Origin of the sequence: Colwellia piezophila ATCC BAA-637 (assembly GCF_000378625.1) — a bacterium.
Taxonomy (GTDB): domain Bacteria; phylum Pseudomonadota; class Gammaproteobacteria; order Enterobacterales; family Alteromonadaceae; genus Colwellia; species Colwellia piezophila.
In genome coordinates this window covers 288,357-346,027 of sequence record NZ_KB905163.1, presented here as the reverse complement: position 1 = coordinate 346,027, position 57,671 = coordinate 288,357, and the positions used below count along the sequence as shown (strand labels likewise).

General features: G+C 40.2%; 47 protein-coding genes (2 of these 47 cut by a window edge). 37 read left to right on the top strand and 10 right to left on the bottom strand.

Annotation, left to right across the window (positions count from 1 at the left end):
- The 8 genes from F580_RS0108795 to F580_RS0108760 all read left to right on the top strand — a co-directional run.
- A protein-coding gene (locus F580_RS0108795; protein WP_019027348.1) for a DUF6776 family protein crosses the window boundary here: on the top strand, positions 1–641 show its 3' portion. Its footprint begins 76 nt before the window's first position; only the last 641 of its 717 coding nucleotides appear in the window; the start codon falls outside the window, past its left edge; the stop codon is at positions 639–641.
- 128 nt (positions 642–769) lie between these two features.
- Positions 770–1,111: an iron-sulfur cluster insertion protein ErpA gene (gene erpA / locus F580_RS0108790; protein ID WP_019027347.1), complete on the top strand. Its 342-nt coding sequence runs from the start codon at positions 770–772 to the stop codon at positions 1,109–1,111.
- Positions 1,112–1,536: 425 nt separating this feature from the next.
- Positions 1,537–2,679 carry an efflux RND transporter periplasmic adaptor subunit gene (locus F580_RS0108785; protein WP_019027346.1) on the top strand — a complete coding sequence of 381 codons (1,143 nt, stop codon included), beginning with the start codon at positions 1,537–1,539 and terminating at the stop codon, positions 2,677–2,679.
- Between the two features lie 9 nt (positions 2,680–2,688).
- Positions 2,689–5,841 (top strand): efflux RND transporter permease subunit, encoded by a 3,153-nt coding sequence (locus F580_RS0108780; RefSeq protein WP_019027345.1) that lies wholly within the window; start codon positions 2,689–2,691, stop codon positions 5,839–5,841.
- A gap of 355 nt (positions 5,842–6,196) precedes the next feature.
- Positions 6,197–6,835 (top strand): tetratricopeptide repeat protein, encoded by a 639-nt coding sequence (locus F580_RS0108775; protein ID WP_019027344.1) that lies wholly within the window; start codon positions 6,197–6,199, stop codon positions 6,833–6,835.
- A 126-nt stretch (positions 6,836–6,961) separates the two neighbouring features.
- Positions 6,962–9,436 (top strand): ribonuclease R, encoded by a 2,475-nt coding sequence (rnr, locus tag F580_RS0108770; protein ID WP_019027343.1) that lies wholly within the window; start codon positions 6,962–6,964, stop codon positions 9,434–9,436.
- Between the two features lie 51 nt (positions 9,437–9,487).
- A complete protein-coding gene (rlmB, locus tag F580_RS0108765; RefSeq protein WP_019027342.1) occupies positions 9,488–10,243 on the top strand; it encodes a 23S rRNA (guanosine(2251)-2'-O)-methyltransferase RlmB in 756 nt (251 codons plus the stop codon).
- Between the two features lie 129 nt (positions 10,244–10,372).
- On the top strand, positions 10,373–11,662 hold the full coding sequence (locus tag F580_RS0108760) for a YdgA family protein (RefSeq protein ID WP_019027341.1): 1,290 nt from the start codon (positions 10,373–10,375) through the stop codon (positions 11,660–11,662).
- A gap of 121 nt (positions 11,663–11,783) precedes the next feature.
- On the opposite strand, the gene F580_RS0108755 is transcribed toward F580_RS0108760, so the two are convergent.
- Positions 11,784–12,752: a class 1 fructose-bisphosphatase gene (locus F580_RS0108755; RefSeq protein ID WP_019027340.1), complete on the bottom strand. Its 969-nt coding sequence runs from the start codon at positions 12,750–12,752 to the stop codon at positions 11,784–11,786.
- Between the two features lie 295 nt (positions 12,753–13,047).
- Between F580_RS0108755 and F580_RS0108750 the strand changes: the two genes are divergently transcribed.
- Positions 13,048–15,669, top strand: coding sequence for a zinc-dependent metalloprotease (locus tag F580_RS0108750; protein ID WP_019027339.1), 2,622 nt, complete (start codon positions 13,048–13,050; stop codon positions 15,667–15,669).
- Between the two features lie 120 nt (positions 15,670–15,789).
- Here F580_RS0108750 and F580_RS0108745 read toward each other — a convergent pair whose 3' ends face one another.
- Positions 15,790–16,722 carry a DMT family transporter gene (locus F580_RS0108745; protein ID WP_019027338.1) on the bottom strand — a complete coding sequence of 311 codons (933 nt, stop codon included), beginning with the start codon at positions 16,720–16,722 and terminating at the stop codon, positions 15,790–15,792.
- 144 nt (positions 16,723–16,866) lie between these two features.
- On the opposite strand from F580_RS0108745, the gene F580_RS0108740 reads away from it, so the two are divergent.
- The 4 genes from F580_RS0108740 (at position 16,867) to F580_RS0108725 (ending at position 22,287) form a co-directional block, all read left to right on the top strand.
- Positions 16,867–18,324, top strand: coding sequence for an aminotransferase-like domain-containing protein (locus tag F580_RS0108740; protein ID WP_019027337.1), 1,458 nt, complete (start codon positions 16,867–16,869; stop codon positions 18,322–18,324).
- 83 nt (positions 18,325–18,407) lie between these two features.
- Positions 18,408–19,643, top strand: coding sequence for a multidrug effflux MFS transporter (locus tag F580_RS0108735; RefSeq protein ID WP_019027336.1), 1,236 nt, complete (start codon positions 18,408–18,410; stop codon positions 19,641–19,643).
- Positions 19,643–20,299 carry an isoprenoid biosynthesis glyoxalase ElbB gene (elbB, locus tag F580_RS0108730; RefSeq protein ID WP_019027335.1) on the top strand — a complete coding sequence of 219 codons (657 nt, stop codon included), beginning with the start codon at positions 19,643–19,645 and terminating at the stop codon, positions 20,297–20,299. Before F580_RS0108735 ends, elbB begins: the two co-directional genes overlap by 1 nt.
- Before the next feature lie 11 nt (positions 20,300–20,310).
- On the top strand, positions 20,311–22,287 hold the full coding sequence (locus F580_RS0108725) for a glycoside hydrolase family 3 protein (RefSeq protein WP_019027334.1): 1,977 nt from the start codon (positions 20,311–20,313) through the stop codon (positions 22,285–22,287).
- 141 nt (positions 22,288–22,428) lie between these two features.
- On the opposite strand, the gene F580_RS0108720 is transcribed toward F580_RS0108725, so the two are convergent.
- Genes F580_RS0108720 through F580_RS0108710 form a run of 3 tightly spaced genes read right to left on the bottom strand, consistent with a single transcriptional unit; the run spans position 22,429 to position 26,934 of the window.
- Complete coding sequence (locus F580_RS0108720; RefSeq protein WP_019027333.1) at positions 22,429–23,541, bottom strand: AI-2E family transporter; 1,113 nt, start codon at positions 23,539–23,541, stop codon at positions 22,429–22,431.
- 38 nt (positions 23,542–23,579) lie between these two features.
- Positions 23,580–24,323, bottom strand: coding sequence for a potassium channel family protein (locus tag F580_RS24215; RefSeq protein ID WP_019027332.1), 744 nt, complete (start codon positions 24,321–24,323; stop codon positions 23,580–23,582).
- A gap of 52 nt (positions 24,324–24,375) precedes the next feature.
- Entirely contained in the window at positions 24,376–26,934 is a 2,559-nt protein-coding gene (locus tag F580_RS0108710) for a DUF748 domain-containing protein (RefSeq protein ID WP_019027331.1), read from the bottom strand.
- Positions 26,935–27,098: 164 nt separating this feature from the next.
- Here F580_RS0108710 and F580_RS0108705 point away from each other — a divergent pair, with 164 nt between their 5' ends.
- Entirely contained in the window at positions 27,099–27,932 is an 834-nt protein-coding gene (locus F580_RS0108705; protein WP_019027330.1) for a mechanosensitive ion channel family protein, read from the top strand.
- Positions 27,933–28,046: 114 nt separating this feature from the next.
- Here the strand turns inward: F580_RS0108705 and F580_RS0108700 are convergent, their stop codons facing one another.
- A complete protein-coding gene (locus tag F580_RS0108700) occupies positions 28,047–28,523 on the bottom strand; it encodes a TlpA disulfide reductase family protein (protein WP_019027329.1) in 477 nt (158 codons plus the stop codon).
- Between the two features lie 112 nt (positions 28,524–28,635).
- Here F580_RS0108700 and F580_RS0108695 point away from each other — a divergent pair, with 112 nt between their 5' ends.
- The 3 genes from F580_RS0108695 to envZ all read left to right on the top strand — a co-directional run bounded on the left by F580_RS0108695 (position 28,636) and on the right by envZ (position 31,717).
- Entirely contained in the window at positions 28,636–29,145 is a 510-nt protein-coding gene (locus tag F580_RS0108695) for a hypothetical protein (protein ID WP_019027328.1), read from the top strand.
- Between the two features lie 519 nt (positions 29,146–29,664).
- Complete coding sequence (gene ompR, locus F580_RS0108690) at positions 29,665–30,387, top strand: osmolarity response regulator transcription factor OmpR (protein ID WP_019027327.1); 723 nt, start codon at positions 29,665–29,667, stop codon at positions 30,385–30,387.
- 37 nt (positions 30,388–30,424) lie between these two features.
- Entirely contained in the window at positions 30,425–31,717 is a 1,293-nt protein-coding gene (gene envZ, locus F580_RS0108685; protein WP_019027326.1) for a two-component system sensor histidine kinase EnvZ, read from the top strand.
- Between the two features lie 459 nt (positions 31,718–32,176).
- Here envZ and pckA read toward each other — a convergent pair whose 3' ends face one another.
- The 3 genes from pckA to F580_RS0108670 form a co-directional block, all read right to left on the bottom strand.
- Positions 32,177–33,787: a phosphoenolpyruvate carboxykinase (ATP) gene (gene pckA, locus F580_RS0108680; protein WP_019027325.1), complete on the bottom strand. Its 1,611-nt coding sequence runs from the start codon at positions 33,785–33,787 to the stop codon at positions 32,177–32,179.
- Positions 33,788–34,116: 329 nt separating this feature from the next.
- Positions 34,117–34,989 (bottom strand): Hsp33 family molecular chaperone HslO, encoded by an 873-nt coding sequence (gene hslO / locus F580_RS0108675; RefSeq protein WP_019027324.1) that lies wholly within the window; start codon positions 34,987–34,989, stop codon positions 34,117–34,119.
- Between the two features lie 5 nt (positions 34,990–34,994).
- Positions 34,995–35,399: a S4 domain-containing protein gene (locus tag F580_RS0108670; protein ID WP_019027323.1), complete on the bottom strand. Its 405-nt coding sequence runs from the start codon at positions 35,397–35,399 to the stop codon at positions 34,995–34,997.
- A 572-nt stretch (positions 35,400–35,971) separates the two neighbouring features.
- Between F580_RS0108670 and gspC the strand changes: the two genes are divergently transcribed.
- The 12 genes from gspC to F580_RS0108610 all read left to right on the top strand — a co-directional run bounded on the left by gspC (position 35,972) and on the right by F580_RS0108610 (position 48,086).
- A complete protein-coding gene (gene gspC / locus F580_RS0108665; RefSeq protein ID WP_019027322.1) occupies positions 35,972–36,901 on the top strand; it encodes a type II secretion system protein GspC in 930 nt (309 codons plus the stop codon).
- Positions 36,902–37,028: 127 nt separating this feature from the next.
- Positions 37,029–39,107: a type II secretion system secretin GspD gene (gene gspD / locus F580_RS0108660; protein WP_019027321.1), complete on the top strand. Its 2,079-nt coding sequence runs from the start codon at positions 37,029–37,031 to the stop codon at positions 39,105–39,107.
- Positions 39,107–40,636 carry a type II secretion system ATPase GspE gene (gene gspE / locus F580_RS0108655; RefSeq protein ID WP_019027320.1) on the top strand — a complete coding sequence of 510 codons (1,530 nt, stop codon included), beginning with the start codon at positions 39,107–39,109 and terminating at the stop codon, positions 40,634–40,636. Before gspD ends, gspE begins: the two co-directional genes overlap by 1 nt.
- 113 nt (positions 40,637–40,749) lie before the next feature.
- Positions 40,750–41,991, top strand: coding sequence for a type II secretion system inner membrane protein GspF (gspF, locus tag F580_RS0108650; RefSeq protein WP_019027319.1), 1,242 nt, complete (start codon positions 40,750–40,752; stop codon positions 41,989–41,991).
- 80 nt (positions 41,992–42,071) lie between these two features.
- Positions 42,072–42,509 (top strand): type II secretion system major pseudopilin GspG, encoded by a 438-nt coding sequence (gene gspG / locus F580_RS0108645; RefSeq protein WP_019027318.1) that lies wholly within the window; start codon positions 42,072–42,074, stop codon positions 42,507–42,509.
- A 130-nt stretch (positions 42,510–42,639) separates the two neighbouring features.
- Positions 42,640–43,257 (top strand): type II secretion system minor pseudopilin GspH, encoded by a 618-nt coding sequence (gene gspH / locus F580_RS0108640; RefSeq protein WP_019027317.1) that lies wholly within the window; start codon positions 42,640–42,642, stop codon positions 43,255–43,257.
- A complete protein-coding gene (gene gspI, locus F580_RS0108635; protein ID WP_019027316.1) occupies positions 43,250–43,666 on the top strand; it encodes a type II secretion system minor pseudopilin GspI in 417 nt (138 codons plus the stop codon). The genes gspH and gspI overlap by 8 nt, the downstream gene beginning before the upstream one ends.
- Positions 43,666–44,322, top strand: coding sequence for a type II secretion system minor pseudopilin GspJ (gene gspJ / locus F580_RS0108630; protein ID WP_019027315.1), 657 nt, complete (start codon positions 43,666–43,668; stop codon positions 44,320–44,322). The genes gspI and gspJ overlap by 1 nt, the downstream gene beginning before the upstream one ends.
- Before the next feature lie 3 nt (positions 44,323–44,325).
- On the top strand, positions 44,326–45,423 hold the full coding sequence (gene gspK / locus F580_RS0108625; protein ID WP_019027314.1) for a type II secretion system minor pseudopilin GspK: 1,098 nt from the start codon (positions 44,326–44,328) through the stop codon (positions 45,421–45,423).
- Complete coding sequence (gene gspL / locus F580_RS0108620) at positions 45,423–46,790, top strand: type II secretion system protein GspL (protein WP_019027313.1); 1,368 nt, start codon at positions 45,423–45,425, stop codon at positions 46,788–46,790. The genes gspK and gspL overlap by 1 nt, the downstream gene beginning before the upstream one ends.
- Entirely contained in the window at positions 46,790–47,260 is a 471-nt protein-coding gene (gene gspM, locus F580_RS0108615; protein WP_019027312.1) for a type II secretion system protein GspM, read from the top strand. The genes gspL and gspM overlap by 1 nt, the downstream gene beginning before the upstream one ends.
- 70 nt (positions 47,261–47,330) lie before the next feature.
- The gene (locus tag F580_RS0108610; protein WP_019027311.1) at positions 47,331–48,086 is read left to right on the top strand and encodes a type II secretion system protein N; all 756 of its coding nucleotides are present in this window, start codon (positions 47,331–47,333) and stop codon (positions 48,084–48,086) included.
- 185 nt (positions 48,087–48,271) lie between these two features.
- On the opposite strand, the gene F580_RS24210 is transcribed toward F580_RS0108610, so the two are convergent.
- On the bottom strand, positions 48,272–49,228 hold the full coding sequence (locus tag F580_RS24210) for a 1-aminocyclopropane-1-carboxylate deaminase/D-cysteine desulfhydrase (RefSeq protein ID WP_019027310.1): 957 nt from the start codon (positions 49,226–49,228) through the stop codon (positions 48,272–48,274).
- A gap of 258 nt (positions 49,229–49,486) precedes the next feature.
- Between F580_RS24210 and F580_RS0108600 the strand changes: the two genes are divergently transcribed.
- The 8 genes in view from F580_RS0108600 to F580_RS0108565 are tightly spaced (at most 44 nt apart) and all read left to right on the top strand, a layout consistent with a single transcriptional unit that may run on beyond the window.
- A complete protein-coding gene (locus tag F580_RS0108600; protein WP_019027309.1) occupies positions 49,487–50,458 on the top strand; it encodes a hypothetical protein in 972 nt (323 codons plus the stop codon).
- Positions 50,445–51,053, top strand: coding sequence for a PilN domain-containing protein (locus tag F580_RS0108595; protein ID WP_019027308.1), 609 nt, complete (start codon positions 50,445–50,447; stop codon positions 51,051–51,053). The genes F580_RS0108600 and F580_RS0108595 overlap by 14 nt, the downstream gene beginning before the upstream one ends.
- A complete protein-coding gene (locus F580_RS0108590) occupies positions 51,050–51,736 on the top strand; it encodes a hypothetical protein (protein ID WP_019027307.1) in 687 nt (228 codons plus the stop codon). The genes F580_RS0108595 and F580_RS0108590 overlap by 4 nt, the downstream gene beginning before the upstream one ends.
- Entirely contained in the window at positions 51,729–52,100 is a 372-nt protein-coding gene (locus F580_RS0108585; RefSeq protein ID WP_019027306.1) for a hypothetical protein, read from the top strand. The genes F580_RS0108590 and F580_RS0108585 overlap by 8 nt, the downstream gene beginning before the upstream one ends.
- A gap of 20 nt (positions 52,101–52,120) precedes the next feature.
- Positions 52,121–53,941 (top strand): pilus (MSHA type) biogenesis protein MshL, encoded by a 1,821-nt coding sequence (gene mshL, locus F580_RS0108580; RefSeq protein WP_245560600.1) that lies wholly within the window; start codon positions 52,121–52,123, stop codon positions 53,939–53,941.
- Between the two features lie 44 nt (positions 53,942–53,985).
- Entirely contained in the window at positions 53,986–54,888 is a 903-nt protein-coding gene (locus F580_RS0108575; protein WP_019027304.1) for an ExeA family protein, read from the top strand.
- Positions 54,885–56,171 carry a tetratricopeptide repeat protein gene (locus tag F580_RS0108570; protein ID WP_019027303.1) on the top strand — a complete coding sequence of 429 codons (1,287 nt, stop codon included), beginning with the start codon at positions 54,885–54,887 and terminating at the stop codon, positions 56,169–56,171. Before F580_RS0108575 ends, F580_RS0108570 begins: the two co-directional genes overlap by 4 nt.
- A gap of 8 nt (positions 56,172–56,179) precedes the next feature.
- A protein-coding gene (locus F580_RS0108565; protein WP_019027302.1) for a GspE/PulE family protein crosses the window boundary here: on the top strand, positions 56,180–57,671 show its 5' portion. 221 nt of this gene lie beyond the right edge of the window; 1,492 of the gene's 1,713 nt are visible here — the first part of the coding sequence; its start codon is at positions 56,180–56,182; the stop codon falls past the right edge of the window.

The window sequence follows — 57,671 nt, the reverse complement described above, 5'->3', positions numbered from 1 at the left end:
TAACCGTGATAGGTCTTTGTCTTTTTACCGGTTATCGTTTAGGAAATTATTATCATCACTTCCAAGTGACTCAGCTTGAGCAGCAGAAGCTTAGGTTAGAGCAGCTCTATCAACAACAAGAAGATAATATCGCCAGAATTCATACGCTAGAAGTTGAATTAACTGTTGAGCAACTAGCCAATAAAAAAACACAAAACTTACTTAAAACTGCTGCCCAAGAGCAATTTGAAATAAAAAAACAACTGGTCTTCTATGAAAAAGTCATGGCTCCAGAGAAGCAATCTACAGGCTTTTTGATTGAAAGCATAAAGCTGCAAGCGACTAGCACTGCTAATTTATATCACTTTCAAGTGACTTTGGTAGAACAACGTTTAAAGCGACGTTATAGTAAAGGCTACATTGATTTAGTTTTTGAAGGGCATATCGGCGATAAATCCGTAACGTTTAAGCTTTCGAAAGTTTCTCAATTGAATAAAAAAGACTTAAAGTTTAGTTTTAAATATTTTCAAATTATCAGTGGCGAATTCATTTTGCCAGACAATTTCAGCCCTGAAAATGTCAAGGTTTCGGCAATATTAACTAAATCTCGTTGGCAAAAGTATGCCAAAAAGGACAAACTCGTACCATGGCAACTAAAGTAGCGAGCTTTAGATTATTGTCGAGAATAATACTTGATTAAATTAGTCAGGTTTAAGATAATTAGCTTTGTAATTATCCATCGCTTTATAGCGTATTTTTTTTCGTACTTTGTTGTACTAAGTAGAGCACCATGTCAAATCCTGAATTACCCATTAAATTTACCGATGCTGCCGCGAATAAAGTCCTGTCGCTAATCACAGAAGAAGAGAACCCGGCCCTTAAGCTACGTGTGTATGTTACTGGTGGTGGTTGCTCAGGTTTTCAATATGGCTTCACCTTTGATGAAAAAGTAAATGAAGGTGATATGACCATTGAAAAACAAGGTGTGGTGATGGTAATCGATCCTATGAGCTTGCAATACCTTGTTGATGGTGAAGTAGATTACTTAGAAAGCTTAGAGGGTAGTCGCTTTGTTGTTAACAACCCGAATGCTACGACTACCTGTGGTTGTGGTTCTTCGTTCTCTATTTAATACTGACTCTATTGATTAGCTTAAATTAGCTTAATTTCTAGCGAATATGCCAGCGAGTGATTGAATATTAACAATGCCGACATCTGTCGGCATTTTTGTTTCTGAAACTCTTGTTAGCTTGTTTCGAGACGTGGGGCATAACCGTTATAAACGCTTTATGCTACGTTATTGATTTCGACAAGGGAACAACCATTCTCTTCAATCAATGCCTTGCCTAAAGGCGTTTATAATTCCAGCTGAATCCTGCATCTTCAGGTGGAACGGGTATATACGTGCTTTAGCACAGTATTATTGTAGGGTTCAGTCAATTATATTTTAGCTTAAGTTACAAAGTTTCACAAAAAACCCAATGATATGTGGCAGTTACTGCTTATCATCCCTAGAAAAAACGTTATGATGTTCGCCATAAAAATGGAGATATTCTAATGACAATTACCCTTGATTCCCGTTGGTTAGCCCAACGCCCTTACCTTATCGCAGCATTCATTACCTTAGTTTTGGTCTTGTGGATGGCTTCAGGCCCAAGTACCGCTGAGCAACAGTCAGTATTGAAAGCTCAACTTCCCAACCATAATAGCAAGCCGATGATAGCTCAAGTTAAAGTGGAAACTCGCTTTGGGCAACAGATTCATAAAACGATTGAACTTTATGGCCGAACTGAACCAGATCGTGTCACCACGTTAAAAGCTGAAGTGCGCGGTAAAATAGTCGAAGTTTTAGCTAAGAGAGGCTCAAGAGTTATCAAAGGGCAAGTTATTGTAAAAATAGCGTTAAATGATTTACCTGCGCAATTAAAACGCAGCCAAGCATTATTGACTCAACGAGACGTTGAATATCAAGGCGCAATGAAACTTAATAAGCAAGGTTATCAAGGGAAAGTACATTTAGCGCAATCGTATGCTGCGCTAGAAGCAGTAAAAGCAGAGATAAATAAATTAGAATTAGATATCGCCAATACCATTATCAGGGCGCCATTCCCTGGTGTGTTAAATACTCGTTATGTCGAAGTAGGTGACTATGTGGCTTCGGGTGATGATATTGCCATGATTGCTGATTTAGACCCGTTAATTGTCCGAGCTCATGTCACCGAGCAGCAAATACAACAGTTATCGGTTGGCCAAATGGCACAAGTGACTTTACTTAATGGCGAAGAAGCACAGGGGCAGTTACGCTATATCGCCAGTGTTGGTAATGATGCAACCAACACCTTTAAAATAGAAGTGGCCATTGATAATAAAGATGGAAAACTGTTAGCGGGTTTAAGTAGTGAATTAACCATTGCGCTAGCGAAAATTTCTGCGATTAAAATTTCTCCAGCACTGCTTGCCTTAGATGAACACGGTAACATTGGTGTTAAATCTGTTAAGGACTCTATGGTGCAATTTACCCCAATTGAGATCATTAAAAGTGACAGTGATGGTATTTGGTTAACAGGTCTAGGCGCGCAAGTTGATATTATTGTGTTAGGGCAAGGTTTTGTTCGTGCAGGGGATAAAGTCGAGGCGATTTTTGATAACCCAGATGATAGCACTCAGCAAGAAACCGCTACTACAGTAACTCAAGAGTAGGAGCCCATTATGTTAACGCTTATTGAAGCTGCCTTAACCCGTACTCGTTCTGTGCTAATGTTGTTCGTCTTACTACTCGTTTCTGGCGCAGTCACTTATAACAATATTGCCAAAGAAGCCAATCCCGATATCACTATTCCCATTATTTATGTTTCTATGATTCATGATGGTATTTCACCAGAGGATGCCGAGCGCATGTTGGTGAGGCCGATGGAAAATGAGTTGAAATCTATTGCTGGCATTAAAGAGATGCGCTCTAGTGCTGGTGAAGGGCATGCCTCGGTAACCTTAGAGTTTATTGCCGGGCTTGACCCCAAAGAAGCGCTTGCTGATGTCCGTGATAAAGTCACATTAGCGAAAGCTAAATTGCCTAATGATACTGAAGAGCCGGTAGTTAACGAAGTTACTATGGCCAACAAAGAAGCCGCACTAACGGTTATATTATCTGGCGCAGTGACTGAGCGAGGTTTGATCACTATAGCCCGGAATATCAGAGATAAAATTGAAGGTATGCAAGAGGTACTGGAAGTTGATATTGGCGGCGATCGTGAAGATATGGTTGAAATTATTGTCGACCCTTTATTGATGGAAAGTTATGGCCTTGATCAAGCGGATATATATAACTTAGTTGAACGTAATAACCGACTTGTTCCCGCAGGCACCATGGACACAGGTAAAGGTCGCTTTGCTATTAAAGTGCCTTCTGTTTTTGAAAATATTCAAGACTTGCTCGAGTTACCGATCAAAGTTGACGGTGATCGAGTTATTACCTTTCAAGATGTTTCAACTGTACGCCGATCTTATAAAGATCCGACGACCTTTGCCCGATTAAACGGTCACCGCTCAGTATCATTAGACGTTAAAAAACGCTCGGGTGAAAACTTGATTGAAACGGTAGATAAGGTCAAAGCAATTATTGAGGAAAGTCGAGTTAAGTGGCCACAGCAAGTGCAAGTTGACTATGTTGGTGACCAATCTATAGAGATAAAACGAACGCTTACCGACTTACAAAATAACGTTTTTTCCGCGGTTTTACTGGTTGTTATTGTTATTATTGCCGCGTTAGGCACTCGAACAGCGTTACTGGTTGGTTTGGCTATACCCGGGGCATTTTTAACCGGCATCTTGGTTATTGCTTTGGCAGGCATGACAGTAAATATCGTGGTGCTTTTTGGCCTGATTATGTCCGTTGGTATGTTGGTCGATGGCGCTATTGTGGTCACCGAATTTGCCGATAGAAAAATGAATGAAGGTCAGAGTAAGACTGTTGCCTACGGCTTGGCTGCACAACGTATGGCATGGCCAATTATTGCCTCAACGGCAACAACATTAGCAGCTTTTGCGCCGTTAATGTTTTGGCCTGGCATTATGGGTGAATTCATGAAATACCTCCCCTTCACCTTAATTGCGGTATTAACCGCTTCTTTAGCGATGGCTTTAATCTTTGTGCCTACTTTAGGTGCTGTATTGGGTAAACCTCGAGTGCTCGGTACTAAAGAAAAACAGCAAATTGAGCAAGCTGAAACTGGTGATTTAAGCAAGTTATCAGGTTTCACCGGCGGTTATATTCGTGTATTAATGACGGCAATTAAGCATCCTTGGAAAATAGTGGCAACCACCTTAGCCGTATCTTTTTTGGTGATGTGGCTTTATGTTACTTCTGGTCTTGGCGTCAGCTTTTTTCCAGAAGTTGAGCCGCAAAGTGCCACTATGGTAGTGCGCTCTCATGGTGATTTATCAGTAAAAGAAAAAGATGTTATTATGCGCTCAATTGAGCAGCGTATCTTACCAATGGAAGAGATTGAAAGCCTCTATACACGTACCGGTGGCAGCAATCAAATAGGTACCTTTAAATTAAACTTTGTTGATTGGCAATTAAGGCGCACGGCCGATGAGATCGTTGCCACTATTCATCAGTTAACTAAGGATTTAGCCGGCGTTGAAATCGAAGTACGTAAAAATAAAAACGGCCCGCAAAGTGGTAAAGATTTAAAACTCGAATTGAGCTCGCGTTTTCCTGAACATTTAGATAAGTCGGTTAAAATTATTCGAGCGGCTTTAGTGGCTTCTGGAAAGTTTACCGATATTGAAGATACTGGCTCTAAACCAGGCATCGAATGGCAATTAATAATTGACCGAAATAAAGCCGCGACTTATGGCGCCGATGCTACGTTAGTGGGCTCAAGTGTGCAAATGGTTACTAATGGCTTAAAGCTTGGTGAGTACAGGCCTGATGATGTTGATGATGAACTAGACATCAGAGTTCGCTTCCCCGAAGAGAAACGTAATATTAGCCGACTAGACTCATTGCGGTTAAAAACTCCGTCGGGTTTAGTGCCTGTAGGCAGCTTTGTTGAGCGAAAAGCGGCGCCAAAAGTTGATACCATTCGTCGTGTTGATGGTAAGCGAGTTGTCACTGTGCAAGCGAACTTGATTGCTGGCGCGCAGCTATTGAATGAGCTACCGCTTTTACAGCAGCAGCTACCCAAACTGGGATTACACCCATCGGTGGACATTAACGTCAAAGGACAGAATGAAGACCAGAAAGAGTCGCAAGCGTTTTTAGTGAATGCTTTTGCCATTGCTCTATTCGTTATGGCAATGATTTTAGTGACGCAATTTAATAGTTTTTATCAGGCACTATTGATTTTAAGTGCGGTAATATTTTCTACTGTTGGTGTTTTCTTGGCATTATTATTGGTGCAAAAACCTTTTGGCATTGTCATGGGCGGTATTGGCGTTATTTCATTAGCGGGTATTGTCGTTAATAACAATATCGTGCTGATTGATACCTATAATGTCTTGCGCAAAGAAGGTTATGCCGTGGTCGATGCGATTTTACGTACCGGTGCACAACGCTTACGTCCGGTGATGTTAACGACAATAACGACCATATTGGGTTTATTACCTATGGTGTTACAAGTTAATTTAGACTTTTTTGAACGGACTATTGTTTTTGGCGCACCTTCTACCCAGTGGTGGAATCAACTAGCAACGGCCATTGCCGGAGGTTTAGCCTTTGCCACTGTGCTGACCTTAGTATTGACGCCATGTTTATTAGTGTTAAGAGATAAGCGTAAAGAAACTAAGCAAGCCGAGTTAATTGTGCACAAAGAAGCTAAACAGATGATTCAAGTCAGTGATGTAAGTAACGCTGCCTAGTTTTTATCGACTGTAGTAATATTTTACCTTTAAATAAGCGATGGCTTAATGTTTACACTCATTAAGCCATCGCTTTAATCTAAAAGCTTTCGGACAAGAAAACGCAGGTGAACCTGAGCGTAAACTCTGCTGCTCTGTCTCCTTTAAATATAGAATAGTCACTGCTCGATCAATCAATGGTTTACTTATTTTTTGCGGTTTCGTATAAGGTGTTAGGGTCAGTTGTTAGTTATCAGTTATTAAATTAGATTGTGGCGCTAAAATTGCTTGTAAAAGAGTTATGTGTTTTAAACTTCATCTTCTCAGCTTTCTTGCCGATAAAGGGAAGCGAGCTATTTATCAAGTTAGGATTGTTATGCGTATTTTACCGCGGTTTTTTATTGTTTTTGTTGCTAGCTTATCTCTAAGCTGTACAGTTATTGCGGCGACAAAAAACATGCAAGCTGTACAAATATATACAGATAATCAGTTGCTTGCCTTAATTAAAGACAACAAGCACTTAGGCCAAGTGGTATTAGATGAATGTCAGTTAGTACAAGATATTGAGGTGCGTGCCAATAAAGCCAATATGCCATCGTATCAATTTTTGTGGGGCGATATGTTGGCTTATGGTATTTGTGTCAAAAAAGACATCCCGCTAGGTTTACATTATATGCATTTAGCGGCGGATCAAGGTTTAGCCGAGGGCTTAGAGCAATTAGGTCGTTATTATCATCTGGGTAAATTTATGCAGGTTGATATTGAAAGGGCTATTGTCTATTTAAAAACCGCCGCCAGTTTAAATAATTTAGCTGCGCAAATGCGTTTGGCTAATTTGTATCAACAAGGCTACGGTAGCCCGTTAGACTATCCAGCGCTCTATTCGCAATTGCATCATTCGGTGACTGACGATAAAGTCACCCATAAAAAAATCAGTCAAATACTGGTAGACCTGGCCAGTAAAATGCCAGGTAAAGTGGTAGCACAAGCGAAAAATACCAGTTATACCAATTAAGTTAATTAGGCCAATTGAAAATGACGATTTAGTGAGTGTCGTTGTTATCATAAAAATTAAGCATTAGTGAGCCATTTCCCTATGATATACTGGCAGGCAGATATCCTTAAATACTGACCCATTATAGTGACCTATAACGATCCACACGCTAAACGCGAAGCCAAAAAATATGAAAAACCAGTCGCCTCACGCGAGCTGCTGTTATCAATCATCGAAAAATGCTCACCGCCACCGAGCTTTAATAGCTTAGTTAAAACGCTAAAGTATGATGAAGAATATCAACTTATTGGTTTGAAACGTCGTTTACGCGCCATGGAAAATAGCGGCCAGTTAATCTTTAATAAATTCAAACAATACGCCGTGCCTCCAAAAAATAGCCTAATAACAGGTAAAGTTATTGGCCACCGTGACGGCTTTGGTTTTTTCTCTCCCGACGACCCGACAAAAGCCGATAAAAAAGGTAAAGACTTTTATATTTCTGCTTATGAAATGCAACGTGTTTTTCATGGTGATATTGTCGAGGTTATTTTGGTTGACCGTACTGATCGTAAGGGTCGTAAAGAAGTAAAAATCATTGATGTCATTGAACCACGAAGAGCGCCGATAGTTGGCCGCATATATGCTGATCATCATATCTGTTCAGTCATTTCTGAAGACACTAAAATAAAGCAAGAAATCTTAATCGATCCACAGCAAAGAATGGGTGCTCGTCATGGCCAAATGGTGGTCGTTGAATTAGTACAAAGACCAACTAAACGCACTCAAACTATTGGTAAAGTCATTGAAGTATTAGGCGATCATTTAGCCCCAGGCATGGAAATAGAAATTGCCTTACGTGCGCATGATTTACCGCATCAGTTTTCTCATGCGGTACAAGCTGAAGTAGCAAGTATTGCGGATGAAGTCGAAGAATCGGCTAAATTACCGCGTAAAGATTTACGTGACTTACCGCTAGTGACTATCGATGGTGAAGATGCCCGCGATTTTGATGATGCGGTCTATTGTGAGCCTAAAAAATCGGGCGGTTGGCGCTTATGGGTAGCTATCGCTGATGTTAGTTATTATGTGCAACATGGTACTGCTTTAGATGATGAGGCTATCTCACGGGGTAATTCGGTTTACTTTCCTAGCCAAGTTATTCCTATGCTGCCTGAGAAGTTGTCGAATGGTCTGTGTTCACTAAATCCGGATGTCGACCGTTTATGTATGGTCTGTGAAATGACGGTAAGTGCTACCGGCAAGCTTTCAGGCAGCAAATTCTACCCAGCAGTAATGCGCTCTAAAGCCCGTTTTACTTACACCAAAGTTGCTGCAATTCTTGACGGCGACGAAGCGCTTTGCCAAGAATACCAAGCTTTAGTACCTGACTTGAAAAATCTCGAGAATATGTATCATGCGCTAACCGATGCTCGCCTTAAACGTGGTGCTATCGCCTTTGAAACGCAAGAGTCTATCTTCCTATTTAATGAAGATAAAAAAATTGACAGTGTCGTGCCGTTAATACGCAACGATGCCCATAAAATCATTGAAGAATGTATGATTTTAGCCAATGTTGCCACCGCTAAATTTATTGAAAAACATGAAAAGCCTGGTTTGTTCCGAGTGCATGAAAAACCTAATGAAGATAAGTATCGTAATTTTATTACTTACTTAAATGAGCTAGGTTTATCACTGCCATCAAAAGCAGAGCCCGAGCCGAGAGATTATGGCGATATATTAGCGAAAGTTGCTGGTCGCCCTGATCAAGAGTTGATTCAAACTATGTTGCTACGCTCTATGCGCCAAGCGGTTTATCAAACTGATAATGAAGGGCATTTTGGTTTAGCGCTACCTTCTTATAGTCATTTTACTTCACCTATTCGCCGTTACCCTGACCTTGTTGTACACCGAGTGATTAAGTCCATTCTTGAAAAAGAAGCGAACAGTGCTGCCAATGAAGGCAGTTATGACTATTCCTTAGCGGAAGTTATTGAGCTAGGTGAGCATTGTTCAATGACCGAGCGGCGTGCAGATGAAGCAACCCGCGACGTAGCCGATTGGCTTAAATGTGAATTTATGCAAGACCATGTTGGTGATAACTTCACCGGTGTCATTTCCACGGTGACTAACTTTGGCATGTTTGTTCGTTTAAAAGACTTACATATTGAAGGCTTAGTGCATATTACTTCTCTGGGCCGTGACTTTTATCATTTTGATGATGTGCGTATGTGCCTTACCGGTGAGCATAGTGGCAACAAATACCGTGTTGGTGATGAAATTCGCGTACAAGTTGCCGCCGTTCATCTTGATGAAAAGAAAATAGATTTACGACTTGAAGGTGTTGAGATTGAAGGCTCACCTAAAGGCAGGTCAAAAGACAAATCTAAAGGTGAGTTTAAAGCTAAGTCAAAGAGCAAAGGTGGTCGACGCTCAGCAAAGAAAACTGAGGCAAGCCCATCAGCTGACAACAGTGCGAATAATACCACCGCTAAAAAAGTTAAGTCTAAAAGCGGCGCTAAAGGCTCCTCTAAAGATAAGCCGAAAGAGAAGAGTAAAGCAAAAAAGCGTAGTGCTCGTAAAAAACGCCCAGGGAAAAATGCCCGTAAAAGCGCAGAGAAATAGCTACAAAGCAGTTTATCACTTAGGTTATTAATTTAAAGACAGAGAAAAATCATGGCGAAAAATGAAGAATTAGTTTTTGGTATTCACGCAGTTAATGCCCTTATTAACGCAGCACCTGAACGGTTTATTGAACTATTCTTACTCAAAGGTCGTGAAGATGACCGTATGATGCCAATCATTAATTTATCACGAAAATACGGCATTGGTACTCAATTGACCAGTCGTAAAGTATTGGATGAAAAAAGTGATGGTGAGCAACACCAAGGCGTAGTTGCCCGAGTAAGACCCGGAAAAGCCTATACCGAAAATGATATAGATGACATTTTACAAGCGGCCGAGAAAAAAGGGATACCACCATTTTTACTTATCTTAGATGGTGTTACTGACCCACATAACCTTGGTGCTTGTTTACGTAATGCTGATGCTGCTGGTGTACAAGCCATAATAGTACCAAAAGACAATGCGGCACAAATTACCCCAACCGTGCGTAAAGTTGCCGTCGGTGCAGTTGAAAGTGTGCCACTTGTGCAAGTAACTAACTTATCAAGAACAATGAAGCAGTTGCAAAAACAAGGTGTTTGGATTGTCGGTACGGCAGGAGAAACAGATACCTGTTTATATGACATTCAACTCTCTGGGCCTATGGCATTAGTGATGGGCGCAGAAGGTAAAGGCATGCGCAGATTAACACGCGAAAATTGCGATCAACTCGTTAAACTGCCTATGGCAGGCACAGTTTCTAGTTTAAATGTATCAGTAGCAACAGGCATTTGCTTGTTTGAAATGGTACGCCAACGCTCAATTTAATGATGGATCATTCTACTTATCCAGAGTTCAGGTTACTTATAGTAAACGTATGATGAGGTTTGTTATACGGTTGTGGCTGAAGTTGGCCGTTAGGTAAGTAGAAATAATACTAAAAGGGAATATTTACCAATGAAAAATTTATCCATTGCTGTGATCTTAATCTTAGCAAGTTTACTTATTTCGCCAAAATTTATTGGCTCTGTCGTTGAAGATGAACGAGAAAAAATGCTCGTTGAACTCAATGCCATTGACGGTATTAGCTTAACGACTCATCAATATGACAGTGGTTGGTTTGGTGCGCAAGTCAGCTCAGAGCTGAGGCTTTCTCTTGAAGATGATGGCTTTGCTGACGTAACCTTTTTATTAGCAGAAGAGCTTTCTTTTGGCCCTATTATTATCACTAAGCAAGGTTGGCACTTAGGTTTAGGTTATTCAGCGGTGAAGTTTAAATTCTCAGCGGCCGAGCTTGATGAGAAAATCATTAAACTTATTAACGAAAATATGCATTTAGGCGCCTTACTTAGTTTTAATAAAGATGTTACCACTTTTATTAATACCGATGAAATGAGCTATGAAGAAGGAGAAAGTGTCATCGTAGCAAAGGCTGTTGCGGCACAATTTACCCTGATTAATAATGAACATATTAGTGGTGATTTCTCTTGGGGTGGTCTGGAAGTTAAAGATGCAACACAACGTTTTGTTATTGGTACTGTTACCATGTCTACCGAGCAAAAGGTTGTTAGTGGCGATTATTTACAAGGCACTGCTATTTTAACCGGCGATGCGACTTTCAAGGTTGAAAATATTGATATATATGAGCAGAGCAGTCATATTTTCTCCTTAAAGCATGCCGGATTAAAGAGTGAAGTTTCACTCGATAAAGATTTATTAGCACTAAGACTGCAATATTACGCAGACGAAATTAGTGCATCAGGTCAGAGCTTTACAGAGCCGAATTTAGAAATAGTACTAGCCAATATAGATATTAATGCTTTACAAGAATTAAACCATACCATAGCGAGCTTATCTACGGGGCTAGTCGGAGATGATAATTCTGAAGAATTGTTAGCTGCCTTGTCAGTCGTTGTCGATAAAGTTTTGGCGAAGAACCCTAGCTTGAAAGTTACTGATTTAAGTGTTGTTACCGAGCAAGGGAAAATTGCTAGCGAGTTTAACTTTAGCATCAATAAAGATTTGTTTGATATTAATAACTTAGACTCTATGGCGTTAATTATGGCTTTAGAAGCTGATGCTAAGGGTAAGGTGCCTTTGGCTTACTTAACTCATTTAGGCATAGCAGCTATGGTAAATAACTTTGTTGAGCAAGGTTATTTAACTCAGCAAGAAAACGATATAAGCTTTGAAGCAAAATATATAGAAAGTCAGCTAACCATTAACGGTAAAGCGTTTGCGCTCTAACACTGCTCAGCCAAGCTGAGGTTAGTTGCTGTCGACGTTAGCTGCTCAAATGCAGCTGAAACAAAAAGGCTTATTGCAGTGATGCAATAAGCCTTTTTTAGTAGCGAGTTTTTAGCCTACATTATTTGTAGTAGCTTAAACATTTTTCTACTTCGTTTTTAGAGCCCATGATCACTTCAACACGTTGATGAATACTATCAGGTTCGATATCCATAATACGACCTTGGCTGGTCATGGCTAAGCCACCCGCTTGCTCAAGTAAAAATGCCATTGGATTGGCTTCATACATTAAACGTAATTTGTATGGTTGCTCAGGTTTTCTGCTATCGGCAGGATAAGTGAAGATACCACCGCGACATAATACTCGATGAATATCACCAACCATGGCAGCAATCCAGCGCATATTGAAATTTTTACCACGTGGGCCAGTATCTCCAGCAAGTAAATCGTTAATATAATTTTGCATGGCGGGCTGCCAAAAACGCTGGTTAGACATGTTTATCGCAAACTCTTGAGTATCGGTTGGTACTTGCACATTACGTTCTACTAACAAGTAACCACCATGGGTTCTGTCTAGTACATAAAAGTGTGTGCCACTACCAGTGGTCATCACTAACATGGTTGACGGGCCATAAAGTACATAACCTGCACATACTTGTTTGTGACCTGCTTGTTTAAACATATTATCATCGCCAGCTTTAATATCTTCAGGCGCTTCATGAATTGAGAAAATAGTACCAATTAATGAGTTGATATCGATGTTCGAGCTACCATCAAGAGGATCGAAAGAAACAATATATTTACCGTTCTCATCACCAGCAACTGAGTGATCTTCTTCTTCTGAAGAAATGGCTTTAACAAAACCAGACTCAAGTAAAATATCTTTGAATAATTCGTTGGCAACGACATCTAGGTGTTTCTGCACTTCACCTTGAATGTTTTCATCAAGGGTTGAGCCCATCACATCACCTAAGTGACCTTGGCTAACACGAAATGAAATCTCTTTGGTGGCAGCTAAAATAGTTTTTATTAATGAAATTAAATCAAGAGGTACATTGTCTTGACGTAAAGCTGGAGCTAGTCGTTGCATTAGGTTACCTAAATTACTTTAAAGTTAATTGTATACTTTATAAAATTTGCCAATGATAATGGCAGACAGGTGTTTATCATCACTTATGAATGTTTTTAGTAAACAATTCTAAATGACATTGCCGATAATTATAGCAAGCTTAAGGCTGATCTTAGTAGCATTTCCTTGTTATTTCGTTGGTGTTTATTGATTAATGTAGTGAGGTTATCATTTATACCCATAGCCAATTAAAGTACCTGATTGGTTATGGGTATATCGCATACTCTGTACTGCTCCCCATTTAAAAGGAAATAATATGAATTTTGTTGGTTGCTTAATATTTTTATGTCTTAGCTTGGCTTTTACCGCCAACGCTGCTGATGTTAATAACGCGAATTTTGCTGATTTTATAAAAGATAAAACCTTACAGCAGGGCTATTTTTCTTTTTATCATGATGAAGACGAAGGCAAAGTTTATTTGCAGATAGAGCAATTCGAGCAAGAGTTCTTATTTCAGTCAAGTTTGCCGCACGGTATTGGCTCTAATGATATTGGTTTAGACCGAGGCCAGCTAGGTGATACCCGTTTGGTACAATTTGAACGAGTAGGTAATAAAGTCTTTTTAAGGCAGTTGAATCCCTATTATCGGGCAAGTTCTAACAACCCATTAGAGCAACAGGCGGTTGATGAGGCCTTTGCTAGCTCTATTATTTGGGGTTTTAAGGTGGTGGCTAGCAGTAAAAATGTCAATAAAAATCCAGCTAAAGGCACCCGTAAAGTATTAATAGATTACACGCCGTTTCTCTTGTCCGATATCCATAATATTAGCCAGAGATTAAAAAAAGCTAAGCAGGGCAGTTTTAAAATAGATGAAAGTCGCAGTGGCTTGTATTATAAACGCACCAAAGCTTTTCCAGATAATACCGAGTTAGAAGCAACGGTGACTTATAAAGGTACCGGAGCGGGTAAGTATTTAAAAGCGGTAACTCCAGACCCTAGTGCCATAACGGTAAACTTACATCATTCATTAATAAAATTACCTGACAACAACTATCAAACCCGTCAGTTCCATCCTTACAGTGGTTATTGGTCAATAGAATATGCCGATTACGCCAGTGCTATCGATGAGCCGTTAATTAAACGTTTGATTCCTCGTCACCGCTTAGCAAAAAAAGATCCTAAAGCCTCTAGTAGTGCAGCGGTTGAACCCATTGTTTATTATCTTGATGCCGGTGTGCCCGAGCCTATTCGCACTGCGCTAATTGAGGGTGCCATGTGGTGGCAGCAAGCCTTTAGTGATATTGGTTACCAAGATGCGTTTCAAGTGAAAATATTACCTGAAGATGCTGATCCCATGGACGTACGTTATAACGTTATTCAATGGGTGCATCGGGCAACCCGAGGTTGGTCTTATGGTAGCTCGGTCATTGATCCTCGCACCGGGGAGATTATCAAAGGTCATGTCACTTTAGGCTCATTACGCGTTAGACAAGATTATTTGATCGCCTTAGGTTTGACTTCACCCTTTACTAATAATGAAGGTAATAATGCAACTGGAGAGCCTACAGATACTAGCGCGATGCAAGCCATGGCATTGGCCCGTATTCGCCAATTATCAGCGCATGAAGTAGGTCATACCTTAGGTATTGCTCATAACTTTGCTGCGAGTGTCAATGATCGTGCCTCGGTAATGGATTATCCTCACCCATTTATTACCTTAGATGAGCAAGGTGAGATTGATTTGTCTCAAGCCTATAAAGAAAATATTGGCCTGTGGGATAAGTATGTTATCGCTTATGGTTATGGTGATTATGCACAACAAGAAAATGTTAGCGAAGCCCAATACCTCGCAAGGCTTATTAAACAAACCCAAGCACAAGGGTTGTTATATGTTTCAGACCCTGATGCTCGTCCAGCATCGGGTGCGCATAATACCGGTCATTTGTGGGATAACGGTAGTAATGCCGCGCAAGAATTAACTCGGGTAATGAAGGTGCGCGCGAAAGCTCTAGAGAACTTTGGCTTAAATTCTATTGCGCCCAATACACCGCTATCAGAATTAGAACAGGCATTAGTGCCTATTTATAACTTTCACCGCTATCAGGTTGAAGCAACGGCAAAACTCATTGCGGGTGTCGATTATGCCTATGAAGTAAAGAGTGCCTATGAAGTAAAGAAATCTTATACCGAAAAAACAAGTAATGCGGTTGATGGTGTTGAAAGTGCTGAAGAGTTCTACGCTGAAGGCGCAAGTGATATTGATGCAGAGCAGCAGCGTGTGCAAGCAGTTTCAGCGGCTATGCAACAGCAAGCCTTAAGCGCGCTTTTAGCAACGTTAGATAGTGACTTTTTAACCTTATCAGAAGATATTATTAGCCTTATTCCACCTAAAGCTTATGGTTATGCGCGCACAAGAGAGAGTTTCGTTTCACAAACCGGCATTACCTTTGATGCCATTAGTGCTGCACAAGCAAGTGCCAAGCATACCTTATCATTATTATTAAATAAGCAACGCTTAGCACGTTTACAACAACAAGCGGCGCGTTACCAGCCAGGTAATGGTCGTGGTCAACAAGTTAATGCCATTTTTTCCGTACAGCAGGTTATTACCCAGCTGCTTAATAGCACCATTAAGCAAGGCCCAGAGAGCGGTTTAGCGTTGTTAGTTCAGCAAAGAGTGAACCAACAAGTTGTTGAGCAACTGTTGACACTATGGCATGAAGATAATGTCGTACCTGAAGTACGTAGTGAGATTTTTGTTAGCTTGGTCGACTTAACCGAGTGGCTTGATGATAATAATGATAGTCGCAGATATTCAGCTTTATCTGCGCAGTTTATTTTACTTGAGCAGCAAATTAAGTTTAGCTTAAAGCAAAACAAACTTGCGCTACCGGCCAGTAAAATAGCTATGCCTCCAGGCTCACCTATCGGTGGCTAATTACTATTGTGCTGATTGATACATGTTGGGCTTAACCCTTAAGTGTTTACTTGGTAATGCTTGGGGTTAAGCTCGTCATACTTTGTCGTCCAAACCCCGCTAGTGCCTCAGGGCAGTTAATCAACTTTTGACAGCTTCGGTCAATGAAGTGGCTTGGTCTGATTTTTTGCTGCTTCTCTTTTTTGGCGACTTTGCCAATACCACTAAGTTACCTGCCAGCATTAAACTTAAGCCAACATAAGTAAAACTATCCCAAGTAAAGCCTTCGACAAAACTTGAAATAACTACTGCTACGGCAGGAAACATAATGGTCGCATAAGACGCTTTATGGGCACCAATTCGCGCCAATAACGTTAAATAACAACCAAAGGCGATAACAGAACCGAAGATTGATAAATATAATAATGAGCTGATGTATTCAAAGGTAAAAGAAAAGTTAAAGCTTTGTCCCTGAACAAGTGCCAGCACCAGCATAAAAAAAGAGCCATACAGCATGCCCCAAGCGGTGGCAGGCAATACCGGCATATTATTATGCTGATTTTTAATGGAAATCATATTGCCGGTCGAAGCGAACAGTACGCCAACCATACATAAACCTAAGCCTAATAAAGTACTATCACCCAATTGCACGTTGCTTATCTGTGGCCAAAATAAAGTGACAATACCCACTAAACCCAAGGCGCCACCTAAATAGACTTGCCTAGAAATATGGGTTTTAAACCAAAGGCGAGCATTGAGTATATTGACAATCATCAAGGTGGAAAAAGCGATGCTGGTTAGGGCAGAGTTAATATGAGCTTGCGCGTTATACAGTAAGTAATAATTACAGCCAAATAAGGTCAATCCAAAAGCAAATAACTGAATATGCTGTTTGGCTGAAAATGACAGCGGTAACTTCTTATAGCGACAGTAAGCAAACATAATTAACGCAGCTAAGCCAAAGCGATAAACAATCGATACGACAGGGGCGACATCACCTAATTGATAATTAATGGCAATCCAGGTTGAACCCCAAATAATTACCGTGATCACATATAAAAGATTATTGCTCATTAAATTTAACACCCCATAACTGAGAACTGACCGGATAAGGGTGACATTGTAATGATAATTTGATTTAATAACATGTACAGAAAACTGAAAATGTAACCTATACAGTTTTAAAGTGATCAAAACACCGGTGATGAGAAAAAACAGATGAAATTATTAGATAAAAGCTCTTCGGCTTATTTGTATCAGCAAGTTATTGATTTTATAGAACACCAACAAAAAATTGGTGCTTTGCAACCCGGTGATAAATTACCGAGTTTACGAAAGTTGAGCCGTCAGTTTGAAATCAGTGTGCCAACGGTCAAGCAAGCTTATATCGAATTAGAGCGACAAGGTCGGGTCAGTGCCAGACCACAATCGGGTTATTATTTGCAAGCGGTACAAGCGCGGACATTACAACCTCGTCCGGCAAAATGGGCGCAATGTAAACCCGCCGAAGTGCAAGGTCGCAGTATGATTGAGCAAGTTCATGCAGCCGTACATCTACCTGATACGGTTGCCTTAGGTATTTCCAACCCCATTCAAGCTCACCCACCCGATAAAGCGCTCGCCAGATTAATGCGCTCTGTGTTAAGCAAAGTCTCTGAAAAAGCAGTGAGTTATGGCCCTGTTACCGGTGATGCCAAATTGCGGATGCAGTTGGCGTTTAGGTACCAAGATCAAGGTGTCGAGGTAAATCCGGCTGATATTGTTATTACTAACGGTGCCCAAGAAGCACTATCCATTGCACTACAATGTGTAGCCAAACGTGGCGATATTATTGCTATTGAATCACCGTGCTTTTTTGGCATTATCGAACTGATTGAAACGCTCGGCATGAAAGCCCTAGAAGTGTATACCTGTACCGAGGATGGCGTTGGTTTAGATGAGCTATCCGTGGCAATTTCACAGCATAATATTACCGCCTGTTTATTTTCAACCGCGATAAATAATCCGCTCGGTTCAATGAAAAGCGATGAGCAACGCCAAGCAATGGTGACGCTATTAGAGCAGCATGATATTCCCTTAATTGAAGATGATGTTTACAGCGAAATATATTTCACCGATAAAAAGCCTAAACCGGCGCAACTTTATTCTGAAAAAGGTCTGGTGATGACCTGTTCATCGTTTTCAAAAACAGCAGCGCCAGGCTATCGTATTGGTTGGTTATTGCCAGGTAAATTTGAAGAGCAGGCCAAGCGTATTAAACGTGCTCAGTCGGCCTCGACACCTATGTTGCAACAGTGGACCTTAAATGAGTACTTACTCAGCGGGGATTATGACCGCCACCTGTGTGTGTTGAGAAAAACCTTAGCTTATAACTGTGAACGCATGCGAGCGCTCATTGCTGAGTATTTCCCTAAAGAAGTGTGTATCTCTAAACCCCAAGGGGGCAGTGTGCTTTGGTTACGTTGCCAATCACACGTCAATACCAGTGCATTTTTTCAACAAGCATTAGCTCAAGGGGTAAGTTTTGCTCCAGGAGCGGTATTCTCGCCCTCAGGAAAATACCAAAATTATATGCGAGTTAGCTATGGGGTGAAGTGGGGGCAAGATGTTGAAAATGCGATTAAAACCTTAGGCGCGTTGGTTTTTGACTACACCAGACAACAAAAAAATGACTAGATAATTAGCAAGCCCATCATTAGCACCTAAATAAACAGAAAGTAAAAAATGAATAATCAAGTAGATAAATTGGTGAAAAGGTCATGACAGCACAACTGCAAGTGTCTTTAAAATTATTGTTGCCGTTACTCGCGGCTATTTTAGCGGTGTCTCCGTTAGCGGTGGATATGTATTTATCGGCGATGCCAACCTTGGCTGAACACTTAAATACGCCAATGAGTATGGTACAAAATAGCTTGAGTGTTTATTTACTTGGCTATGCCTTAGGCTTAATTTTATTTGGCCCTATGGCAGATAAATACTCTCGGCGAAAATTAGTGTTATTAGGCCTTGGCGGCTTTTGTATCGCTAGCTTATTATTGCCGATGGTCAGTAATATTGAACAATTTCTATCGGTAAGGTTTATGCAGGCCTTTATTAGTAGTGCTGCCACTGTGGTGGTACCGGGCGCAGTACGTGAATATTACGGCAAAGATACCGCGAAAGGCCTCTCTTATGTCAGTATGATTATGATGCTAGCACCGATGATAGCGCCGAGTATTGGTAGTGTCTTGCTACTCGCACATAGCTGGCAGCTCATATTTTATGTCTTAGCGGCTTATAGCTTTATCGTGTTTTTGTTAGTGATGAAGTATTTACCTGATGCTTCAGATATCGATATTATAACGGGTGAGAAAAAGCCAGTTAAAGTACAGCTGAGCTTTGTTCAGCGTTATAAAATTGTCTTAGGCAATGGCGAAGCTCGGTTAGATCTTATTAGTTCAATGATGATATCACTGGCCTTTTTTACCTATATCACCGCGATCCCTTTTGTCTATTTAAAGGTGTTTTCTGTCTCTGAATACACCTTTAGTCTGCTCTTTGCTTTGAATGTTTTGGCCTTAATGGCCGCCCACTTTATCAATACACGCTTTGTTGTTGCTAAAGGCTCAAGAACCATGCTGCGCTTCGCTTTGATTCTAGCAACACTTGCGGCAAGCGCTTTAGCCTTGGTGAATCTTTTACAATTACCGCTAATTTATACTGTCGTGTCGATTTTCCCGTTGATGGGCAGTATTTCTATGATCGCGGTAAATAGTGATGCATTAATTCTGACCAAGTTCCCCGAAAATTCGGGCACGGTTACCGCGGTAATAGGTACCTTGCGTTGGGGGCTTGGCGCCTTTGCAGGACCGATACTTGCTTTTTATTATGATGGCAGTGCTAAACCGTTTGCCTTGTTAATGTTCTTCGCTGTGTTGGTAGTGTTATGCTGTCAATTAATAACCTGGTCTAACAGTAAAAATAGTAAGAATATTCTTAAAGGAAAATTTCAGTAATGAAAAATATAGCAGTTATCTTAAGTGGTTGTGGCGTATACGATGGCAGTGAAGTTCATGAGGCGGTATTAACATTGCTAGCCATTGAGCAGCAAGGGGCAAAATATAATTGTTTCGCGCCAAATATTAGTCAGCATCATGTTATTAATCACCTTAATGGTGAGGTAAGTAAAAGCGAAAGCCGTAATGTCTTAGTTGAAGCGGCACGTATTAATCGTGGCGATGTTGAAGATTTAATTGAGTTACGTGAACAAGACTTTGATGCCATTATCTTTGTTGGCGGCTTTGGCGCAGCTAAGAACTTAAGCAGTTTTGCCTTGGATAACGAAAACTATAGTGTTAATGAACAAGTACTTTTGGCCGCTAAGGCGTTTGCTAAAGTAGAGAAACCAGCAGGTTATATGTGTATTGCGCCAGCACTGCTGCCATTAATTTATCCTGCAGGCGTAAAAGGCACAATAGGAAAAGATAATGCTACTGCTGCGCTAATTAGCGCTAAAGGATTAACTCATATTGAATGCGGCGTCGCTGATGTGGTGATTGATGAAGCCCATAAAATAGTGACAACGCCTGCCTATATGTTAGCTGAATCTATTAGTGAAGCCTCGGTAGGCATTAATAAATTAGTCAAATATGTGCTGGCATTGAGTAAATAGGTATTGTTTCTATGAAGAAAGCATACCAGCCATTTTTACAAACAACACCGGTTTACTTAGCACTCGGCGCGCTAAGTATAATAGCTTCAATGGCGCTAAGCGCTTGTCAAAGTCAGGCGATGATAAAAGATATGAGTACTGCACCGAATACTACTTCTGCACTTTCCGAGTTCGAACAACAAATCGCGCAACGCATGTCTCTCGATATTCGTTATTTTTGTGCCGATGTTAATGGCAAGCCCAGTGTGCCTAGCTCGAAACATTGTCGACAAGCGCTAACCGAGCTACCCGAAGAAATATCGCAATTGATTAGCAATACCAGTATCGGTGGTATTGTTTTATTTTCCGAGAATGTACAAGAAATAGCGCAAGTGGTTAAGTTAACCCATGATATTCAACAAGCGGCAGTCAACTCAGGGCAAGGAAAACCGATAATAATCTCAATGGATCAAGAGGGGGGGCGAGTTGCTCGTTTTGCGAAAATGACGGGCTTTGCCGGCAATATGGCTATTGGTGCGAGTTACCCCCAACACGGTACTTATTTTGCTACACAAGTAAATGCGGTTATTGCAAAAGAGCTAAAAGTCTTAGGTATTAATAATAACTATGCGCCAGTGGTTGATGTAAATACCAATGTTGATAATCCTGTGATCAACACCCGTTCTTTTGGTGAGTCACCAAGGCAAGTGGCTGAATTAGGTGCTAGTGCTGTTAATGCCATTCAGGCACAAGGGGTGATGGCAACGCTTAAACATTTCCCAGGTCATGGTGATACCCATGTTGATAGCCATCTTGGTTTACCGCGTGTTGACCATGATAGAGCGACGATAGATCAGGTTGATCTTGCCCCTTTTTCTTGGGCCATTAAACACGCGCAACCTGCCATGATCATGACGGCGCATATTCAGTATCCAGCGCTTGATGACAGTGTTTTTGTCAGTAAAAGTGGCGAGAAACTTATTCGTCCGGCCACTATGTCACGTAAAATTTTAACCGATCTACTCAGGCATGATATGGGATTTGTTGGCATTATAGCCACTGATGCTCTAGATATGGCTGGCGTAAGCCACTTTTTCACCGAAGTTGAAGCGGTAGTAGAAACCTTTGTCGCTGGCGCTGATCTAGCGGTAATGCCTTTTAAAGTCAGAACACCTGCGGATGTTACCGCCTTTCATCACTTTATTAAAGAGGTGGCAATAGCATTATCACAACGCATTGAACAAGAGGATTATACCTTGGTAGAGTTTGAGCAAGCGTTAGCAAGGCTTAATTTTTATAAAAAACAATATGCACAAGTGGATGGTCTGTCATTAACGCAGCAAGTACAAAGGGCAAGCGCTCTTATTGCCAATGACCAGCATATAGATACTGAGCAGGCGCTTGCTGATGCGGCGGTTACTGTATTGAAAGATAATAAGCTGTTACCTATTAACCTTAGCGTCATTAATCACTTGCACTTGGTGGTTGCAAATCAGCAAGAACTAGCCGCACTCACTTATGCAGTTGTTAATGTGTTATCAAAGCAGTTATCCGAGCAGCAGCTTGCTAGGGTGAAAATTAGCCACTTTGTTGCCGGCAGTAGTGAGTATAATGCTCAAGCTGAAAGCTTACTCGTTAAGGCTGATATTTTAATTGCCACTGTTGATATTAAAACCGCCAGTTTAGTTGATTTAGGTGGTATGGATGATTTGACGCCCAGTTATGGTAGCGCAGCACAGCAACAAAAAAAGCACAGCTATGCGACATTATTAAAGCAGCAATTGGCACAAGCCAAGCAGGTAAAGACGCCAACAATACTGATTGCTAAAGGCTCTCCTTTTTTAATAAGTGAATTCAGCGAGCTTGCCGATACGGTATTGTTAAATTTTGATGATAGGGTTTATCAAGATATTAATCAGCAAGAAATCAGCCCAGGATTCAATGCCAGTATGGCGGTTATTGTCAGTGAGGGGAAAGGGCAGGGTGAACTACCGGTCACCTTGAAGTAATAAAAATAAAAGCGAGAAAGTAACTGTACGCTTTAAAGCCTTAAACCAAAAAAACCGCATACCCTGTCAAGGTATGCGGTTTTTTTGTCGTTTATTTTTACCAAAGCTAATTTAAAGGCGTTTTAATAACTTACTATGGGTTTAATCTTCGCTTACTTGAGTCTCACTTTGACTTGTTTGCTCATCGGGTGTTTGGCTAAGCCAATCCATCATTAACTCATAGCCTAGCGCTAAGACAACTGCACCAACAAATAAACCGATAATACCAGACAATAACATACCGCCAATGGCGCCTAGTAAAATAACTATCATCGGGATACTCATGCCACGGCCTAAAAATAATGGTTTTAAGAACGCATCACTGGCACTGACTATGATACTAAAGATTAAGAAAATAATGGCGGGCGTGGTATCTGCTACTGAGAAATAATAAGCGGCAATAGGCCCTAAAATAAGAATAGGTGGTAATTGCGCTATCGCTAAAATTAATACCGCAATGGCCCAAATACCTGCGCCTGGTATATCAGCCATCATAAGACCAATACCCGATATAAGTGATTGAATAACAGCAACGCCTAATACGCCGGTAGCCACACTACGTATGGTCGCTATAGCGGTATTAATGGTTCTATCGCCACGTTCATTCATCAAACGGTACATTAATTTGCTCATACCCTGATGCAGCGGTTGAGATTTCGCCATAAAGACTACCGCGATAATTAATGAAACAATAAATTGTAAAATACCACCACCAATGCCTGCGACACCTGAAAGCAGCGCACTAGAGAATGACTTTATTTGTTCTGGATACTGTCCAGCAACTTTTTGAATATCTTGTGAAGCGGCTTGCCAGAAGGTAAAAAGCTTATCGCCAACTAAGGGTAACTCTTTAATACTGTCATTTGGCGCAGGGATTTTTAAGGTGCCTTCTTCTATGCCAGAATAAAGATGCTGTGCTGAATCAATGGCCGAAGAGGAAAGGTTTATTGAAGGTACGGCAAGAAGTGCGACTCCTACTACGGCAATAATGGTAGACGCTATTTTTTTATTGCCCTTAACCATACTGGTTAATTTAGCGTGTAAAGGAAATAAAGCCACGGCGAGAATAGCTGCCCATACAGTAATTAAGACAAAAGGTTTGATGATGGCAATACACCAAAAAAGAATAATTGCCATGGCGCCAATTTTGATGGTGATATCAATGATTTTGCGGTTAAAGTCTACATCAGGGGTTAACTCAGATGATTTTTTCATTGTGGGTCCTTTACGTTGATTATTTATTATTATGCTTATTAAAGTGTACTTTTTTCAAGGGCATCGTTCTTAGCGGGAATATTGTTAGCCTTATCATTATTCCCGATAATGTTCTTAGCCAAGTTACTGTTATTCCCAAAGTTACTCATATGTGAGCCGACTAAACTCGCGACTAAAATAGCTAAGTAAAATTGGCCAACTATGGCCTCGAAATAGACTAGAAACCTTGAAATTGGTGACAGCGGAGAGATATCACCAAAGCCTAAGGTGGTAATAGTGACAAATGAGAAGTAGATAAAATCAGGAAATAAAGTAAACCAGGCACTATCACTGCTGATATTAGTAAAAGAGCCCGGGAAACTCAGCTGTACTAAAGTGTATAACACTGCCCAAATTAGCCCCATCAATAAATATAAACATATGGCCCCTAAAATCTTATTGCCATCAATATCACCGGTAAACAGCACTTGTTTAGCAGTTCGTAGTGCACTGGAAATAAGAAAGCTCAGTAAAAGCAGTAAATACACTTGATCAAAGCCAGCGTTATCGAGCCAGGCACCAAAAAAAGAAAAGAATAAAATAGCTAAAGGGAAAATATAGGTTTTTCGTAACACAAAATCTTTCGAGTCTACGCCCCATACAGCCACTAACAAGGTGACTATGATGGTGGATTGCACCAAACGCGGTACTGAGTCTTCAAAAAATTGCTGCGCGAGTGACGTACCAAGTAATAATAAAATTAAAGAAAAAGTGAGATAAATAAAGTTATCTTGGCGAGTCATTGTTTTCAAAAGCGTTTCTCAAATATTATTGTAATGTTGATAGGTTATCTTATTATACTGATATTGCAATACGTGGTATTGCGCCTTTATCGCTGTCTATTTGCGGCTTGCACAATAATATGCGCGACGAATCAATATTTCCTTGCTCGACTAAGTATTCTTTTAGTGCTTGTTCTCGAGACTCACCTAACTTGAGTAAGCGCTTAATTTGCCCTTTGTCGGTAATGGTGACACCTGCTTTAACGTCAATATCGGCCGGAGTACTGATAGCACAAAGCGTGACACGGGTATTTTCTTTCGCTTGCATCAAGGCGATAAAATCTTTTAAGTAGGCTGCTTGATGTTCATCGGGTTCTACTTGCTCAACTTGATAGACTAAATCATCAAAGCGTAACTTCAGGGCAAACTCTCCAGCGCTAAGGGCGATGGATACTATGTTGGCATAAGGAACAAAAGTATTAATTAAGTATTCTTGAGTCGCGGTAATAATCGCTTTTTTGGTAATGGTGGTGATAATACTTTGTAAGCCAAAATTTGGATCTGAGATCGAGCCACTTAATGGCACGTCAAGTTCTACATTGCCATCGCTATCTTTTAATATTCCCATGGCCATATTTAAGGGTAATGCCCCTTGGTCAATTAAGCTGCCAGCTTCTTCACTATCAACGAGGCCTGTTGCTAAGGCTTCTAGCAAAATAACAATATTACCCTCAAGTTGTTCGCCTATTAATGTGACTTCTATGTCGGTATTAAGCCGGCCGGTTTTAACTTCTAAACCGGTAGACTCTTTCATATAAGATGAAAGAGCGGGCAGTGAAAACTCTTTAAAGTCACCTTTGACATAATAGCGAGTAACTGTTGAAAATGGCTGTAAATAGCCAGACAATCGAAAGTTAGCATATTTATTACTGCGGCCCACCAAGGTATAGGTTGTTTGCTCTTGTTGTTTGTCAGGATGGTTACTTAAGGCACCAAGTTCGAAGGTGTCGATAAATAGCGTTCGTTGGTAAAGTGGCGCTACGCTGAAGTCAGTAAACTCTAGCGCGCTTTCATTAACAAAACGCAGCTCATCTAAGCTGAAAACAAATCCTGTTTCATTTACTTTGGCTAACTTTTTTTCTTGCGCTGGTTCTATTACTGTTAGCGTTTCTACGGCTGATTTATCAGGTGTTTCTTGTGACTTTGATTGTTCGGAAAAAGAAATAAGGTTAGCAATATCTTTATTTTCTTTAACAATTATCGCAGCCGTTAAAGTGTCAAAAATAATACTTTTAATGGTGATACTTTGTTGATGTATATGAAGGGTATTTAAGGTCAATTGTTTTAATTTTATCACTGGCGGTAGTTTGATAATAGCTTCAGCGGCGATCTCTATTCCATCAACACTGGAGAGTTTATCTATTCTCTTTATGGCTTTTTGAGCCGCAACATCGGTTAATGTGGCTTTATTAGAAAATAAAAAGTTATCTAAAACTATGTCGGTAATATCAATACTTGGTTCATCATCTAGCGTAAAGCGAATGTCGGCGACACTGAGCTGTTCAAAAGCCGCAATAGTTGCTTTACTCTTATTTTGTATTACTTTAGCGCCGGTAAGTTTTATGCTGCTATTACCCGCTAGATGACTAATAATATTGCCTTTTAAGTTAATATCGAGATTACTAATGACATGCTGAAAATGTTTGAGGGTAACGTCTTGCTGTGCCATACCGAGTAGTAGGTCGTTTACATTGACTTCAGCTTGCTGTACTCGAAAATTAAACTCTTGTTTGGAGAATGTTATTTTTTGCTGACTACTAAAGGATAGTGATCCTTTAAGCTGGGTAAGTTGCTCGACAAAATGTGCCAACTTTTCGATAGGGTAATTCTCAATAGTAATCTCACTGTTTATATCCCCTTGGCCAGTTTGCAAAAGTGCACTAGCAGAGAGCTTTAAGCGAGTTTTATCGATCATCGCCCTAAGGTTTAAGCTACCTTGCTGCATAGCTTGTGTAGCCTTGATATCACGTAATGCCAATTGTTCTATTTCTATGTGATGGCTGTTGTTTTTTTGTTGGCCAGCGTTGCTGGCAATTTCTATATTAAATTGGCTGAGCAGTAGTTCGGGTAATATCAGCTGATAAGGGGCATTCGATGCTGTGTCTTTAGCGCTTTCTTCAGTTATGCCTTCAGCGGATTGTTCTGCAGTTTTAGCTTCTTCTTCTTTGGCTACATAAGGGATTTCAATGCCAGCAATAACTAAATAACTATCAAAAAGGGTAATTTGTAGCATACCTTGCTGTAAAGATAATTCAGTTAACACTAATTTTTTATAGGCTAACTGCCATAACTCAACCTGTAGCACTAATTTTTCTAAAGAAAACACTAATTTTTGTGGTGTCGCTTTTGTGCTTGATAGTTTGATATCACTGAGGGTTAGGCGCATTAAAAATGGATTGAAGCGAATGCTGGCATCATCAGATAAATGTAATTGCTGCTCAGCTAGTATAGGGGTAATAAAATGCTTGGTTACAGGTGAAGAAAACCACCAAATAAGTGAGAATAAGCCAAGGTATAAAGCGAGTAATATTCTGAAGAACTTATGAGTAAAAAAAGCTAACAGGCTTGTCATAGTGATATACAGTCCTTGTTGATTCGAATAAGTAATGCTTCGCTGAGCAAGAAAAATAAAGTGGAATATAATTTACACTATTTTCTTAAAAGTTTATAATTGTAAACCAAAGGTTAATAATGTGATTGACTGTTATTTAACATGGTTAGTAGGGTATCATTTTCATGGAAATCAATATAGAAAAAATCGAACACTATGTACAAATCCTGGGCGAAATGGGGCTGCAGTTTGGTGTACAGTTTTTAGTGGCTATCGTCGTTTATGTAGTCGGTAATTTCATTATTAAAAGAGTGCTGAGTTTAGTTGAGTTAGCACTAACCAAGAAAAAAGTAGAAATCACCTTACATCGCTTTTTATTAAGTATTTTAAATACTATATTAAAAGCCATTCAAATTATCGTATTTGCCTCTATGATAGGCATTCAAACTGCGTCTCTTATCGCTGTTTTAGGTGCTGCCGGTCTAGCCATTGGCTTAGCCTTACAAGGTAGCTTGGCTAACTTTGCCGGTGGAGTGTTAATTTTATTATTCCGCCCGTTTAAAAATGGCGATGCCATTAAAGCGCAAAGTTATGTTGGTATTGTTGAAGAAATTCAAATTTTTAATACCATATTAAAAACCTTTGATAACCAACGAATTATTATTCCAAATGGTTTACTGTCTAACGGTTGTGTCACCAATATTAATATTAATGGTACCCGTCGTGTCGATATGGTTTTTGGTATTGGCTATAACGATGATATTAGCAAAGCCAAAGCCTTATTACGTTCAATGCTTGAAGCTGATGAGCGAGTACTAAAAAATCAGCCTATTGATATTTGGGTTGGTGAGCATGGTGAGAGTTCGATTAATTTATTTGTACGACCCTGGACTACCGCCGCTGATTATTGGGGGCTGTACTTCGATATGATGGAAAATGTCAAAATTGAATTTGATAAAGCCGGTATCAGTATTCCATTCCCACAACGCGATGTGCATATGCATCAAGTGCCGAGATAACAACAGTGTTATCAAAAAAGCCTATTTCAGCTTGCTGAGCTAGGCTTTTTTATTGCGCTTTTAATCAGGGCTATTTTTCAATCTCTGTTATATCCGGGGTAACAATGCACTCGATTACTGGCCAAGGGCTTGCACTATTTCTTGCTGATATTTTTTCTGCTTTTTACCATTAAAGCCGGTGTGGGCGCTGATAAGATTACCTTGGCGATCAAATAAGTAACTACTAGGCATGCCTTTTAATTTAAACTTTTTCGCTAATAGACCTTTAGCATCAAAAATAATGGCGAAATTGGCCGGGGTTTGTTGTAAAAATTGCTCGGCTAATATGGGCTGTGCATCAAGATTAACACTTAATACCACCAAGCCTTGCTTTTGATATTGTGTTTGCATGGCATTCATCCAGGGGAATGATTTACGACAAGGTACACACCAAGAAGCCCAAAAATCTAAATAAATGACTTTACCTTTATTTCTAGCCATCGCTTGTTCAAATTCAGCCAAGGAATCATTGGCACTAGCAGGGTTAGTGATAAGTATTAATAAGGTGGCTATCACTACTGTTTTCACCAGTGCTTTTAGGGAGTCAGGCATACAGTTATCTACATTATTCGTACATAAGTTCACTATACTTAGTTTTGTCTGTGATGCACAATATCTAAATTGTCATGAAACTTTTTTATAGTGATTCCAAGAGCCTAATTATATGAAGAACGCGTTAAAATTATTATTATTTGTTTTGGCTTGTTATATTAGTCACAGTCAAGCTTGGCAGCCTAGCTCGCAAAGCACTGTAGCGGATGTTAAACCGGTAACTGATAAGGCGCATAACGAATGGTTAAAGCGACGTTTTAGTAAACAGCATCAACAACTTATCCCGATTGTTGCCGTTGCTGATATGTTTTTTAGCTGCAACCAAGCGCGAAAAGTGGATAGTGGCAATTATAAGTTAAGCTATTTAATCGACGAAATGGATACCAATACCTTGGCAGAAAAATTAGGTCATTGTTTAGGTACTGACACTATGCAGTCTGAAGTCGCGTTAAATTTCGGTCTGTATGGCTGTTTTCATCAGCAACTTGCTCATTTACCATCTGCTGACCGAGAGAAGAAAATGCAATTAGTGAAGCAGGCCATCGCATCACTTTCACACGAAGAGCGTAAAAAAAGCTTCACTCAATGTGTTACTGAGCAAAGTATCCACTACTTGAAATAAAACTTAGCGCGGCACAATTCCCACAATTATGCCCTATACCAAGTTGATTAAGTTCTTTCCCACTCAGCGAGAGTTAAAGGGTTTAGAGGCAAGGCATTGATTGAAGAGAATGGTTATTCAGGAGAATAAGCTCCTGCATTCTCTAAGAAGCTACATCCATGTAGCGTCCTTGTCAAAATCAATAACGCCGCATATGAACCCTTTCCTTTTATTAGATATTCGCCCTATGGGATCTTACTCAATGACCACTAACATCGTTAAATTTATGTGGTTTAGAATGACTAGACCTAAACAAATTCGCCTTGTTATTGAACATTGAGTACAGCTCTGAGTTGGGAAGAAATTTAATCAAATTGGTATTAAACCCTCTAAAAAAGTTTATATCCTCAGTAATTACATAAATTGTAACAAATACTTAGCTTGTTTTACGCTTGCTACTTTCTTATTGTTAGTAATATCCCTTATAGTAACGGGTATATATTTATAATAAAAAGCAAACTGAGCAAGGTGGAATAAAATATGACTCAAGAAACCCCTAAGATTTTAGTGGTAGATGATGATATGCGTCTACGTTCATTATTAGAGCGTTATTTAGTTGAGCAAGGTTTTACTGTACGAACTGCCGCTAATTCAGAACAAATGGATCGCTTACTTGAACGAGAAAATTTCCATATGTTAGTGCTTGATTTAATGTTACCCGGTGAAGATGGTTTATCTATTTGTCGCCGTTTACGTCAAAATTCAAATAATATCCCTATTGTAATGCTAACCGCTAAAGGTGATGAGGTTGACCGGATTATCGGTTTAGAACTTGGCGCTGATGATTATATGCCGAAACCTTTTAATCCAAGAGAGTTACTGGCACGTATTAAAGCCGTTCTACGTCGTAAAACTCAAGAAGCGCCTGGAGCGCCTGCTTTAGAAGAAAATATTATTACCTTTGGTGGCCACGAGTTAAATTTAGCGACCCGTGAAATGAAAAAAGATAACGTCAATATGCCACTCACCAGCGGTGAGTTTGCGGTACTCAAAGCATTGGTTACCCATCCTAGAGTGCCACTATCTCGTGATAAGCTTATGAATCTAGCTCGTGGCAGAGATTACTCAGCATTAGAGCGTAGTATCGATGTACAAGTATCACGCTTACGTAGAATGCTCGAAGAAGACCCGGCTAAACCAAGATACTTGCAAACAGTTTGGGGTTTAGGTTATGTATTTGTTCCTGATGGTACCAATACTTAGCAAAGCACTCACTCTGTGTTTAAGCTAAGTCAACTATATGAAAATATTACCTCGTAGTGCTTTTGGTCAAACGGTTTTATTGATAGGTTTTTTACTTTTTATCAATCAGATCGTTACCTACATTTCTTTTGCTATCTATGTTTTTGATCCCCACCAGCAGCAAATTAATCAGTTGCTGGCTAAGCAAGTGCGGGTCGTATTCATTGATATCGATGATGCTAAGTTAAGTCCTAAAATGGCGAAAGCCTTTCATAATGAAACCGGTATCGGCGTATATCGTGAAGAAGATGCTCTCAATTTTGGTTTAGCAACGGCGGCAGTGTACCCTTATCGATCTGAGCAAATGTCCTTGTTATTGGGCGGGCCTGCTGAAGTGCGAATTTCTGATGGTAATGAATACTTATTTTGGATTCGAGCTCCACAAGCGCCTCATCTTTGGGTGAAAATACCCTTAAGCGGCATGGAAAGAGGAAGCTTTAACCCACTTATCTTCTTTATGGTGGTTATTGGTTTATTGAGTGTTATCGGCGGTTGGATCTTTGTTCGTCAACTTAATAGGCCATTGAAATCATTAGAGATAGCCGCTGAAGATGTCGGTCGAGGGGACTTTCCTGAGCCACTTGTTGAACGTGGTAGCTCTGAGATTATGGCGGTAACCCAAGCCTTTAATCATATGTCAAAGGGCATTAAACAACTGGAAGATGACCGTAATTTATTAATGGCGGGTATTTCCCATGACTTACGCACACCATTAACGCGTATACGTTTAGCCAGTGAAATGATGCAAGAGCAAGATGCTTTTCTTAAAGATGGTATAGAAATCGATATTGATGATATGAATAATATTATTGATCAGTTTATTGATTACCTTCGTCATGACTCAAAAGATAAAGCTGAACCAGGTGACTTGAATGTGTTGGTAGATGAGGTTATCAATGTCGAAAAACCCAGTGATAGAGAGATAATATTTTTCCCAAGTGAATGCCCTAAAATCCCACTACGACATGTTGCTGTTAAGCGCGCCCTAGCCAATTTACTGCAAAATGCTATTCGTTATACCTCAGGTGAAATTGAAGTTTATACTGGCGTAGAAAAAAAGTATGCCTATTTCATGGTCTGTGATAACGGTGCCGGTATTCCTGATGAAGATATTGAACGTTTATTCCAACCTTTTACTCAAGGTGATACTGCCCGGGGCACTGAAGGTAGCGGTTTAGGCTTAGCCATTATTAAACGTATTGTTGATACCCACGGTGGTAAAGTTGAACTTTCAAATAGACCCTCTGGTGGTTTACAAGCCAAGGTGTATTTACCGCTAGTGTTTATTTAGTAGAGAGCTGATAAACCAGTTTATACCATTTTGATTAAATTTCTTCCCTACTCAGAGCTACATTGCTGAGCTTAGAACAAACAAAATTTGTTAAACATAGTTATTCTATATTTCACTAATTTTGTGAAGTTATCAGTTTATCAATGAGCTCCCAAGGGCGAGTTTAAAAGGCTTATAAGCGGCGTTATTAATTTTGACAAGGGAATAACCATTCTCATCAATCAATGCCTTGCCTCTAAGCCTTTTAATTCTCGCTGAGTGGGAAAGAACTTAATCAAATTGGTATTAGCTATCTCAAACGCGCTATAAATGAAGTCCGGACAATAAGAGTTTGTTAGATATCCTAGCAAGCGATTCATTCGTCAATCAATCAAACGCCAACCACAAAAAAGCCAGATGTTATTCAAACATCTGGCTTTCGTTTATCTGCTACTTTAACTTATAGTTTTAGTACAACTATTAAAGTTGAGGGCCAGCAGCAACTAATGCTTTACCGTTGTCAGTATCAGTGAATTTTTCAAAGTTATTAACAAAACGTTTCGCTAAGGCTGCCGCTTTATCATTCCAGATGCTGGCATCTTCGTAAGTGTTACGAGGGTCAAGAATATCACCTTCAACACCGGTAAGCTTGATAGGGACTTCTAAGTTAAACATTGGAATAACCGTTGTTTCAGCATTATCAATAGAACCATCTAAGATAGCATCAATGATTGCACGAGTTGCTTTAATTGAAATACGTTTGCCAGTACCATTCCAGCCAGTATTAACTAGGTAAGCTTCTGCGCCAACAGCTTCCATACGTTTTTGTAAAACTTCAGCATATTGAGTCGGGTGTAAGCTTAAGAAAGCCGCACCAAAACAACTAGAAAAAGTAGGTGTTGGTTCAGTAATACCACGCTCAGTACCTGCTAATTTAGCGGTAAAGCCTGATAGGAAGTAATACTCAGTTTGCTTTGGCGTTAACTTAGCTACCGGTGGTAAAACACCAAAAGCATCAGCCGTTAAGAAGATAACTTTTTTCGCATGACCGGCACGAGAAACAGGCTTAACGATATTATCAATGTGGTGAATTGGGTAAGATACACGCGTGTTCTCAGTTTTTGAGTTATCGTCAAAATCAATTTTACCATTGGCATCAACAGTAACGTTTTCTAATAATGCATCTCGACGAATCGCATTGTAGATATCTGGTTCGTTTTCTTTGCTTAGGTTGATCGTTTTAGCGTAACAGCCACCTTCAAAGTTAAAAATACCATTATCATCCCAACCATGTTCATCATCACCGATAAGTTGACGTTTAGGATCTGTTGATAACGTTGTTTTACCAGTACCAGATAAACCGAAGAAAATTGCAGTGTCGCCATCTTCACCAACGTTAGCACTACAATGCATTGAAGCAATACCTTGCAACGGAAGGTAGTAGTTCATCATAGAGAACATACCTTTTTTCATTTCGCCGCCGTACCAAGTACCACCAATCAATTGAATTTTTTCCGTCAAGTTAAAAGCAACAAAGTTTTCAGAGTTTAAACCTTGCTCTTGCCATTTATCATTAACTGTTTTTGCGCCGTTCATTACCACGAAGTCTGGTTCATAGGTTTCTAGTTCAGCGTCAGTAGGACGGATAAACATGTTCTTAACAAAATGCGCTTGCCAAGCTACTTGAGTAATGAAACGAACTTTTAAACGTGTTGCTTCATCAGCACCACAGTATGTATCAACAACAAATAAACGTTGACCAGAAAGCTGAGTAGTCACTAAGTTTTTTAAGTGGTCCCATGTTTCAGGTGTCATAGGTTTGTTGTCATTTTTTCCTTGATCAGACCACCACACTGTATCGCGAGTTACGTCATCACGAACAATGTATTTATCTTTAGGAGAACGACCAGTAAATATACCAGTATCTACGTTAACTGCACCAAGCTCAGTCACTACGCCTTTATCAAAACCTTCGAGGCTATCTTTAGTTTCTTCACTAAAAAGTAACTCATACGATGGGTTATAAACAACTTCATTAACATCGTTGATGCCGTATTGTGATAAATCAATAGAGTTTTTCGGGGCGGTCATAGCAAATTCACTCCTAAGTATGACAAATTTTATTTAAGTGGTTTGGTGAAAGCAGTGATGAAAGTTTTCATGCTGTCTTCATTTGGCGGTATTTTAAGGTAATAACGAGCAAAACGAAAGTAAAAAATAGTCTAATATGAAAGTTTTCATTATAAATAACATGAATGGGGTTGGTAAATGTTATTAATGTTAAGATGAAATGGCGCTTGAGCTAGGCATATAAGGGGTATGTCAATATTTTAGAGACAGTATTAATTACCACGATGTGAAATAAAGGGTAATTAATACTGTTTTTTATTACGTTGTTCGCTTAAAAAGTGAGCTATTATCTAGTGGTTAACTTTCGAGATGAAACTTTGTAAACTTAGCTCATCAAAGTCATAAGTGGTAATACAATAATCACAGGTCATCGAAATCTTACCTTGCTCGGCTAAAATAGCTTTTATTTCACTGGGTTCAATTTGAGAAATAGCCGCTAAACATTTATCAGCAGAACAACCACATAGGTAGCTAACTGGTTGTGGTTCAAAAAGGTTAACTTGCTCTTGGTGGTATAAACGATAGAGTAAAGCTTCAGCCTCTAATGAAAAAATTTCTTCACTTTTAATGGTATTAGTCAGTTGACATAAATGCTCAAAGTCATTTACCTGTTTTTCTTTATTTTCAAGGCTACCATCACCATCAGGTAATACTTGCACTAACGCACCTGCCGTTAATTGCTGTTCACTATCACAAAATAGCCATATTTTAGTGGCTATTTGCTCTGACACGTCAAAGTAATGCGCTAAGCAATCGGCAAGATTGTCTTCGTCTAAGGCAACGACACCTTGATAAGCCTCACCTACATTAGGGCGTATGGTGATAATCATGGTGCCTTTACCAATTAATTCTTGCAAAGTATTGGCTGAAGTTTCTGTCACTAGTTTGACAATACCGCGCATTTGCTGCTTATTATTACCGCTAACTGACATATAGCCGACTGGGCCATCACCTTGCAATTGTACGGTAATATCACCTTCAAACTTTAACGTTGCTGTTAATAGACAAGTAGCGCTGAGTAACTCACCCAATAATTTTGCGACACCGGCGGGATAGTTATGATTGTTCAGAATGCTTTTAAAACTGCTATTAAGCTGAACAAGTTCACCACGGGCATGGGCACCGGTGAATAAGTAACGATTTAAAACATTGAATTGGCTCATGGCAGTTAGATCCTTTCTTTAAATTCACGCAGTTTTCTACGTTGTTTTTTATCTGGTTTAGTATCACTAGCAGGGCTGAGTAAAATACCTTGTTTACGGGCGAGGTCATTTTTTTCACGCTGAGCAATACTTTGCTTATTTTCTTGATATAAAGTACTGGCGAAATTAGCGTCTTTACGTTTATCGGCTAACGCGATAACAGTCACTTCTTTTTCTTCGAACCCTTGACGAATTTTTATTATATCACCAATTGAGACGGCTTTACCGGACTTAGTGCGCTGACCATTGTAAAAAACTTTACCGCCATCAATCATTTGCTTAGCAATAGCACGGGTGCGATAAAATCGGGCTGACCATAGCCATTTATCCAATCGAGTTGAGTTGTTTTTAGGTGTTGTACTTGGGGTCATAATAATACTAATTTCATTAAGTTATTGCTCACTTGTGCGGGTTAAAATACGCCATATCATCCTAATAGCCAGCTATTACTCAGACGTTCCCGCAAGGCTGGTTTAGAAACGCTTTATGCTACGTTATCGATTTCGACAATAACGCAGCATGGATGCAGCTTATTAGAGAATGCAGGAGCATATTCTCCTGAATAACTATTCTCTTCAATTAATGCCTTGCCTAAAGGCATTTATAATTCCAGCTGAAACCTGCATCTTCAGGTTGTTTGGGTATATAACTAGATCACAAACTTAATGAAACGGCTATAAGGCTAATATTGGGAACTTTACCGAGGTGAGTAGGTCTGAAATTATTATAACAGTAGGTATTTATTAGCGAGTAACTTTTTTATTACTATTTTATTGATTAAAGTCTTTAATAAATCTTGCTACTACTTGTTGCTTGGCTTTGGGTCAAGTATGATTCCTCTTCGCATAACATAACAAAACATAACATCTAGCCCTGAATGAAGATGGTTAAGCTTGTTTTTAAAATAATAATTATATAAGTCGCTATGGCATTTCCCACGAACATGACAGATTTTACTGCATTATTCTCTCAACTAGGTCATCGACGTGTTGCGCAATCAGCAATGGTCTTGTTATTAATATATATTGCTTCTTTAAGCGCTAAAATCACTTGGTCAGTTGTGCCACAGGCGCAATCAACTCAAAGTACTGCTACTGCAAATAGCGGAAATCTTAATAGCAATAACCGCAGTACAGTTGTTGATGTTAGCAAAATACAATCGCTGAACCTTTTTGGCTTGTATGGTGAGACCGCTGTTGATCAGCCTGAAATTGAAATGGCTCATGTGCCAGAAACCACCTTAAATTTAACTTTATCAGGTTTAGTTGCCAGCGATGATCAATCTATAGCCGCGGCGATTATTGAAAACCAAGGTAAGCAAGAAACTTACGGTATTGGCGATATTATCGTCGGTACACGTGCCAACCTTGAGCAAGTGCTGATGGACCGAGTACTCATTAAACACTCAGGGCGGCTCGAAACCTTGATGTTAGATGGTTTTGATTATAGCCAGCCAGCCAGAAAAGTAACCAACACTTCAGCTATTAAGAGCAACAAGTCCAGGGTAGGACCGCAATCATCTCGCTCAAATATTGTCGATCAACGCCATAATAAAGAATTAACCGCTCAGGCTAAAAGTCTACGGAATGAGCTTGCCAACGATCCGGCAAAAATTGGCGATTATTTACGTATCTCGCCGAAAAGAAAAAATGGCAAGATAATCGGTTACTCACTGCGTCCGGGCAAAAAACCTGAGTTTTTCAAACTTGCTGGTTTAAAAGCGGGTGACGTTGTTGTTGAAATGAATGGTTATGATTTGCTGGTAACAACACAAGCAATGCAAGCTATGGCTGAAATGAAGCAAGCACGTGATATATCCTTACTGGTAAATCGGCAAGGTAGTTTAACGACGATACTGATTGGCTTAGATTAAGACTGAAGCGAACAAAATAACAATAAAAACAAGGTGGTTTTTAAGCGATGACTCATTGTTAAAGCTTAGCGATAAAAACACCTAATAAAGATTTTCTATTAAAGTAAAGAAAGCAGAGACACTTATCATGATGAAAAAGTTTTTACTAACCTTAATAACGGCGCTAGCGATTAATGGCTTATGTTTTGTCGGGCAAGCCAGTGCAGCGCAATACTCGCCAAACTTTAAAGGCACTGAAATAACCGAGTTCGTTAATATCGTCGGTAAAAACTTGAAAAAAACCATGATTATCGACCCTAATGTCCGTGGCAAAATTAATGTTCGCAGTTATGATTTATTATCTGAAGAGCAATATTATCAATTTTTTCTTAATGTCCTCGAAGTCTACGGCTATGCGGCTGTAGAAATGAATCACAACATCGTCAAAATCATTCGTAATAAAGATGCTAAAACTGCCGCGATTCCGGTGGTCGGTGATAAAAGTAATCTCATGGGTGATGAGATGGTTACCCGTGTGGTGGAAGTAAAAAATGTTACCGTTCGTGAATTAGTACCCTTATTACGACAATTATCAGATCAAGCCGGTGGTGGTAATGTCGTTAACTACGATCCTGCTAATGTCATTATGCTTACCGGTACCGCTTCTACGGTTAACAGGTTAGTAAAAATTATCGAACGCGTTGATAGAGCAGGCGATCAAGATGTGGAGATTATCAAACTGCAATATGCTTCTGCGGGTGAGATGGTACGCATTATAGAAGCAATGAACAAACCGAGCAGTGGTAAGTCGGGCCAACCAACCTTTCTTATTCCTAAAATTGTTGCCGATGATAGATCAAATAGCGTGATTGTCAGTGGTGAAGTGCAAGCACGTGAACGGGTCACTCGTTTGATTAAACGCTTAGATAGCGAATTAGAAAGTAGTGGTAATACTTATGTTCATTTCCTGAAATACTCAAAAGCAGAGGACTTAGTTAAGGTATTGCAAGGGGTTAGTGATTCAATTTCCTCAGAAAGCACAGGCACAAAAACTAAAAGCCGCACCAGCAGTACAAAACGTAATGTCAGTATTGAAGCTCATGAGTCTACCAATAGTTTGGTAATCACCGCACAGCCTGATATGTTGCGCTCTTTAAAGGAGGTTATTCGTCAACTCGATAAACGTCGTGCGCAAGTATTAATTGAGGCTATTATTGTTGAAGTGTTTGAAAGTGATGGTATTAGTTTAGGTGTGCAATGGTATAACGAGGCAGGTGGTTTTACCCAATTTACTAATGGCCCAGCCAGTATTTCTTCTATTGCTGCAGGGTCAATTGCCGCCGAAGGCGAGAAGGGCACCACTATTATCAAAGAAAATGGCGATACTATAGTAAACCCGGATACTAATGGCGATTACAGCATACTTGCGCAAGTACTGGGTAATGTTAGCGGTATGATGTTTGGTATCGCAAAAAATGACTGGGGCGCTATCGTACAAGCGGTAAGTAGTGATACCAATTCTAATATTCTAGCGACACCGAGTATTACTACCTTAGACAACGAAGAAGCCTATTTTCTTGTTGGTCAGGAAGTTCCTATTATTACCGGTTCACAAACAGGTAGTAATAACTCGAATCCTTTTCAAACGGTTGACCGCCAAGAAGTGGGTATCAAGTTACGGGTAACCCCGCAAATTAATGAAGGCAATGCGGTGCAGCTCATAATTGAACAAGAAGTCTCTTCGGTAAGTGGTACTACCGGGGTTGATATCTCCATCAATAAAAGAGAAATTAAAACCACGGTAATAGCGGATAGTGGCGCAACCATAGTGTTAGGTGGTTTAATTGATGAAGATGTGCAAGAAAGTGTGCAAAAGGTACCAATCTTAGGTGATATTCCCTTTATTGGTCACTTGTTTAAATCCACCTCGAATACCACCCGTAAACGCAATTTAATGGTGTTTTTACGCGCTACCATCATTCGTGATGCCGGCTTAATGAACGAAATCAGTGAATCAAAATATAACTATATTCGCGCCGATCAAATTCGTAAACAGGAAGAAGGTTTGTCGTTAATGAGTAATGAAAATATGCCAATATTGCCGCAGTGGCAAGATAAGTTAGCGTTACCACCCTCATTTGAAGACTATCAGAATAAGCTTAACGGCAAAAGTGTTGAAGACAGCAATATCGACTTGCCTAAACCACCAACAGAAGATAAGCACTAATGGCTGATGATGTAGCTGAAATCGGTATTGAAGCAACAGACCAAGAGGAAACGAACAGCGCTTGGTTGTTGCCGTTCGCTTTTGCTAAACGCCATAGTGTACTCATTTCTACCGACGAAGAAGCCGGTGGTTATATTTTACATTGCTTGGATGATGTTAATTTCGATATCATTTTAGAAATTCGTCGTATACTCAAAGCACCCTTTAACTTTGACTTTTTACAGCTACCAGCATTTGAATTACTGCTGACTCAAGCTTACCAAAGGGATTCTTCTGAAGCCCAGCAAATGATGGAAGATATCGGTAATGAAGTGGATTTATATTCCTTGGCCGATGAGTTTACTGAAAGTGAAGATTTGCTGGAAAATGAAGATGATGCACCAATCATTAAACTGATCAATGCCATGCTCAGCGAAGCCATCAAAGAAAGTGCTTCTGATATCCATATTGAAACCTTTGAAAATAGCTTACAAATTCGCTTTCGCGTCGATGGTATTTTACGGGAAATTTTAAAACCCAATCGAAAACTTGCTTCCTTGTTGGTTTCACGTATTAAGGTTATGGCAAAGCTCGATATTGCCGAAAAACGTATTCCACAAGATGGTCGCATCTCTCTACGTATAGGTGGTCGTGCTGTTGATGTGCGTGTTTCAACTATGCCAACAGGCCATGGCGAACGAGTGGTGTTAAGATTACTCGATAAAAATGCTGCCCGTCTAGATTTGAAAGACTTGGGTATGACCGACACTAACCGAGCTAATTTTTCCAAGCTGATTGAAAAGCCTCATGGCATCATTTTAGTTACCGGTCCTACTGGCTCAGGTAAAAGTACCACACTTTATGCTGGCCTCATGCAAATCGATGCCAAAGAACGCAATATTTTGACCTGCGAAGACCCGATTGAATACTCCATTGAAGGCATAGGGCAAATGCAAGTCAATACTAAAGTGGATATGACCTTTGCTCGTGGCCTGCGCGCCATTTTACGTCAAGATCCTGATGTGGTAATGGTGGGTGAAATTCGCGATTTAGAAACCGCACAAATTGCCGTTCAAGCCAGTTTAACCGGTCATTTGGTTTTATCTACCTTACATACCAATACGGCTGCCGGTGCCATAACCCGTATGGAAGATATGGGCGTAGAGCCATTTTTGCTGTCTTCAAGTTTATTGGGCGTTTTGGCGCAACGTCTGGTGCGCACGCTGTGTATACATTGTAAAGAAAGCCATTTACCTGATGATGAAGAGCGACATTTATTAGCCTTAGCCGACGATAATAAAGTGGTGATATATCGCGCTGTTGGCTGTAAAGAATGTAGTTTTAAAGGTTATCGTGGCCGTATGGGTATTCATGAATTACTGCCTGTTGATGAACAAATACGAGAGATTATTCATAATGGTCATGGTGAACAAGCCATTGAAAAATATGCTCGTAAAGGCAATGCCAGTATACGCCGAGATGGCTTTGATAAAGTAATGCTAGGGCAAACTACCTTAGAGGAAGTTTTACGTGTTACTCGAGAAGATTAACGTGACTTGAGCAATCAACGACGTAATTATGCTCAATGGAACGAGATAGACTCAAAAGTGAATTAATAGAATTCATATAACGAAAATAACTATATAAGTACTCATTATAAGTAATGGCAGCATTTGAATACCAAGCGGTAGATAGTCGCGGTAAAACTAAAAAAGGCGTTATTGAGGGTGATACGCCAAGACAAGTACGCGGCTTGTTACGTGAGCAAGGCTTAATGCCCATCGCCGTTACCGCGACCTTAGCGAAAGGCAAAGCGAAAAATGAGAAAACCGGCTTCGCCGCTATTCTTGGTCAACCTGCGGGTGCCAAAGTATCGGCAGCCGAGTTAGCACTTATTACTCGCCAATTAGCGACCTTAGTTGAGTCAGGGCTACCTTTAGAAGAATCCTTAATAGCGGTTGCGGAACAATGTGAAAAAAATCGCATTAAAAGTATGATCATGGGCGTGCGTACTAAAGTTACCGAAGGTTATGGTTTATCTGAGAGTATGGCTGAATACCCTAAGGTATTTAATCGTTTGTATCGGGCTATGGTTGCCGCGGGTGAAAAGTCAGGACATCTGGATAATGTACTTAATCGCTTAGCAGATTATACTGAACAGCGTCAACAAATGCGCTCGCAACTTATACAAGCGCTGGTTTATCCTATTATTATGACCGTGGTGGCTGTTGGTGTTATCGCCATATTATTAACGGCGGTAGTGCCAAAAATTGTCGGTCAATTTGAGCATATGGGCGAGAACTTACCTGGTACTACACAGTTTTTGATTGCCAGTAGTGATTTTCTACGTGATTATGGTTTAGCTTTGGTTATTTTGGTGGTCGGCCTGGTGTTACTGTTTTCTCAGTTGTTAAAAAAACCAGATTTTGAAATGGCTTTCCACCGGAATTTATTGCGTATACCCGGTATAGGCAAAGTAGCTCGCGGTATCAATACCGCACGTTTCGCTCGTACGTTAAGTATTTTAACCGCCAGTGCTGTGCCTTTGTTAGAAAGTATGCGTATATCCAGTCAAGTACTTGATAATTTATATATCAAGAAACAAGTAAACGCTGCTACCGATAAAGTACGCGAGGGCGCTAGTTTGCGAGTGTCATTAGAGAAAACTAAATTGTTCCCTCCGATGATGTTGCATATGATTGCCAGTGGCGAAAAAAGTGGTAAGTTGGAGCATATGTTAGGTCGTGCTGCGGATAACCAAGATAGAGAGTTTGAAGCCTTAGTGAGTATCTCTTTAAAGGCCTTTGAACCCGCACTAATGGTTGGGATGGCAGGGGTAGTACTCTTTATTGTTATGGCTATATTAGAGCCGATTTTACAACTTAATAGCTTAGTCGGTGGCTAAACATTTTTCGACAACTTATCGGTAACTGTTTGCGCACACAGTTGTCGAATTCTCAATTTATCAGACTTTAGGAAAGTAATATGAATATGAATATGAAAAAAGTACAAGGTTTTACCTTATTAGAAGTGATGGTGGTCATCGTTATTCTCGGTATTCTTGCCAGTATGGTGGTACCTAATTTGATGGGTAGTCAAGAGCGCGCCAACATGCAGAAAGCGATATCGGATGTTACTGCGCTAGAGACGTCTTTAAGTTTATATAAAATGGATAATTATGATTATCCAACCACAGAGCAAGGTTTGGATGCACTAGTTGAACAAACCGATATTGAGCCAGAGCCACGTCGTTTCCCTGAAGATGGCTATATCAAACGTTTACCAAAAGATCCTTGGGGCAATGAATATGTTTTATTGAATCCAGGTGAACAGGGTAGAATGGATGTCTTTTCAGTGGGGCCAGATGGTGAAGCCGGTACAGAAGATGATATAGGCAATTGGAATTTGGGCGACTTCCAATAGGTAATAGCTGATCTTATTGCTGTAAAACTAAATTTAGGCGTCAAAGGTACTCATTGACTAGCGTCAACTCCGTGCAATTTCCTTTAAATTTAATCTTACAGCTTCAAGCTCAACCATTACGGATTTCTTTATGAAAAAACTATCGGCATTAACAATAAAACACCGTGGCTTTACCTTAATTGAGGTGATGGTCGTTATTGTGTTGATTGGTCTTATGGCTAGTTTGGTGCAGTTTAATTTTTCCGGTAATAATCCTGCAGATAAGTTAAAACATGAAAGTGCCCGCTTTGCCGCTATTTTTGAAGTGGCTGCTGATTATGGCATGCTCAATAATATTGAATTGGGTTTGGTTGTTAAAAAAGACAGTTATCAGTTTCTTGGTTATGACGGCACTCAGTGGACAGACATCCCCGATCAAGATTGGCTAGCCAATGTCACCATGCCTGAAGGGATAGAGCTGAGTCTAGAACTTGATGATTTACCTATAGACGAACCTTTGCTTTTTGATGCTGATACGTTTAAAGAAAAAGATGAAGATGATTTCACTTTAATGTCAAGAGAAGAGCAAGAGAAGAAATTAATTCCCCAAGTGTACATTCTTTCCGGCGGTGATCTAACGCCTTTTAGTGTTACTTTTCGCTTAAATGAAGACCTGGCTTTTATTGAAGACGCGGAAGATTTAGCTTATCGCGTGACGGGTATATATAGCATTCCATTAACCATTGAGGGGCCATTACTTGATGATTGATATCACTAACACCGTGGCGTTCACCAATAAAAGTAAGCGCACTAAACAAACGGCTTTTACCTTAATTGAAGTGATGCTCGCTATGGCTGTCTTTGCTATCGCCGGTGTTGCCTTATTGGGTGTTGCCGATAATAACTATCGCCACATTAGTCATTTAGAAGAGCAAATGTTTGCTAATTGGGTCGCCTCGAATCAATTAGTCGAAGTCAGTTTAGATAAAAGCTGGCCACCAAAAAACAATAAAAAAGGTGAAGTAAAAATGGCGGGGCGTACTTGGTATTGGCAACAAAAGGTGATTAAAACTACCAATAAAGAATTACGTTCCGTGGTGATGGAAGTACGTCTAAATGAAGATGATAAACTGGTTACCGCCAGTATGATGACTTACCTTGCACAGAGTAAACCCTGATGATTTCAAGCACTAGAAAGCCGTCGTTTACATATGCTGGTGGGCAACAAGGCTTTACCTTGCTAGAAGTGCTGATCGCCATTGCGATATTTTCTGTGGTCAGTTTAGCAAGTTTTACTATTTTTGATACCGTGTTGCGCGGTGATGAAAATTCAAAAATACGCAGTGACCGGCAAAATGAACTACAACGTGCCTTTATGTTAATGGAAAGAGATTTTACCCAAATTGCTAAACGCAGCATGCGTATTAATGGAGAGGCACCCAGTAAAAACTTTTTACAAACGGCGGATGACAGTTTTTTAGCCGATGAACAAGCCATTGCCTTTGTGCGCAATGGCTGGACCAATCCAGGCTTATTATTGCCTCGTGGTGACATGCAAAATGTGGCCTATCGCCTTGTCGATGAAACGCTAGAACGCTTACACTACAATTTTGTTGATGCTGTGGTGGGTCAAGAGCCAAGAGTTAGGCCGTTAATAACCAATATTACCAGCTTAGCTTTCGAATTTTATGATGGCCAAAAATGGCAAGAGAAATGGTCGGGCAATGCTTTACCGCAAGCCATCGCTATTGAGATTGAAAGTCAAGATTACGGCTTAATTCGTCGTCAGTTTCTTGTGGCCGGTGACCTTGCTGATGCACAGAGTGGGGGGTAGGGTATGGCCATTAAATCTATATCAGCCCCTATCAGTAAGTCCGGTCAACGTGGTGTCGCTCTAATTACTGTAATGCTTATTGTTGCGTTATGCTCCATTATTGCTGCGCAGATGACCACCCGCTTACATACACAAATGCAGCGCAGTACCAATATTAGTTATAATCAGCAAGCTTATTGGTATGCTATGGGGGCCGAGGCTTTTAGCAAAAGGGTGTTAATTAAAGCCTTTAAAGATGAACCCGCCGTCACGCATCTTGAACAAATTTGGGCGGCAGAGGCAACTACTTACCCGGTTGATTTTGGCGAGATAAGTGGTGAAATAACGGATTTACAAAGCTGTTTGAACCTTAACGCTTTACACCCGAAAGCAAAAACAAAAGATGAAGCTGGTGATAGTGATTCGGGAAAATCATCCAGCTCGTCAAAAACTGAGAGTAAAAAGACTACCCCAGCAAGTAGATCCGGCAGTGCAAAACAGTTACCTGCGGCAACAGTATTGGAAGGGCTTATTAGCAACTTGAATATTGAAGGCGTGGGTAATTTTGAAGCCGAAGCCATGGTTAATGCGTTAACCGATTGGCTTGATGGTAATGATATGATCACTGGCTCTGGGGGCGCGGAAGATAATGATTATGCGTCGCGTGAATTCCCTTATCTCGCTGCAAATAGTTATTTAGGCAGCATTAACGAATTAAGATTAATTGAGCACTTTACTCCTGCCGTTATTTTAGCGTTAACGCCGTATGTGTGCGTACTACCACAAAATGCTCAGCACCTAATCAATATCAATACCTTAGATGCAGAAAAACCAGAACTATTACAAGCCTTACTTGATTCAGACCTTGATGATGCCCAACAAATTCTAAGTGCTAGAGACAGTTCTGGCTATGAAAATAAAGCAGATTTCTTTAATCTACCTGAATTAACTAAGGTTAATCTAGAAGAGTGGCAAAAAGCGCAATTTGTTATCGATAGTGAATATTTTAAATTAAAAGCCAGTGCCCGCTTTAATAACAGCTACTTCTCTATGAGCTCAATAATGAAAATTACTAAGACACAACAAATTCAAGTAATTAGTCGTACAATAGGACGCAACTAATGGCAGAGACATTATTTATCCGCTTGGGCAGTCAAGCGCACAATACCATTCATTGGTTGGTGGTCGATCAAACCAACACTAATGAACAAGAAATTATTGCCAGTGGCGAGCTCAAGGGTGTTGAGCAGCTAAGTGAATTGACCAGTAAAGCAGAAAGTCGAACCGTCAAGGTATTAGTACCGGGATGTGATGTGTTGCTGAAGTCTGTGCAAGTACCGGCGAAATCCTCCCGAGCTATACGTTTAGCCGTGCCATACATGTTAGAAGATAGCTTAGCTGAAGACGTAGATAAGCTGTTTTTTGCCTACGCAGACTTAGCCAATGATGAGCAAGATAATAATTGTTTTACCGCAATTGTTGCCCATAAGCAGATGCAGTTGTGGTTGTCATGGTTGGCTGATGCAAATATTGACGCTAAATCTATTTTGCCTGATGTCTTAGTTATGCCGCAGGTTGTTGATGGTTGGAGTGCCATTAGCCTAGGTGATGCTAGCGAGCAACAAGTGATTGTTCGCCAAAATAGTTGGCAAGGTTTTACGGTCGATACCAATACATGGCAGTTGCACTGTCAGGCATTATCCACTCAGCCAGAAAAAGGGGGGGTGGCAGTTGCCGGCAATGAAGCACCAAGCCAGGTTCGCATTGAGGCTTATTCACCTTTGGCTGGTAGTGAACAATTAGCGATAACAGCTATGCCTGAAGAATTACCTTTAGCATTGATGGCTAAGCCAGCTAAGGACAGTAAATTAAATCGTTTTAATTTACTGCAAGGGCAATACAAAGTTAAAGAAACCCGAGGTAATGCCTCACAACAATGGTTATGGGTTGCCGGAGTGGCTTTATTTGCTTTATTACTTAACTTAGGTGATAAGGGGGCCCAGTTATGGCAGCTGAATACTGAGCAAGATAAGGTCCAAGAAAGCATTATTGCCCATTATAAAAAGGCTTTCCCAAAAACAAAAAGAGTACGTGTGGCCACCATTAAATCGCAACTGAATCGAGAGTTAGCATTATTGGGAGGGGTAAATGACCAGCAAGGTTTTTTAGCTATGTTAGCGAAATTACAACCGGTATTTGCCAAAGTGCCGGCACTAAAGCCAGAAACAATAAAGTTTGATGGCAAACGACAAGAATTACGGATTCAAGCCGTAGCAAAAGATTATCAAGCCTTTGAGCAGTTTAGTGTTGCCTTAGCGGCAGCTAACCTAACCGTTAAGCAAGGCTCACAAAGTAATCAAGGTGACCAGGTAACCGGCTCTTTCAGTATTTCTAATAAAGCAATGAATAAAGGGGCTAGTCAAACATCAAGTAAGCGAAAATCTATCGCCAAGCAACGTCGTAATAAAAGTAATAAGGAAACATCATAATGAAAGTATGGTGGCAACAACTCAATAGTCGAGAGCAGCGCCTAGTTGCGACAATGGCAGTGTTTTTTATCATTTTTATTTTTTATAGTGCCATTTGGCAGCCCTTGAATAAAAGTTTGGCTGAAGCCAATAATAAGTTAGCTAGGCAGCAACAATTATTGTCTTGGGTTCAAGAAAATACTGCTTTGTATCAACAGGCTAAACGTGCAAGTGGCAAGAAAAATTTTACTGGTAGCATATCCAGTGCCGCAAATCGCAGTGCAAAAACCTATAAATTAACCATTACCCGCATGCAACCACAGGGAGATGATTTACAAGTTTGGATCGACAGTACCCCTTTCACCCAGTTATTGTTTTGGTTAGAGCATTTAGCCAATGTAGAAGGCTTGAAAGTGAAAGCCATTGATTTAAGCCAAGGTAATATAACCGGCGAAGTAAAAGTACGTCGTTTGCATCTATCTAGGTTGTAAGATACTGAAATTACTGGGTTTTTATAATCGCTGCTAATGCAGAGAACATAATAGAAGATAGAGATATTAGATGAAAAAGTGGTTTGCTTTGATAGCAATTTTTTTGAGTAGTTATGTGGTGTTTTTAGTGGCAAGTATGCCGCTAGCCCTAGTGATAAATAATATTCACCTCCCTAAAAACATTAAAGTTACAGGGGCTTTCGGCTCTGTTTGGCAAGGTGAAATTGCGCAAGTTACAGTGAACAATAATCAAATCCAACAGGTTAAAACCCAGTTGAGCTTTTGGTCTTTGTTAACTTTATCCCCGCAAGTACAGGTGAGCTTTGGTGATGCTATGGCCGCAGGGCTCGAGGGTAAGTTTATTTTAACCGTAACCACTGAACAACTACAACTCAATGATGTAGAGTTGTATGTTGCTGCCAATGATATCGCGAAACAACTTTCTTTACCTATCCCTGTGACAGCGCAAGGCCATGTTGAATTAACGTTTACCGAGCTGAAGTTAAATATTGCCGGCAAGTTAACCTGTGAGCAAGCCCAAGGCCAAGTGACTTGGTTGCGAGCTGGCGTAGTTGCCTTAGATACTAATATCAAGTTAGGTAATATTAAAGCGGATTTTGACTGCGAGCAAGGTGATTTAATCGCCAAGATTGAACCTAAAAATAATTTAGGGTTGAGTTTTAATGCGCGTTTATCCTTAGCCAATCAAAAAGCTTCCGGGCAAGGCCATATCAAACCAGGGGCTAACTTTCCGCAAGAATTAAAGTCAGTATTGTCTCTGCTTGGTCATGCAGATAACCAGGGCCGCTACCCGCTAAGGTTTTAATTCTATACCCAAGCTACTTCAAGATACTCGTTCAGGACGGCTGAGCGACTCATAATCAAGGCGTTTATTTTATTAATGGTTATTCAGGAACTTATTCTCCTGAATAACCATTCTCTTCAATCAACATATCGACTAAAGACGTTTCTAACTCTAGCTGAATCCTGCATCTTGAGGTTGTTTAGGTATTAGGCTGGGGCTTTCGGTGGTATAGGCCAGTCCTTCTCGTTAAGCTTTGCTTGCTCAATCATGCCGCCCAGTCCTTGTAGGCCACCGGTATGCAATAAAACTATGCGTTCATGGGCCTTAAAGTAGCCTTGCTCTAATAAATCAAGCAAAGCTAAGATCATCTTGCCAGAATATACCGGCTCAAAAATTATCCCGGTTTGTTGATTAAAGGCGATAAGTCGCTCAGCATCTGCCTGACTGAACTTTGCATAACCGCCACGATGATATTTTGTTAATAAGTGCCAATCGGCATGTGTTAATCCTTGTGGCGTTAGCAGATTTTTTATTTCATCCATTAAATATTCGGCCTGTTTCAATACGGCAACGCCTAATATTTTATGTTGTTGCTCATTAGCGACACTGTCCCCTGAGATAAGACCGGCTAAAGTCCCCCCACTGCCTACTGGGGTTATCAAGGTATCGAAAACGGTTTGCTTGTTTAACTCTGTTATCACTTCGGCTACGCCAGGTATAGCAAGGGCATTGCTGCCCCCTTCGGGAATAATAAAGTGTTGCGGATATTGGCGACTAAGTTCGCTAAGGAATTCTGTCTCAAACCGGCGACGGTAAGTTTTTCGATCAACAAAATGGCATTGCATACCCCAGTGTCTTGCCCAGGCCAAAGTAAAGTTGCTCGCATAACGTTCTTCACCGCGAATAATGCCAATACAGGGGATGTCTGCTTGTTTACAGGCATAAGCAAAAGCGTGAATGTGGTTTGAGTAACTGCCGCCAAAGGTTATGGCTCCTTGGTACTGCTTAGTTTTTAACTGTTTAAGGTTGTACTTTAACTTGCGCCATTTATTGCCCGAGATAATGCCATGCATTAAATCATCGCGTTTAACTTGTACCTGTACTTTATGTTTTTCAAATAACGGATGATATATATTATCTAGTTTTGACAGTGCTTTAGGCATGACGTCTCGAATGAAAGGGTAGTTTGTTATTGCTTGATAACTATTGTAAACGATAACGTTGATTTACCCAGCTTTGTTATTGTGGTGGATTCCGGTTTTAAATTTAATTTGGATAGAATTCAAAGATTTATCTCATCTGAATTTTTAGCATAAATAACTAATAATATTACTGAATACTTACTAGTAAAGCTTGCTCTACAGGCGTAACAAGGGGTAATATTATAAACAATTTAAGCTATGATGTGATATTGCCGATAAATGACATTTTTAACGAAAATTAGACAATTTTTTTCAAAAAATAATTCAAGTCAGTGTATTGCTATTGCTTTTCAGCAACAAAGTGTCTCCTTATGCTCGATTCCTAAGCAAAGTCGAGCTGGTACTGCGGGTGAAAACCCCAATGCGACAGTCCATTTTCAACATGAAAAAGCCAGTTTTACTAATTTCTTACCGGCAATTAATGCCCTGCATAGCCATTGTAAAATTGAAGGCGATGTTTGTTTGGTGCTAAACGACGCACAGTCGCAGGTGGTACAAGTTGATAAACCCAATTTACCCGCGGGTGAAATAAATGGCGCCTTGAAATGGCAAATCAAGGACTTGGTCACAATTTCACCGGACAATATGGTACTAGATTATTACGATGCGCCGACCCTCGCAGGAGGCCAAGAACGAATTAATGTCGTTTGTGCACCGTTAGACGAACTCAAAAAAATAGTTACCGCAACAGAGCAAGGTAAAGTTAAGGTGGCCTCAATCACCACACAAGAATTTGCTTTTGCTAATTTATTAGCGCCACAACATGATGCCAACCTCTTAGTGTGTCAGCAGCCTAATGAAGAAATCGTATTATTAATTATCAAACAGCAGCAAATTTTCTTCCATCGTCGTTTACGTGGTTTCTCTAAAATTGCCAGTAAAACCGCCGAAGAATTAACATCATCAGTGATTGATAACATCAGTTTAGAGATTCAGCGTTCGACTGATTATTTTGAACGACAACTAAAGCAAGCCCCTATCAAAGCAATCAAAGTACTTATCCCCATCGAGTTAGAGCCACATTTTGTTGAAAAACTGGCTGAAAACACCGCAGTGCCGGTGAGCTTGCTTGAATTGCCTAGCCCTTATCATCAACATCGAGATTTCGCTGCGGTACTAGGTGCTAGTCTGGGAAGTGTGCCTTACAGCAGTGATGCCGGCGCTGTTGGGGGAGAAAATGATGACAGCTAAACACAGCATTAATTTACTACAGGCTGAATTGTTTCCCGAACAACCCTTGTTGACGCTGACCAGAGTAGTAAGTCTTTGGGCGGTACTACTTATCATTATGTTAGTTTGGACGGCGGTTACGGAAGTAAATTACCGTCAGTCAGCAGCTAAATATGATGGTTTACTTAAAAATAAAAAACAAAAAACCAAGTTGGCTCAGAAGTTAGAAACGCAGCTACACAATAGAAAAGCATCCGCAACACTAATACAAAACCTAAACGCAATTAAGTTAGTGCTGCAACATAAAGACGCATTGTTAAGCAAGCTTTCTGACTCAAATGAAACCTTTGCTGGTGGCTTCGTTATGGCAATGAATGACTTGTCAGCTATGCATCATAAAGATATCCGGTTACAAACTATTAGTATAAATGCCAATGATATGAGTTTTACCGGCTTAGCGCGAACCCCTCAAGCGGTACCTGCTTGGTTAGCGGGTTTTAAAAATTCACAGTTATTATCAGGCAAAGCGTTTGTACACTTTAAGTTGGTTAAAAATGAGCAAAATATTACTGAGTTTGTCGTTAGCTCTGTAGCGGTCAAGGGTAACAGCGAATGAAGCAACAATGGTTAGAATATTGTGACAAGTATCTGCAACTGAGCAGTCGTGAGCAATATTTATTATTGCTCACGGGGGTAGTTGCCATATTTTTTATTATCTCTTACCTTTTTATCGATGATAAAAGTGCGAAAACCACTCATTTTGATAAACAAAGTCGGCAGATGACATCAGCGATTAAAACGCTGAGCTTCTCGATTGAACAATATCAAAAAGCACTTAAACAAGACCCTAATAAAAAAATTGTTAAGCAAATAACTCAGCTTGAAACTAAGTTAGCCAAAATCGATAAGCAGTTAGTGCATTTCACTACAGATTTAATTAGTCCGATTGAAATGCGTGAAGCATTACTGAGGTTATTAACGTTAGAGCCTGGGGTATCGCTACTTTCCTTTGAGCTGATGGGGGCGCAACCTTTGTTAGACCTACCAACGAACCAACAGAGTGATGATGCGGAAAAACTTTCTGCTGAGCAACTTGGTTTGAACTTATATAAACACGGCATCAAGATTAGATTATCAGGTCAGTATTTTCAGTTGCGTAATTACTTGCGTCAACTTGAGCAATTAAGTTGGAAGTTTTTTTGGCAGGGCTTCGAGTTCGAAGTCAAAGAATATCCTCGTAGTGAAGTTGAGATAACTATTTACAGTTTAGGCTTAAATAAGGAGTTTATTGGTGTCTAAAGCTAATTTAAACCTTCAGGTTTTTACCAGTGTAATTATGCTTAGTGTGCTAATCTCACCGGTTAGCCTAGCTGTTGATGTTGATCCCACGAGGCCATTTGGTCAGAGTGGTTCAGGCTCTAGTAGCTTGGTAAAGCGGGATGGCGGCTTTGTATTGAGCTCTATTATCCACGGAGAAGGTATTCACACCGCGGTTATTAATGGCGAAATCTATAATATGTTTGACTATGTCGGTGAATATCGCCTCACCGCTATAAACAGTCAAAGCATAATATTACGTAGTAAATCAAAGCGCTTAAAAATTAATATTTTTAAGGCTAAAGGTTTTAAAAGTAATGTAGTGGTAAATACGGTAGCTAACTAATGATAATAACAAGTCCTTATATGAATAAAATAAAATTTAAACTTGCGTGGTCAACGTTATTTTTCTCGCTTGTTGGCTGTCAATCCGTACCCAATGATCCTGTGGAATTAAAGGAAGACCTCGATGCGTCCATCAGAGAAACTAAAGCCTTAAATGCCCCTAAACCTCTTACACAAGTGCCAAGCTCGGTACAACAAGAGCTAATGTTTAATAGCATGAACCAAGCTAAGCAGGGCATGTTAGCTGAAAAACGTTTGGAAATTTCTGCGACCGAGGTTGATGCCAAAAATTTCTTCCAGGCAATCGTTAGAGGATCTCGCTACAACATTGCTATTCATCCTGATGTTAGCGGCAGTATTTCACTGAGCTTAAAAGATGTTACTTTATCCGAAGCATTGGACGTGGTTGAAGATGTTTATGGTTATGAAATTACTCGCCGAGGCAATGTGGTAAAAGTATTCCCTCCAGGAATACGTACAGAAACAATTGCTTTAAATTACTTATTCCTGAAACGTTTTGGTTCATCGAGTACCACCATCAATTCTGGTGGTGTTTCTGAGAATGATCCTAATAGCGGCAACAATGGTAATAATAGCGGTAATAATAACGGCAACAGTAATAATAGCGGTAGTAATAACAGCCAAGGTGGTAATAGTGGCTCGAACAGCCAAGGTAGCGGCATCAATATATATACTGAAAATAAATCCGATTTTTGGAGTGAACTGAAAGAGTCCTTAACCGCTTTTGTTGGTACCGGTGATGGTCGCTCAGTGATAGTTTCGCCACAAGCCGGTTTAGTAACCATTCGTGCCTTCCCTAAAGAAATTACCGCGGTGAAAAAATTTATCGAAGAAACAGAAAGCCACTTACATCGTCAAGTGATTATCGAAGCGAAAATAATGGAAGTAACCCTTAATGATGATTATCAACAAGGTATCAAGTGGGAAAAAGTACTCGACCAAGTAGGCAGTGCTGAAATCGTTTATTCAACCACAGGTAGTATTATTGGCAATGTCATCTCTAGTACTATCGGTGGCATTAATCGCATGGAATTTAGTAAGACAACTAATGGTAGTGAGTTTTCAGGTGTTATCGAATTATTACAAACACAAGGTAATGTGCAGGTACTTTCTAGCCCACGGATCACGGTAACCAATAACCAGAAGGCGGTTATTAAAGTGGGTCAAGATGAGTACTTTGTAACCAATGTTTCAAGTACTACTACCACCGGTACCTCAACCACGACAACGCCTGAAGTTGAATTAACGCCTTTTTTCTCGGGTATAGCACTCGATGTAACGCCGCAAATTAGCAAAGATGGTAGTGTTATATTACATGTTCACCCTTCAGTAACGATTACTGAAGAGCAAAATAAAACCATTCAAATAGGTAGCGAACTGCTGATATTACCGCTAGCCCAAAGTAGTGTACGAGAATCAGATACTATTATTCGCGCTAGATCAGGGGAAGTGGTGATAATTGGTGGTTTAATTGAAACCTATAAAGTGGATATTGAGTCAAAAACACCGATATTAGGCGATATACCTTTCTTAGGTGAACTATTTAAGAACAAGTCTCAAACGTCGCAAAAACGTGAGTTGGTTATTATGCTCAAGCCCATAGTCGTTGGTCAAGATACCTGGAAAAACCAACTTCAAGATGCACGCAGTTTACTGACAAAATGGTTTCCTGACGAACTTGAGGAAGTCGCCGAGTGCGAATTATCCTCAGCAGGTGGGTTAAGCGCTGAGTGTCTAGAACAATGTGCAGATGCCGACTATGCCCAAACACATAATGTTTGCCAAACAGCGGCACAAAATGCACCTAAATCTAAAAATTAAGCTTAGTTGCTTAACGTATTACTCAGTTTGATTAGCAGCACCTTATGTATTTATACCATTTTGGCTTAGCGGAGTTACCTTTTACGTTAACTCCTAACACACGTTTTTATATGCCCTTGGCTCCACATCACGAAGCCTTAGCCGTGCTCTCAACAGCGCTGCAAACGGGAGAAGGTTTTATAAAAGTAATTGGCGAAGTGGGTACCGGCAAAACATTGTTATGCCGAAAACTTTTAAATGAAATACCCGAACACTTTGTGACGGCATATATTCCCAATCCTTATTTAAACCCCGATGAGTTAAGGCGAGCCGTTGCTGTAGAGCTTGGTGTTAAACAAGCACAACGAATGTCACTGCAATTACTGACGCAGCGTATTCAAACTCGCTTGTTAGAGTTACATGCCCAAGGGCACTCGGTGGTATTGATACTTGATGAAGCACAAGCCCTACCTGAAGATAGTTTGGAAGCGCTGAGGCTGTTTACTAATTTAGAAACTGAAACACGAAAACTACTGCAAGTGGTGTTATTTGCTCAACCTGAGCTTGATCACCGTTTAGCCAAAACAGAATTTCGACAGTTAAGGCAGCGTATTACCTTTGGCTATAAATTAAGGGCAATGACAGCACAAGAAGTTCAACAATATATCCATCACAGACTACAAGTTGCCGGCTATAAAGGCACTGAGCTTTTCCCAGTGAGCATATGTAAAAGTATTGCTCGGGTTAGCCAAGGCGTACCACGCTTAGTCAATATTTTATGCCACAAAATGTTAATGCTAGCATACGGCCAAGGGCACTACAAAATGACGCTAAAATTACTTAAAGCAGCAGCAGCTGATACTGAAAGCATCGACAATAGCTTGAATAAACCTCTATTGGCTTTCACCTGCATAGGCCTGTTCGCTAGTATTGCGCTAGCCTGCTATACCTTGGTATTAAAAGCATGAGTGTTATTAATCAAATGTTAAAAGATTTAGAGCAACGCACGCCTGAGTCGGATGCAAATGTTAGCCAAACAAGCAACATAACCGTAAGTCAGTCACCGATGAAAATTGTTGTGTTAACTACAGTGAGTGTCTTACTGGTTTGTTTTGTTTGCTTTTATATTTGGCAGTTAAAAAGTGAAAATAATGCTTTAAAATCCCTTGAAATCAACGAGCAGGCAGCGACCGAAAAGTATAAATCGATTGGGGTTTCTGAGATTAAAGTAAAGGTTAATGGTGGTTATGAACCTGAATCGACTAACCGCGTAAAAGGGTCTAGCCAGCAAAGTGATTCAACAGGCCATTTACCTGGCCATTTACCTAGCCATTTACCTCGAAATGGACAAAACCAGCAAGCTTTACCCATAGTAAACACTAGTGCCAATGTTAAATCGTCGATAATCAATGCGCCAATCATTAAGGAAAAATCGTCTGCAGGTTATGCTGCAAGTCAGGTGACACCAGCGAAGAAAATGGCAGTTATTGCGAATCATGGCAGTAGCCACCAAGGGGATATCAATGAGAAAACGCATGGTCACCCCCATACGCCACCTGAATTTACACAGGTTAAGACTGCCAAGCTTAAGCTAAAACCACTAGAAGCTAAGCTAAAAGCTAAAGTAACAACTAACTCAACACCGAAAGCCAATACCATGTCAGTGTCAAGGCGACAATTATCGGCGGATGAACTGGTTCAGCAAAAATTAGTCCTAGTCGAAAAAGCACTTGCCGCTAAAGAAGTGAGTCAGGCGGAAGCATTACTCGAAGATGTCTTAATAATTAAGCCAAACGATAGCCAAGCACGTAAAAAGTTAGCCGCGTTATGGTTTGGTCGCCAAGCCTACCAAGATGCAACAAATTTACTTTCACAAGGTATTGCCATCAATAGTAAAGATAGTAGTTTACGTGAAATGAAAGCGCGTATTCATTTAAGGCAAGGGCAAGTAATGGCCGCACTTAATACGCTAAAGCCATTAGCGGACCTTAAAAATCAACAGTATCAAATTATGCTAGCGAATACCGCGCAACAAGCACAACAAAATGAAACGGCTGTTAAGGCTTATGAAGTACTTATTGCAATGCAACCTAGTGTCGGGCGTTGGCAGCTAGCGCTGGCTATATTGTACGATAAAAACAGTCAATTTAACTTGGCTAGTAAAGCCTACCAACAAGCCCTGGCAAAAAATGATTTATCAGTTTCTTCAGCGGCGTTCGCACAGCAACGTTTACAGGCAATAGGACAATAGGAAGGATTATGGCAGCACCGAAATTAAAAATGCGTTTAGGTGACTTATTGGTTCATGAACATATCATTACCAATGAGCAACTCCTACAAGCATTGACGAGTCAAAAGCAAACGGGTCGAAAACTCGGTGATACCTTAATAGAGCTGAATCATTTGTCTGAAAGGCAGTTGTTGCAGTTTTTAGCACAGCAACTAGACGTACCTTTTCTCGATATATCTCAACATAAAATATCACCTAATGTTGCTAGCTTGTTGCCTGAAGTTCACGCCAGGCGTTTAAGAGCATTAATTATTGAAGATAGAAGTGACTCGGTCTTGCTGGGTATGAGTGACCCTGCCGATTTAAGTGGCCTGGATCAGCTTGAGCGTATGTTAGCGCCAAAACGTATTGAACTTGCGGTGGTATTAGAGTCACAAATCTTTGATGCCTTCGACAGTTTGTATCGAAGAACAGCTGAAATTGAATCTTTTGCCAGTCAGTTAGAAGAGGAATATGAAGAATCTTCTAGTTTTAATCTAGAAAGTACTTTACTTGATGAAGGTGGCGATGCCACTGTTGGTAAATTATTACAATCTGTTTTTGAAGATGCAGTACAGATGCGTGCGTCTGATATCCATATTGAACCAGAAGAACATCAATTACGTATTCGCCAACGTATTGATGGCGTTTTACAAGAAAAAATCCTTAAAGAAAATAAAATCGCATCAGCGATGGTATTACGGCTAAAATTGATGGCGGGTCTCGATATATCTGAAAAACGTATTCCTCAAGATGGTCGTTTTAACTTAGATATCAGTGGTCATAATATTGATGTGCGTATGTCGACTATGCCGGTACAGTTTGGTGAATCGGTAGTAATGCGTTTATTAGATCAATCTGCGGGTTTGTTATCGCTAGATCAAACCGGTATGCCTGCAGATATGGTGAAGCGTGTTCGTCAACAAATTCACCGCCCACATGGCATGGTATTAGTTACAGGCCCAACGGGTAGTGGTAAAACCACTACTTTATATGCAGCCTTAAGTGAACTGAATGAAGCCAGCAAAAAAATAATTACCGTTGAAGATCCGGTCGAGTATCGCTTACCTAGAATTAACCAAGTACAGGTGAATACCAAAATTGACTTAACCTTCTCCAGAATATTGCGAACCGCATTACGTCAAGATCCTGATATCATGATGGTTGGTGAAATGCGAGATCAAGAAACCGTTGAAATAGGTTTACGAGGCGCGATCACGGGTCATTTAGTGTTATCGACACTACATACCAATGATGCTATCACCAGTGCTTTACGCTTAATAGATATGGGTGCTGCGGGATTCCTAGTCGGTAGTGCCTTACGGGCTGTCGTTGCGCAACGCCTAGTACGAAGAATTTGTGAGTTTTGCCCAATAGAATACCCAGCGGAAGAACAAGAATTGTTTTGGTTAACTAGCTTAGGTGGCGAGCAAGCCCGCAGTGTAAAATTCATGCACGGTAAAGGCTGTCAGTCTTGCCAGT

Excerpts from the sequence above, each read along its gene's own strand:
- erpA (WP_019027347.1), top strand. The coding sequence starts at position 770 with ATGTCAAATCCTGAATTACCCATTAAATTTACCGATGCTGCCGCGAAT.
- F580_RS0108785 (WP_019027346.1), top strand. The coding sequence starts at position 1,537 with ATGACAATTACCCTTGATTCCCGTTGGTTAGCCCAACGCCCTTACCTT.
- F580_RS0108780 (WP_019027345.1), top strand. The coding sequence starts at position 2,689 with ATGTTAACGCTTATTGAAGCTGCCTTAACCCGTACTCGTTCTGTGCTA.
- F580_RS0108775 (WP_019027344.1), top strand. The coding sequence starts at position 6,197 with ATGCGTATTTTACCGCGGTTTTTTATTGTTTTTGTTGCTAGCTTATCT.
- rlmB (WP_019027342.1), top strand. The coding sequence starts at position 9,488 with ATGGCGAAAAATGAAGAATTAGTTTTTGGTATTCACGCAGTTAATGCC.
- F580_RS0108760 (WP_019027341.1), top strand. The coding sequence starts at position 10,373 with ATGAAAAATTTATCCATTGCTGTGATCTTAATCTTAGCAAGTTTACTT.
- F580_RS0108755 (WP_019027340.1), bottom strand. The coding sequence starts at position 12,752 with ATGCAACGACTAGCTCCAGCTTTACGTCAAGACAATGTACCTCTTGAT.
- F580_RS0108750 (WP_019027339.1), top strand. The coding sequence starts at position 13,048 with ATGAATTTTGTTGGTTGCTTAATATTTTTATGTCTTAGCTTGGCTTTT.
- F580_RS0108745 (WP_019027338.1), bottom strand. The coding sequence starts at position 16,722 with ATGAGCAATAATCTTTTATATGTGATCACGGTAATTATTTGGGGTTCA.
- F580_RS0108740 (WP_019027337.1), top strand. The coding sequence starts at position 16,867 with ATGAAATTATTAGATAAAAGCTCTTCGGCTTATTTGTATCAGCAAGTT.
- F580_RS0108735 (WP_019027336.1), top strand. The coding sequence starts at position 18,408 with ATGACAGCACAACTGCAAGTGTCTTTAAAATTATTGTTGCCGTTACTC.
- elbB (WP_019027335.1), top strand. The coding sequence starts at position 19,643 with ATGAAAAATATAGCAGTTATCTTAAGTGGTTGTGGCGTATACGATGGC.
- F580_RS0108725 (WP_019027334.1), top strand. The coding sequence starts at position 20,311 with ATGAAGAAAGCATACCAGCCATTTTTACAAACAACACCGGTTTACTTA.
- F580_RS0108720 (WP_019027333.1), bottom strand. The coding sequence starts at position 23,541 with ATGAAAAAATCATCTGAGTTAACCCCTGATGTAGACTTTAACCGCAAA.
- F580_RS24215 (WP_019027332.1), bottom strand. The coding sequence starts at position 24,323 with ATGACTCGCCAAGATAACTTTATTTATCTCACTTTTTCTTTAATTTTA.
- F580_RS0108710 (WP_019027331.1), bottom strand. The coding sequence starts at position 26,934 with ATGACAAGCCTGTTAGCTTTTTTTACTCATAAGTTCTTCAGAATATTA.
- F580_RS0108705 (WP_019027330.1), top strand. The coding sequence starts at position 27,099 with ATGGAAATCAATATAGAAAAAATCGAACACTATGTACAAATCCTGGGC.
- F580_RS0108700 (WP_019027329.1), bottom strand. The coding sequence starts at position 28,523 with ATGCCTGACTCCCTAAAAGCACTGGTGAAAACAGTAGTGATAGCCACC.
- F580_RS0108695 (WP_019027328.1), top strand. The coding sequence starts at position 28,636 with ATGAAGAACGCGTTAAAATTATTATTATTTGTTTTGGCTTGTTATATT.
- ompR (WP_019027327.1), top strand. The coding sequence starts at position 29,665 with ATGACTCAAGAAACCCCTAAGATTTTAGTGGTAGATGATGATATGCGT.
- envZ (WP_019027326.1), top strand. The coding sequence starts at position 30,425 with ATGAAAATATTACCTCGTAGTGCTTTTGGTCAAACGGTTTTATTGATA.
- pckA (WP_019027325.1), bottom strand. The coding sequence starts at position 33,787 with ATGACCGCCCCGAAAAACTCTATTGATTTATCACAATACGGCATCAAC.
- hslO (WP_019027324.1), bottom strand. The coding sequence starts at position 34,989 with ATGAGCCAATTCAATGTTTTAAATCGTTACTTATTCACCGGTGCCCAT.
- F580_RS0108670 (WP_019027323.1), bottom strand. The coding sequence starts at position 35,399 with ATGACCCCAAGTACAACACCTAAAAACAACTCAACTCGATTGGATAAA.
- gspC (WP_019027322.1), top strand. The coding sequence starts at position 35,972 with ATGACAGATTTTACTGCATTATTCTCTCAACTAGGTCATCGACGTGTT.
- gspD (WP_019027321.1), top strand. The coding sequence starts at position 37,029 with ATGATGAAAAAGTTTTTACTAACCTTAATAACGGCGCTAGCGATTAAT.
- gspE (WP_019027320.1), top strand. The coding sequence starts at position 39,107 with ATGGCTGATGATGTAGCTGAAATCGGTATTGAAGCAACAGACCAAGAG.
- gspF (WP_019027319.1), top strand. The coding sequence starts at position 40,750 with ATGGCAGCATTTGAATACCAAGCGGTAGATAGTCGCGGTAAAACTAAA.
- gspG (WP_019027318.1), top strand. The coding sequence starts at position 42,072 with ATGAATATGAATATGAAAAAAGTACAAGGTTTTACCTTATTAGAAGTG.
- gspH (WP_019027317.1), top strand. The coding sequence starts at position 42,640 with ATGAAAAAACTATCGGCATTAACAATAAAACACCGTGGCTTTACCTTA.
- gspI (WP_019027316.1), top strand. The coding sequence starts at position 43,250 with ATGATTGATATCACTAACACCGTGGCGTTCACCAATAAAAGTAAGCGC.
- gspJ (WP_019027315.1), top strand. The coding sequence starts at position 43,666 with ATGATTTCAAGCACTAGAAAGCCGTCGTTTACATATGCTGGTGGGCAA.
- gspK (WP_019027314.1), top strand. The coding sequence starts at position 44,326 with ATGGCCATTAAATCTATATCAGCCCCTATCAGTAAGTCCGGTCAACGT.
- gspL (WP_019027313.1), top strand. The coding sequence starts at position 45,423 with ATGGCAGAGACATTATTTATCCGCTTGGGCAGTCAAGCGCACAATACC.
- gspM (WP_019027312.1), top strand. The coding sequence starts at position 46,790 with ATGAAAGTATGGTGGCAACAACTCAATAGTCGAGAGCAGCGCCTAGTT.
- F580_RS0108610 (WP_019027311.1), top strand. The coding sequence starts at position 47,331 with ATGAAAAAGTGGTTTGCTTTGATAGCAATTTTTTTGAGTAGTTATGTG.
- F580_RS24210 (WP_019027310.1), bottom strand. The coding sequence starts at position 49,228 with ATGCCTAAAGCACTGTCAAAACTAGATAATATATATCATCCGTTATTT.
- F580_RS0108600 (WP_019027309.1), top strand. The coding sequence starts at position 49,487 with ATGACATTTTTAACGAAAATTAGACAATTTTTTTCAAAAAATAATTCA.
- F580_RS0108595 (WP_019027308.1), top strand. The coding sequence starts at position 50,445 with ATGATGACAGCTAAACACAGCATTAATTTACTACAGGCTGAATTGTTT.
- F580_RS0108590 (WP_019027307.1), top strand. The coding sequence starts at position 51,050 with ATGAAGCAACAATGGTTAGAATATTGTGACAAGTATCTGCAACTGAGC.
- mshL (WP_245560600.1), top strand. The coding sequence starts at position 52,121 with ATGAATAAAATAAAATTTAAACTTGCGTGGTCAACGTTATTTTTCTCG.
- F580_RS0108575 (WP_019027304.1), top strand. The coding sequence starts at position 53,986 with ATGTATTTATACCATTTTGGCTTAGCGGAGTTACCTTTTACGTTAACT.
- F580_RS0108570 (WP_019027303.1), top strand. The coding sequence starts at position 54,885 with ATGAGTGTTATTAATCAAATGTTAAAAGATTTAGAGCAACGCACGCCT.